The organism is Zoogloea dura, assembly GCF_012927165.1.
GTDB classification, from domain to species: domain Bacteria; phylum Pseudomonadota; class Gammaproteobacteria; order Burkholderiales; family Rhodocyclaceae; genus Zoogloea; species Zoogloea dura.
On the sequence record NZ_JABBGA010000018.1, the window covers coordinates 1 to 56,503 of the forward strand.

Sequence of the window (56,503 nt, forward strand, 5' to 3'; positions counted from 1 at the left end):
AGCCGGCTTCGTCCAGTGGTACAACGTCGATCATCGTCACAGCGGTATCCGCTACGTCAGTCCGGCCCAGCGCCATGCCGGTGAGGATCAGGCGATTCTGGCTGCCAGGCATGCTCTTTACACCGAGGCTCGCGAACTCAACCCGGCGCGTTGGTCCGGCAATACGCGCAACTGGTCGCCCATTGGCGCAGTCACGCTCAACCCGGAACGTGAGTCCGTCATAAAGACGCATTTGCCTGACGTGAATACTCAACAGTTGGCTGCATGACCGAGGCGACAACTACCTTGACGCGCGCCGGCATTCTGATGGTGCTGATTGCCAAGTGGCTGCTGGAGCATGACCCGGAGGCGCGCATCCTGGTCATCACGGACCGGGATGAACTGGACAAGCAGATCGTCGGCGTGATGCGTAACGCCGGTGTGATCGGCGAGAACTCCCCGTCCCCCCGCATCACTTCCCGCGCCGACTTTGTCGAGAAGCTGGCAGCCACTACGCCGCGCCTGTTGTGTGCGCTGATCCACAAGTTCGACGTGGCCGACCTCAAGGGCCCGGGCCCGACGGTGCACGGCCGCTTCTATGTGTTCGTCGATGAGTGCCACCGCACGCAGGGCGGCGACATGAATAAGCAGATGAAGCGCTGGCTGGAGAGCGCCATCTTCATCGGCTTCACCGGCACCCCGCTGCTGCGCAAGGACAAGCCGATGACGCGGGACGTGTTCGGTACCTACATCCATACCTACAAGTTCCACGAGGCGGTGGCGGACAAGGTGGTGCTGGATCTCAAGTACGAGGCCCGCGCCGTGCCCCAGCAGTTGAGGTCACGCAAGGCCATCGACACGTGGTTTGAGCAGAAGACGAAGAAGCTCAACAACTTCCAGAAGGCTGTCCTGCGCAAGGGCTGGGCGACGATGGAGGCACTGATGAGCGCGGGGGAGCGCAAGCAGCGGATCATCGCCAGCATCATCGAAGACTTCAGCCTCAAACCCCGCCTCAACAACGACCGGGGAACGGCGATCCTGGTAGCCGCCTCCATCTACGACGCCTGCCATTACTTCCGCCTGTTCCAGAACACCAACTTCGGACCCTACTGCGGGATCGTCACCTCCTTCGAGCCGAACCACAACGCGATCTCCCGCGAGCCGCCCAACAGCGACGAGCGCTACAAGTTCGACACCTACACACAGCACGTCCTCAAGAAGGACCAGACGACCAAGCAATACGAGGACGAGATCAAACGCCGCTTCATCCAGGAGCCCGCCAACCTCAAGCTGTTGATCGTGGTGAGCAAGCTGCTGACCGGCTTCGATGCGCCCAGCTGCACCTACATCTACCTCGACAACGAACTGCGCGACCATAACCTGTTCCAGGCCATCTGCCGCACCAACCGACTCGACGGTGACGACAAGGACTATGGCTACATCGTCGATTTCAAGGAGCTCTTCGGCGACGTTCAAAACGCCATCGCAGTTTATAGCTCGGACGAACTGGACATCGACGCGGGCAACGGTGGCGACAACAACGTGCGTCTCAAGAACTGGCTGGAAGAAGGCCGGAAGCAGCTCGACGACGCCCGCCAGGCGCTGCACTACCTCTGCGAGCCGGTGCCGCAACCCGGCGAGATGGAGCAGTTCCTACATTACTTCTGCGGAGATGCGGCCAACCCCGAGGCACTGACCACGACCGAACCCCTGCGGGTGTCCTTCTACAAGGCCGTGACCTTGTTCACCCGCGCCTACGCCGACCTGGCCCAGGATATGACCGAGGCCGGATATTCCGAGGCCGCGGAGGCGGCGATCAAGCGGGACGTCGAGTTCTACGTCGAGACCCGTGCGGCCATCAAGAAACACTCCGGCGAAGAGTTCGACATCAAACCCTACGAGGCGGACATGCGCCACCTCATCAATACCTACATCCAGGCCGACGACGCCGAGCCACTGGGCGAAATCGGCGAGATGTCGCTGACCGAACTGATCATCCAGACCGGCATCCACGACGCCATCGCCCGGAAGCTCAATGCGAAAGGCAAGCTGTCGAAGAACGCCGTCGCCGAAGGCATCATCAACAACATCCGTAAGACCATCATCCGGGATCAACTGACCGACCCGATGTTCTACGGGCAAATGTCCAAGCTGCTCGACGACCTGATTAAGCAAAGTCGGGCCGATATCGAAGCCTATGAGGAATTCCTGCGCAAGGCCGAGGAGCTGGTCAAGAAGCTGACCGCCAAAGAGCCGGGAGACGGTATTCCGGCCCTCCTGCACGGCAAGCGGGAGGCGACGGTGCTCTTCAACAACCTGAGCACAATTCCAGCCGACGGTTTCCGCTATCCCACGACCGACGAAGATCGCGCCGCGCTGGCCTTGAAGATCGATTCTGCCATCCGGGAGCATGCACCGGCCGGCTGGTACGGCGACCAGGCCCGGGAGGCCCAGGTGCTGAACGAGTTGTTCCCGCTGCTCGACCGCGATCGCACGGCCACTCAGGCACTCTTCGAGATCATCAAGAAGCAATCGGGATACCAGTGACCGAGACGATCCAGGTCGGTGAGCTAGCCATTGCGGTGACGCGCAAGGCGGTCAAGCATGTGCATCTGTCGGTCCATCCACCCGCCGGCCACGTCACCCTGGTCGCGCCGACCGCCACCCGGCTGGAAGTCGCCCGCGCCTACGTGATCTCCAAGCTTGGCTGGATTCGCGACCAGCAGGCCAAGCTGCAGGCGCAAGCCCGGGAGACACCGCGGCAGTTCATCGAGCGGGAGAGCCATTACCTTTGGGGGCGACGCTATCTGCTTTCGGTGATCGAGACGGACACGAAGCCCAGCCTGAAGCTCGACCACCGCCAGATCACGCTGTTCATCCGCCCTGGAACCCCACAGGCCAAGCGGGAAGAAGTGATGCAGGGTTGGTACAGGTCCGAGCTCCACGCTGCCGTGCCGCCGCTAATCAGGAAGTGGGAAGCCAGACTAGGCGTAAAGGTTTCCGCCTACTTCCTGCAACGCATGAAAACCAAGTGGGGAGGCTGCACCCCATCCACCCGCACCATCCGCCTCAACACCGAGCTGGCGAAGAAGCCGAAGGACCTGCTGGAGTACATCGTCGTGCACGAGATGGTGCATCTGATCGAACCGACGCATAGCGAGAGGTTCACCGCCTTACTCGACAAGCATTACCCGACGTGGAGGGAGGCTAGGGCGGAACTCAACGAGCTACCACTCGCGGCCGAATCATGGGGCGCGGAGGAGCCATGAAACCCAGCAAGCTCGGCTCGCTGAAGTGCCTGAGCATGATGGAATTGGATGACGCATAGGCTCCAACTTTCTCCGATATACACCCCTACGGCGCAAGCTGGAGCCCTACCCGCCGGCCTTCTCCCGCGCCTGCCAGCAACCTCCCCAACTCCGCCCCCGGAAACTCCGCCTGCAGCCGCTCAAACAACGCCATAACCTCCTCCGTGCGCGGCACACACCCCAACACCACCTTCTGCGACTTGGCGCTGCGCGGCTCGGCTCGGACACCTTGGTCGGATACCCCCAGATCGGTCAGCCAGCGCGCCAACGCCGGGTAGCTGTAGGTCCTGGTCAGCCCGAGGTCTTCATGGGCGTACGCCCGTAGGAAGGCGCGGCGCTGCAGATCGCTGGCGGGCATGCCCTCGCGGACGTTGAGCGTCACCTTCCCCTCGGCACAGAGCCGGTAGCGGATCAGGCCCAGCTGGATCGCCTCGTCGAGCGACCGCCAGTCCGTTATCGTCTTCAGGCAGTGCTTGCCCCGCCACGCATCGAGCGTGGCCCGGGCCGAGTCGAATTCCTCGACGGATGCCCACGGGCGGATATTCGGGCTGGTGCGGATCGCTCCTCTGCTGCACGACGCAGAGCCGAATCATGACGTCAGCCATGTGGTGAGCTCGCCACAGAGATTAAGCGAGTATGGGTCTCATGGGTGCATCATACGGATGATGGGCAAACTTGGCGCTATGGCATCGCTGCCCCAGGGGCGTGAGCTGTACTTGAACATTAATCGAGACAGAAGGCCTGGGGGGCGGACTCGTCCTAGATTACACGTAAGAAGTTTCCTAGCAATATACTGATATGCTTTTTAGGTTAAAAGTAGCTTCTAAGGCCAGCTCAACCATAAGGGACTGATCGAAATGGAAATTGAGACTCAGCTTGCTGAAATCTTGAAGTCACGAAACGCTGGAGCATTCCTCTTCGTCGGCTCAGGCTTTTCTAGGCGTTATCTGAATTTGGAGGACTGGGCAGGGCTTTTGGCACGCTTTGCCGTTGCCGGCAAGCATTTTGAATACTACATGGCTGCTGCAGACGGAGATTTGCCAAAAGCTGCTAAGTTGCTTGCCATAGACTTTAATGAGCATTGGTGGTCAGCAGCCGAATATGCAGGAAGTGTTTCCAGGTACAAGTCGAAAGTATCGAATTCGACATCAGCTCTCCGCATTGAGATATCGAACTATCTGCTTGCGTTAGATTCCGCAACCGCAGGCAAGAGTAGTTACCGTGACGAAATAACTCTTTTATCCAGCCTAAATGTCGACGGAATAGTCACCACAAACTGGGACACATTCTTAGAGCATCTATTCCCAGACTATCAGGTATTCATTGGCCAGAACGAACTACTTTTTTCCAACCCCCAAGAGATCGGGGAAATTTACAAAATTCATGGATGTGCATCCAAACCGGACTCACTCGTTCTTACATCGGATGACTACGCCACATTCCAAGATCGGAACCCTTATTTAGCGGCAAAACTAATTACAATTTTCGTTGAGCATCCGGTTGTTTTCCTTGGATACTCAATCTCAGACCCAAATATTTGCAATCTTTTGAAAGCCATTTCCCTCTGCATCGGCAAAGACCAGACTGAGCAACTTCGCAAGAATTTGATTTTTGTACAACGCCCAAAAGACGGAGAAGAGAATGGCATATCAGACACCTACACCACCATTGATGGCGTACAAATACCACTGATTCTGGTTCGTACAAATGACTTTACAGAGGTCTACAAGGCGCTAGCCTCGATCAAAAGAAAAATTCCGGCACGTATTCTGCGCTATTGCAAAGAGCAGCTTTACGAACTGGTGACTTCATTGGAGCCAGAAAAAAAACTATGCGTTATAGATATTGACTCCATTGACAGAAAAGAAGATGTCGAATTTCTTGTCGGAGTTGGAGTGGCTTCTCGAGAGGTTGCTGACCTAGGAACACAGGGCTATGAGGCGATCGAAGTTCCGGATCTCATTTCAGATATTCTCCACGACAATCGCAAATACGATTGCCATAGAATAATTGAAGCAGTTATCCGCCGAGCCGGCAGGAACACTCCTTACGTACCTGTATTCAAATTTCTTTACGGAGCCGGCATTACCAATGAGCAAGAATACACAGAAAGTGGACTTGAGCTGGATAAGTGGGTAAAGCGTGACATCAAGCAGTTTAGGGTAAAAATGTACACCAAAGCCTTCTACAAGAGGCGCCATCAGAGCATGCAAGAGATGCTCAATGAGTTGCCCGCTGAGAACGCGGCTACGCTCATTCCGTTTCTTGCAAAGGAAAAAATTGACCTTGAACTTCTTCTGGAGTTTTTGATAAGAAACGAGGAAAAATTTGATCACAAAGTATCAAACTACGCCTCTTACTTCCGCAAGCTGGCAGCGCTCTACGACCAGCTAAAATGGGGGTGGGCTTAGCCTCCACAAGACTCTCAGTTCTGTGGCGCCTTGACACGCCACAGAACTTGGTTACAGCCCTACTCCCTAGGCTGCATGTAAATGGCACGCTAGCCGTTATTTTCTATGGAAAATATCTCTCGGAAACAATCCAGTTACCTTCAGGGATTCAAGCACCTCATCCCAGTGTTTCTCAGGACACCACCAGTTTGGAACTGAGTCCTGAAGTAAATTCCAAAATTTGCTTCGCACCCTTTTGTCCGAAATAATTTTCAACGCTCGTTCCGCACCGACAGACCTAGCCGCGACAACAAAGAGATTGAAAACATAGTGAGAGTGCTCCGACGTAGGATAATACGTCACAACCAAAGCACTGAAGGGATTTCGAGCATTGCGGAGATCACCAACCCGCAATGTAACTCCGTTATCAGTTCTCGGGTGTAGCTTGACTTCAACTCGTGTTATCAAACCATCAGTCTCTTCCGCCTTTACCCTCCAGAGCTGTGCAGCCTTGTCGTAGCAGCGCACAAAGTAATCACTACTCTGAGAGCCTACCGTGTGAGTCTCCGTCACAAACGTTTCACGCCCAGACTTATCAAAGCTCCGTTGGAACAATCCTGACTGCCGAGCACTAGTCGAAAAAACCATCAGATCGTCGGGCCGTATTTTGAAAACGTCTACAGCTGCATCAAGTCGAGTAATGTTTCCGTCACGCAGATCATCCTTAAATCGCTCACCAAAGAGTGCCTTAAGAACACGCTTTACCTCATACACTCCACCTAAACCGATGTCACTCGGATTAAGTTCAAATCGAGAGAAGTGATGCTCTGTGCGACGCGGATTTATTTGCAGCAATGCAATCGGACGATCATCCCCCATTTTTAGCAACTGAAATGACTGACGATAAATCCGATCGCAACTTCCTCCGAGCCTCTTTAAATAGTAGCCGCGTGCATTCGGCTCTGACAACATACTCAGCCGATCTTCCAATCGGCCACCTCCGTGAGATTTTGGAGTAAAAGTACAAGACAACTTGTCGCAGAACCCGAGACTAGGCACTGCGCTCTCGATCTGAGACGTAAGGATCAAGTGGGGAGGCAGCGACTCAATCTCATAGTTCTCATTTACATTATTTTTATCATTAACTGGATGACTTGATCCATTGTTTACAGTATTGATATCTACTCTTGAGGAGTAGGCAGTATCGTCTACATGCTTATTAGAGAGAAGCCGCTCAAAAATCACACTCCGAGCCCTACGCAACGTATATATCTCTTGGCGTCGCGTTTTATTGATATCTGTTGCGTTCTCTTGCGCAACTGCTTCGACGCTCTCGTCGCCCCGACTGCCACGCTTACGCTCAATGGACTTCTTTGCATTTCCATGAGCGGACAAGAAGGGCTTTCGTGACGCCCCTGTGCCATTTTTAAAGGCGGGAGTGATTTTTCGGATAGATTGCTTGTTACGTTTACGCTCAATCGCACTACCTTCGACGCCAACCTGATTTTTCACGCTGCGACTACGCTCGATCTTGGCGCGCTTAGGCAGGGGACGGTTTGCCGGCTTCAATTTCGTCTTCATGCTCAACCTCAACTATTCTTCCTGGACAAGGAATTCCGAAGCTCCCCAACATTCCAACAGGTCACTCTTGACGACAGCTTCCTGGGCGTTGGGATAGTTTTTCCGACACAGCGCCAAACCGTTGATCGCGAGACCCCAAACAGAATCATCACGGTTGGGAGGCGAACATATGCGCAATCCGGAAGAGAATCGAAATCAACTTCATGGGGGCTTAACTTCATCGTGAACACTCCTGGCTTTAAAAGAGACACGATGATTCTGAAGGAATCGATTTGAGGTTGACTTCAAGTGCCAGTACGTTTACTTCACTTGAAGTAAACGTACTTTTTTCGACAATGCGTAGAAGGGGCTAGAAGAACTGACAGTCTGCCTATCCTATTTAAGGATCAGCCAAACCTTGACTTAACGCAATAAATAGAGACAAACATCTTTAGCTTTCACTAGACTCAGAATAGGAGAAATACAAAACACAGAAGAGCGTAAAAAAAACATCAAACAACAACAGGCTTGATCGAGGCAACGCAAATAAAAATGTATCAACCTCGATCAGCCGATCATTACACATCACCAACGATGAAACTCTACAACCAAAAGATTCAGCAAGAGTACGACTATCGACTCTCACCTTCATCGGATTTCTCCCCTCCCCCTACAGAAGGCACTTCAATTTCCAACGCAGCATTTAGGTGTTTATAGAACGTACCCGGAGCAAAGCTAAACCCTTTGCGCTCAAGATCCTTCTTTATCTCTTCTTTGAAGCCACGGGGAACATCGGTCTTCCCGTAACTCACAGCGATCAAACCTCTTATCATTTTCAGCAACACTTGCCGCTGAGAATGGCTTATCTCTTTTTTAACCTCTGGCAAATCAGCACTTTCACTAACTTTCGGAACACCATCAACAACTCCCGCAGCAATAGGCAAAATGCGCTCCGTTTCACTCCCTAACAGACGCTGCTGAACAACATCTCCCAACCAAAAAATATCGCACAAATCTCGATCACGAAACCCCAACTTTATGTAAGTCGCCGGCCTGTGCCGCCCCTTAAGCCCAGACTTCTTCCAGACCCTCAAGAGTCGGCGATATCTCCCCCAAATCTCTTCAATTTCACCAGAGTCATCTGGGTCTTTTAACGAACGTCCATCCAACATAATGAACTCATCGTTATTATCATTAAGACTATTGATATCGTAAAAGCCGACCAAATACGATGCCGCCTCCTCAACATCCCAGAACTTATATCTAAAAATATCTCTGATTTTTTCATCATCAGAAAGACGACGTAGAGATCGAACTTCACCAGCACTCAGGGTTCCTAGCTTTTTATCGTCCTGCATCGCTCACCTCAGCCAATTGAAATGATTCAAATTTTCTGCAGAGCTCTTTTCTGCAACTAAGCTCCGTTACAGTTAACGACAAAATCCGCAAGAATATTTAGCGCAACGCGACGTTCCTGAAGGTAGTCATGCTGATCGTAAATATCGACCAGCCCACCGAGCGAATGATTCAAACAACGCTCTGCAATCAACAGATCAACCCCGAGCCTGCTGAGATGACTTCTCGCAGTAGAACGCAGGTCATGCGGCGTAAACCGCTGAGTGCCTTCTGAAAGGTGGGTCTTCCAAAAATTGTTGAATGCTGCGTTGAGCGTCACCGGCTCCATATGCGTGTCGCCAATGGCCTTTTTTCGAGATCGAATCGGAAGCACATAGGCTGAACCGAAGGCGAGATCCTTGAGATCATGGAACCAGCCGACAACAGGCTCTGAAAGCGGTATAGAGAAGCCGCGCACGTCTTCACCGTTGCGCGCCCGCCCTTTCTTGCCCTTGATGTCTGTTGGCGGGATGAACCAGACTCGCTGTTCGAGATCAACGTTCTCCCACTTCGCGCCCACCAGCTCTCCGATGCGTACAGCAGTACAGAGCAGGATCTTGGCCATAAGCGCGTTTTGGATGCCCATCTTAGGAAGCAAGGGCATGATGATCTTCAGCTCAGCTTCCGACAGCATCACCCGCGTCCTTGCGACAGGTCGCGGACCGAGAACAGCGTTTGAGCGAAGCTGAAATGCGGGGTCAGCATCAATGATGTGCCGCCCCATGCCATGAGCGAATATCGCCTTCTGGATACCCAGCACGAGCTTTGCTACATGAAGAGACTTCTTGCTTGCTCGTTCGATGATTTTGATGAGATCAATCGGGCGCACCTCATCGGCGGGAATGTTGCCCAACACGGGATAGACGTAGTCACGCAAGCGTTGCCGATGCCCCTTGAGCGTAGACTCTTCAAGTCGTCCAATTGACTTCTGCAGGTAGTCTTCGGCGAGCTGGCGAACAGTCCAAGCGGTGGAGGCTTCACGCCTCGCTTTCTGCTTCTCAGCAGCTACGTCCACGCCCTGCTGGACTCGCGCCCTGTCTTCCAGTGCGAGCTTTCGAGCCTCGGCCAAAGAGATGTCTGGGTACTGCCCCAGCGTCTTCTCTCTTCTCTTGCCCCCGAACCTGTAGCGCAGCACCCAAGCTGCCCGCCCCGCCTTCGAGAGTGTGAACGTCAACCCTCCCCCATCTGCCTTCGCCACTTCAGCCGCGGATTTGATCCACTGCTTGATCTGAATGTCTGTCAGCGCACCCACTCTCACACCCCTCAGCTACACATCATCTAGCTACCCACACCCAGCGCAGCTACACATCTAGCTACCCAGGACTACTGAGATGCAATGATATTGAGAGGTACACTCTGAGGCAACAAGTTCCTTAAAATCAAGAACTTACGATACTTTCAGATCCTACTTGAGACTAGCTGAGATGCACCTAAAGATTGCAGAAAGTCAGCTCAAAGGCCACATCCACCTCCGCCTGGCGGGGGCGGGCCACCGTTTCGGCCTGCATGAAACGGATGTTGAGGGCGTATTTGTTAGCACTGGTTTCCGGCACGCACATGGCCGTACCGGCCAGGCGGATGCGGATCATCTGGGCTGTACGCCCACCCATGGTCTGCTGGAAGGCGCCCTTCTGGGCCAGCAGCTCCTCCGGGCGGCCACTCGCGCGCAGCAGCCGCAACACAATGGCGAGGCCGTCACGGATGGGCAGCAGGGGATGCACCCAGCCACCCAGGTCACGCCGCCGGGACTCGACTTCCCGGTTGAGCCAGTGGTGGTAGGACGGGAGGTCGAACTCACAGGCACCACCGGGTATGGCGGCCCGGCTGCGGATGTTCATCAACCATTCGTTCTCGCGCAGGTACTGGCCCGTCTTGCCGGCCATGGCGAGCAGCGAGGCCGACGCCTGCTCGATTTCGTACAGGGCCCCGGACAGGGCTTCTTCGGAGATCTGCGGATTATTGCGGAAGGACAGCAGGATCTGGCGCTGGCGCTCGAGCTCCTGCACCAGGTCCACCTTGAGATCGGCCCGGCTGGCCACTTCGAGGATCTCGAACAGGGTTATCAGGGCCACGTGATGCTCGAGGGAGCCCTCTGCACGCACGAAATGCATGACCTTTTCGAAAAGGTCTTCAAGGCGTAACAGCGTGCGGATCCTCTCGTTGAGCGGATATTCGTAAGTGATCACGCGCGCGCCTGGGCCTGGATGGAGTTGAAGTGGGAGCAAAAGCCGGAATCAGTCCTGTGAATCATATCACACGGCCCCTGCGGAAGCGGCGAGACCCAGGTAGCGCCGGTGCAGCACATCAACCTGCTCCCGCAGCCCCTCCAGCGCACCACTGTTATCGATCACGTCATCAGCGGCGGCGAGACGCCGGGCCCGGGATGCCTGCACCGCCATGATGGCACGCACCTGGCTTTCCTCCAGTCCGCTTCGCTGCATGACTCGTTCAACCTGGAGATTCTCCGGGCAATCGACCACGCACAGGCGCCCCACCCGCTCCCGGTAGCTCCCCGACTCGATCAGCAGGGGTACGGCAAGAATCACGTAGGGGCTGCGCGCCTCGCGGCAGCGGCGTCCGCTCTCTTCCCGGATCATCGGATGCAGAATGGCCTCCAGGCGCTTGCGCGCATCTGCCAGCTCGAAAGCCAGGGCGCGCATCGCGGCACGGTTGAGGGCACCGTCCGGCGCCACCACGCCGTCACCGAATGCGGCACGGATCGCCGGCATGGCCAGGCCGCCCGGAGCGGTAAGCTCGTGGGCGATCCGGTCGGTATCGACGATGCATGCGCCGTGCGCTTCAAAGAGGTCGGCCACCGCGCTCTTGCCGCTGCCTATTCCCCCGGTCAGCCCCACAACGAAAGGCTGCGCCTGCTTCATCACGGGGCACACTCCAGGCGGCTGGCGCCCCGCAGGCGTTCCGACAGGTCGCTGACCAGGGTCGCCAGGCCATCGCCCGGGCCTCGGACTTCGATACGGACGGCCCCCGCGCCACGGGTCGCGATCTGGGCGCTGCGCACGCCCTTGTCCTTGAGGCGCTCCAGGTGTCGGTTGGCCGCCGCCTCATTTTTGTAGAGCCCCAGGGAAATGGCGTATTGATTGGGCCCGGCGTCCTGCATGATGAAGAGCTCATCCACCCCCAGATGACGGAGTTCGGCGACTTTTTTGTCCGCCCCCTCCTTGCTGCCCTGGGACGGAATATGTACCCACCAGGAGGACGGCACCTCGCCACGCCGCTCACTCAACGCAAAGCCGGTACCCGCCTTCGAGATCCGGGCGGCCAGCTCGCGCGCCTGTTCGGCATTCAGCCCGGCAAACACCACGCAGGCCTGCGGCGCCTGGGCCTCGACAGCCGCTTCAGCCGGGGCTGCAGCTGGCGCCCTGGCTTCTTCCTCGACCGGCGGCGTCGGCTTGGCCGCCACCGGCGGCGCAGCCAGCGGTGCAGCCGGGGAAGGCTGCCCGGACACCAGGTGCAGGCGGTCCGGATTGAGCTGATTGCTCAGGCGCTCGGGCTCTCCATGGGAACCCGCGCCTCCCAGCCACCCTTTCCAGAGCGCCAGGGCCAGCAGATTGGCAAAGATGAGGACGATGATCGCAATGCGCAAAGGAGCCATGGCCGAAGACTAACCGATCAGGCAAAACGGGAAAAGGCGCCCATCAAGCAGATAGCCCGCCAGGGGCCTCACCGCTCGCCCAGCATGCGGACGAGGCCTTCGAGCACAAGATTGTCCACCTGCCGCAACGGGCAACTCAGCATCGGTGCCAGCACAGCGGCCGCCCCGCCATTCAGGAGGCACACAGCTCCGGGCTCGGCTTCGACCAGACGATACATGCGCTCGATGGCGCCCAGCTGGGCATGCAGGCAGCCAGTGAAGATGGCATCGGCCGTACGCTGCGGAAAGGCCTCGAAACGCCCGTCAGTGAACGGCAGCTGGGCCGTGTCGCGGGCCAGGGACATGCGCATCAGCTCCAGCCCCGGCAGGATCACACCGCCCTGGAAGCATCCTTGCCCATCCAGCACATCGGCCGTCGTGGCCGTGCCGGAGGTCACCACCAGAGCCGCCGCAGCGTGCAGTGCCCGGGCGCCGACCAGGGCCGCCCAGCGGTCCGCCCCCAGCCGGGACGGGTCCTGGTAGGCGTTGCGCACCCCGAAGCCCTCCCGTTCCGGACGGATCCATTCGGCATCCAGCCCCCGGGCAGCAAGCATAGCCCCGATGCGTCCAGCCACGCTCGACCCGGCCACGTTGGCGCCGAGCACGCGCTGCACCTTGTCGAAACCCGCCAGCACCTCTCCCAGCCCATCGAGCGCCGTGAGCAACAGCGCCCCTTGCCCGCGCCATACCAGGCCATCGTGCAGCCCCCACTTCAAGCGGGTATTGCCCACATCGAGCACGAGATCCATCAACCCGCCACCCGCAAGGACACCTCGCCGGACAGCACCCGGCGCAGGCCTGTCTCGGTCTCCAGCAACAAGGCGCCATCCTCGTCCACCCCGGCACAGCGGCCGCTGAGGGATTCGGCTTCGCCGAGGATGCGCACCGGCAGGTCGGCAAAGGCGTTGCGCTGCTGCCAGGCGCCGCGCAGGGCCGGAAAGCCGGCCGCCGCATAGATCTCGAACAGGGCCTGCAACTCGGCGAGCACCCGGGCCAGCAGTGCGCCGGCCCCGGGCGGAGCAGGCAGGCAGGCCGCCAGATCGGTGACGCCGGTCGGGTAATCGATGGCCGCATCGGCAGGCAGGCGCAGATTGATGCCGATGCCGACCACGGCAGCCGGGGTGCGCCCGCGGCCAGGCATCAGCTCGACGAGGATGCCGGCCAGCTTGCAGCCGTGGATCAGCACGTCGTTGGGCCACTTGAGCTGGACACCCTCGACGCCGAGCCCCTCCAGCGCCCGCGCCACGGCCAGCCCGGCCACCAGCGACAGGCCGGCGGGAACCGGCGCGCCGGGCGCAAAACGCCACAGAGCCGAGAAGGTCAGGCTGGCGCCGGGCCACGACTGCCACACCCGGCCACGTCGTCCGCGGCCGGCGGTCTGCACATCGGCGGCAAGCACATGCACCCGCCCGTCGTCGGGCGGCGGCTCGGCCATCAGGCGCGTGTTGGTGGAATCACACTCCGGCACGCACACCAGGGAAAAGGCCACGGCCTTGTCCCCCAAAGCGGCCATCACCGCCCCCGCATCGAGGGCTTCGTATCCGATCGGTTCCAAGAATTCATTCCCGGCAGGTTGCAACAAGCCGGTCATTATGGACGAAGCAGGGAATGCAGCGAAGCCGGCCCCGTGCAGAGGGCCGGCAAGAGGGGACATGACCCCGGAATGCAGCCGGGCGCTCAGGCGTGATCGGGCTCTTCGAGCCCCAGCTCCTGGATCTTGCGGGTGATCGTATTGCGGCCGATACCCAGCAGCTGGGCCGCCTCGATACGGCGGCCGCCGGTGGCCGCCAGGGCACGACGGATCAGGATGCGTTCGAAGTCCTTGTTCAGGCGGTCGAAAACCTCCCCGGGATTCTGTGCCAGGGCGCGGTCGGCCTCCACCATCAGGGCATCGCACCAGTTGGCCGGCTGCTCGCGGGTCGGCTGGTCCTTCAGCTCGGGCGGCAGGTCGGCCACCTCGACGGTCTGCCCCGGCGCCATCACGGTCAGCCAATGGCAGAGGTTCTCGAGCTGGCGCACATTGCCCGGAAAATCCAGGCTCTGCAGGTACTTGAGGGTCGCCTCCGACAGGCGCTTGGCCTCGACGCCCAGTTCCTGTGCCGACAGGGCGATGAAGTGACGGGCCAGGGGCGGGATGTCCTCACGCCGCTCGCGTAGCGGCGGCAGACGCAGGCGGATCACATTGAGGCGGTGGAACAAGTCCTCCCGGAACAAGCCCTGACGGACCCGCTCTTCCATGTTCTGGTGGGTGGCGGCGATCACCCGCACATTGGCCTTGATCGGCTGATGGCCACCAACCCGGTAGAAGTTGTTGTCGGACAGCACACGCAGCAGGCGGGTCTGCAGCTCGGCCGGCATGTCGCCGATCTCATCGAGGAACAGGGTGCCGCCCTCGGCCTGCTCGAAACGGCCCCGGCGCATGGTCTGGGCACCGGTGAAGGCACCACGCTCATGGCCAAACAGCTCGGACTCCAGCAGGTCGCGGGGGATCGCCGCAGTGTTGATCGCGATGAAGGGCGCGTCCTTGCGCGGACTGTGGCGGTGCAGGGCGCGGGCGACCAGCTCCTTGCCTGAGCCCGACTCACCATTGATCAGCACCGTGGCATGCGACTGGGAGAGCCGGCCGATGGCCCGGAACACCTCCTGCATGGCCGGCGCCTGGCCTAGGATCTCCGGGACGGCGCTGAGCACCTCCTCGGAACCCGCCTGGTGGGCGCTCTCGTCAATGGCACGACGCACCAGCTCGACCGCCTGATCGACGTCGAAGGGCTTGGGCAGGTATTCAAAGGCGCCCCCCTGGAAGGCCGCCACCGCACTGTCCAGATCGGAGTAGGCGGTCATGATGATGACCGGCATGTGGGGGAAGCGGGTCTTGACCTTGGACAGCAGGGTCAGGCCGGACTCTCCGGGCATGCGGATGTCGGACAGCAGCACGCGGGGCGCCTGGGCCGTACTTTCCAGCGCGGCCAGCACCTCCCCCGCCGAGCCGAAGCTCTTGTATGGAATTTCCTCCCGGGCCAGGGCCTTTTCCAGCACCCAGCGGATGGAACGGTCGTCATCAACAATCCACACTGCATTCATGTCATTCACACGCACAAGAGAGAGACAGCAAAAAAATGAGCACCGGCATCAATGCACCATTATCGTGCATCGACGCGCACATCACGCTTCCATATCCCGCGAAATCGGCAGAAAGACCGTAAAGCAGGTTCGACCGGGCCGCGACTCGACCTCGATGGCGCCCTGATGCTGCTCGATGAAACTCTGGGCCAGGGACAAGCCCAGGCCGCTGCCGTTTTCCCGCCCCGACACCAGCGGATAGAAGATCTTGTCCCGGATGGCGTCCGGAATGCCGGGCCCGTTGTCGATCACCTGGAGCTGCAGGGCCAGCTTGAAACGCCGCTTGGCCAGGGTGACCTGCCGGGCGGCGCGGGTCCGCAGGACGATCTCGCCATTGCCATTGAGCGCCTGGGCGGCGTTGCGGGCGATGTTGAGGATGGCCTGGATGAGCTGCTCCCGGTCACCGGTGATGTAGGGCAGGCTGGTGTCGTAGTCGCGGCGCACCCCGACCGACGGAAACTCGGCGAGGATCAGGCGCCTCACCCGCTCGAGCACGTCATGCGGGTTGAGCTGCGAGGGCTGCATCATCCGGTGCGAGGTGAGCAGCCGGTTCATCAGATCCTGCAGGCGATCCACCTCGGCGATGATCACCTGGGTGTATTCCCGGAGCTGGGGGTCGTCCAGTTCCCGCTCGAGCAGCTGGGCCGAGCCGCGGATGCCCCCGAGGGGATTCTTGATTTCGTGCGCCAGATTGCGGATCAGCTCGCGGTTCGCCTGTTGCTGGTGCGCGAGCTGTTCCTCCCGCGCCACTTTCAGGTGCGCATCCATGGGCCGGAACTCCAGCAGGAGGCGCGCATTGCCCGAATCGATGGGCGTCACCGTGCAATCCAGGTGCAGGGCTTCCATTCCGGGGCGCACCACCGTGAGGTTATGCCCGGTATAGCTCCAGTTGTCCCGCAACACGTTGTTGAGGGCGCTGGCCAGCCCGACCGGCTCGCCCAGCAGCCTCCGCAGGGAGTAGCCGACGATCTTGCGGCTGCTCGCCGCAAACAGGTTCTCCGCCCCCGGATTCAGATAACGAACGATGAATTCATCGTCCACCAGCACCACGGCAGATGAGAGGAGCTCAAGCCCGGCAAAGGGCGAAACAGCGGATCGGGACGGGTCGTTTTGCATATGGGCAGATTAATGCAAGAAGCAGACCACTTACCCCACACCCGCATGCGGAGGCGCGTCGCGGGACAACCTAGCGCAGGTTGGAGATCTCCCTGCGCAGCGCCTCGATGTTGCGCTCGTGGATTTGCACCTTGTCCTTGAAGGGCTGCAGGCGGTCCAGCACCTTCTGGTAGTTGCGCTCATCGCCATAGCGGAGCGCCTCCTGGTCAACCAGCTCCTTGCGGGCCACCTCAAGGGCCCGCTGCTCGCTGGCCAGTTCATCGTCGAGAATGCGCCGGCGATCATTGTCACGCGCCTTTTGAGTGCCCGTATCGACCCGGGGGAAGCCCGCCGACGTACCGGATGCACCGCCTTGGGGCGCAGCCGGGCGCGATGCACTGGGAACGGACGAAACGGCCTGATCCCGCGCCAGCATGCTGCACCCCTTCACGGACGACTTGCTGTTGGTATAGGTCGTGTGCCCCGCCTCATCAACGCACTTATAGATGTCGGCCCGCACAGGCAGCGCGTACAGCAGTACAGCCAGCAGAACAGGGATTCTCGAGAGCATGGTGGGCACAGGCAGTTCCGGAAGCAGCGCTAGTTTAGGGGCCGGCCCGGGCAAACACAAACGCGGGCTGGAAACAAAAAGAAAAGGGGACGAGCCTCGGCCCGTCCCCTGTAACGCATCAACCGGCCAGCAGGCTGACCGGCTCCGATCCGGAGATCAGATGGCGTAGTACATCTCGAACTCGACCGGATGCACTTCAACGCGCAGACGGTTCACTTCTTCCTGCTTGAGGGCAATGAAGGAGTCGATGAAGTCGTTGCTGAAGACGCCGCCGCGGGTCAGGAACTCGCGGTCCTTGTCCAGGGCTTCCAGAGCCTGTTCGAGGCTGGAACAGACGGTCGGGATAAGCGCATCTTCTTCCGGCGGCAGATCGTACAGGTTCTTGTCGGCGGGGTCGCCCGGGTGGATCTTGTTCTGGATGCCGTCGAGGCCGGCCATCATCAGCGCGGCGAAGCACAGGTAGGGGTTGGCACCCGGATCCGGGAAACGGGTCTCGATGCGGCGAGCCTTTTCGCTGTTCACAAACGGGATGCGGATGGAAGCGGAACGGTTCTTGGCGGAGTAGGCCAGCTTCACCGGAGCTTCGTAATGGGGCACCAGACGCTTGTAGGAGTTGGTCAGCGGGTTGGTGATGGCGTTCAGCGCACGGGCGTGCTTGATGATGCCGCCGATGTAGTACAGGGCGGTCTCGGACAGACCGGCGTAGCCATTGCCAGCGAACAGGTTCTTGCCGTCCTTCCAGATGGACTGGTGCACGTGCATGCCGGAACCGTTGTCACCAACGATGGGCTTCGGCATGAAGGTAGCCGTCTTGCCGTACTGGTGGGCAACGTTCTGGACGATGTACTTGGTGATCTGGGTCTGGTCGGCGCGACGCACCAGGGTGTCGAACTTGGTGCCGATTTCGTTCTGGCCGGCGGTCGCCACTTCGTGGTGGTGCACTTCAACGGGCACGCCGCAGGCTTCGAGGGCCAGACACATGGCGGCACGCATGTCGTTGAAGGAGTCGACCGGGGGAACCGGGAAGTAGCCACCCTTCACAGCGGGGCGGTAGCCGGTGTTGCCACCTTCGAACTTCTGGTCGGACGACCAGGCAGCTTCTTCGGAGAAGATCTTGTGGTAGGCGCCGGACATGCCGACCTTCCACTCGACGGAGTCGAAGATGAAGAATTCGGGTTCCGGACCAAAGTAGGCGGTGTCGCCGATGCCGGAGGACTTGAGGTAAGCCTCGGCGCGGTTGGCGATGGAGCGCGGGTCGCGGTCGTAGCCCTTGCCGTCGGCCGGATCGATCACGTCACAGCTCAGGACCAGAGTGGTTTCGTCGAAGAACGGATCGATGTAGGCGGTGCTGGGGTCCGGCATCAGCAGCATGTCGGAAGCCTGGATACCCTTCCAGCCGGCGATCGAGGAGCCGTCGAATGCATGACCGCTTTCGAACTTGTCTTCGTCGAAAGCGCTGACCGGCACGCCAACGTGCTGTTCCTTGCCCTTGGTATCGGTGAAACGAAAATCAACAAATTTGACTTCGTTTTCCTGGACGATCTTCATGACGTCTTGCGGGGTCATATAACTCACTCCTAACGGGTTGAAGCTGCTGCGCAGTGGAAAAAGATATCGGTTACTACAATGACTCAGCCGAGCAAGCAAGCATCAAACATGCCAGCCCGAAAAACAAAACACCTCATTGTGCCACAAGGGCAATAAGGCGCGCCCCGAAAAAATATTGCACCGATATAGTGCTCAGCACTCACAAATCGCACCGCATTGGTGCAATTTCGCAGCCATTCCCCCCACCCACCCCGAAGCATGCACCGTCAAGGCCCACCAGCCACCGTCATCCCCGGCGCGGTGAAGACATGTCCGCACACCGCTTGCAGCCCCGGGGGGCAGCGGTATACTCGCAAACCCGTCGTTCTCATCGGACTACCGCCATGGGAAAACTCAGTGACACCCTCAACCTCGCCCAGGAACGCGCCCGTGGGCTGAACCTCCCCTATGCGGGTTCCCTCACGCCCCGCGAAGCCTCGGAGATCCTGGCACTAGCCCCCGGTGCCAAGCTGGTGGACGTGCGCACCCGGGCCGAATGGGACTGGGTCGGCCGGATTCCCGGCGCGATCGAGATCGAGTGGATGCTCTACCCGGGCAACGAACCCAACCCCCATTTTCTCGCCCAATTCAAGCGTCAGGTGGATCCGGAAGCCCTGGTCATGTTCCTGTGTCGCAGCGGAGCGCGCTCCAATGCTGCAGCGACACTGGCCGCCAACTCGGGCTACACCAACGCCTACAACATCCTCGAAGGCTTCGAGGGCGACAAGGATGCCAGCGGCCACCGTAACAAGGTCGGGGGCTGGCGCCATGCCGGCCTGCCGTGGAACCAGGGCTGAACAACAGGACACCCCAGAGATGCAAGCCGTAGCCATCAGTTTCGACCGTTTCAACACGCTCTCCGACCAAGACGCGCATGCCCGCATCCAGGCCGCCCGGGCCCGCCTCGGTGACCGGGCCGTGCTGCTGTGCCACCACTACCAGCGCGCGGACGTTTACAAATACGCCGACCTCACCGGCGACTCCCTCAAGCTGTCGCGCCTGGCCGCCGAAACCGACGCCGAGTTCATCGTGTTCTGCGGTGTGCATTTCATGGCCGAAGTGGCGGACATCATGTCCAAGCCCCACCAGCAGGCCATCCTGCCCGACCTGGCGGCCGGCTGTTCGATGGCCGACATGGCCAACCTGGCCAAGGTGGAACGCTGCTGGCGGGAACTCACCGAAGTGCTCGGCACGCCGGACGAGCAGATCACCCCGGTGACCTACATCAACTCCGCCGCCGATCTCAAAGCCTTCTGCGGCGAGCATGGCGGCATCGTGTGCACCTCCACCAACGCCCCCGTGATCCTCGACTGGGCCTTCAAGCAGCGCGAGAAGGTGCTGTTCTTCCCCGACCAGCACCTCGGCCGGTGGACCGGCTTCAAGAAGAACATCCCCCTCGACGAGATGGTGGTGTGGGATCCCGACCAGGAATATGGCGGCCTCACCCCGGAACAGATCCGCAAGGCCAAGGTGCTGCTCTGGAAGGGGCACTGCTCGGTGCACCAGATGTTCCAGCCGGCGCACATCATCAAGTTCCGCAATCAGTATCCGGACGGCTTCGTCATCTCCCATCCGGAGAGCTCACTGGAAGTGTGCCGCCAGTCCGACTACGTGGGCTCCACCGAGTACATCATCAAGGTGATCAAGGACGCCGCCCCCGGCACCCGCTGGCTGGTCGGCACCGAGCTGAACCTGGTGAACCGCCTGGCCGAAGAAGTGAAGCCGGAAGGCAAGATCGTCCAGTTCATGGCCCCCACGGTGTGCATGTGCTCGACCATGCAGCGCATCGACCCGCAACACTTGGCCTGGACTCTCGAGAACCTCGCCGACGGCAAGGTGGTCAACCGCATCACCGTACCCGAACACGAGGCCACGCTGGCCAAGGTTGCCCTGGAACGCATGCTCGCCGTGTCCTGAGCGGCCAACCCGCAACTCCGCACTCAAGCGGCGCCTGCGGGCGCCGTTCTTCATCGCAGGGCCGCCCCTAGATGAAAAGCCCCCGCGGGGGCAGCGACCCCGCGCAGCGGTGGAGCGCGGGGGGTTGTTTTTCATCGCAGGCCGGGTACAACCATGAAGGAGATCCGATGAGCAGCCTGCGCATCTGTACCTACAACATCCACAAAGGTTTCTCCCAGTTCAACCGGCGCCTGTCCATCCACGACCTGCGCGAGCGCCTGCGCCTGCTCGGCGCCGACGTCGTCTTCCTGCAGGAAGTCCAAGGCATGCACCTGCGCCATGCGCACCTCCGCCCCGACTGGCCGACCCAGCCCCAACACGAGTTCCTGGCCCGCGACGTGTGGCAGCAGACCGCCTACGGCGGCAACGCCGTCTACGACCACGGCCATCACGGCAACGCCATCCTCAGCCGCCATCCCATCCTGTCCCAGGCCAACCAGGACGTCTCCGACCACCGCTTCGAAAGCCGCGGCCTGCTCCACTGCGAGATCCGGGTCGATGGCATGCGGGAGCCCGTACATTGCGTCTGCGTGCACCTCGGCCTGACCGCCGGCAGCCGGCGGCGCCAGATGGCCGCCCTGGTCAAACGCCTCGACGAGCTGGCGCCGGCCGGTGCGCCGCTGATCATCGCCGGTGACTTCAACGACTGGCGCAACCACGCCGACGACTGCCTGACCTCGCAGCTGGGCGTGACGGAGGCCTTCGTGTCGATCCGCGGCCGGCCGGCACGGAGCTTCCCGAGCAACCTGCCCGTGCTGCGCCTGGACCGGATCTATGTGCGGGGCTTCAGCGTGGACCGGGCCGAAGTGCACTACGGCCTGCCATGGAGCCAGATCTCGGACCATGCCCCCCTCACCGCCCAGCTCAGCACCCACTGAAGCACGCCGCCGATGACCGTCCAATGGCTGCGGGGCAATGCCCTCACCCTGCTGGAAAACGGCACCTGCTTCTTCCCCACCCTGGTGGAAGAGATCAACCGCGCCACCACCGAGATCTTCCTCGAAACCTACATTTTTGCCTCTGACGATATCGGCCGGACAGTGTCCGAGGCCCTGCAACGGGCCGCCCGGCGCGGCGTCACCGTGCGTCTGATCGTGGATGGCTTCGGCGGACGGGATTTTGTGGCGCACCTGATGGAGCCCCTGACGGAGGCCGGCGTCCATGTGCTGATCTACCGCCGCGAGGTCGCCACCCTGTCCCTGCGTCGCCACCGCCTGCGCCGGCTGCACCGCAAGCTGGCGGTCATCGACGGCCGCGTCGCCTTTGTCGGTGGCATCAACATCATCAGCGACTACGAAGCCCCAGCCCTGGACGCCCCCCGCCAGGACTACACGGTACGCATAGAGGGCCCCCTGCTGGCCCCCATCCATTCCAGCGCCTGGCATGTCTGGGGGCTGGTCAGCTGGGCCTCCTTCCGGCGCCGCCTGCGCCTGCTCGGCAAGGTGCATCCCCAGGCCCTCCCGGTCGGCGACACGGAAGCGGCCTTCGTGATCCGCGACAACATCCGCCACCGGCGCGACATCGAGGACGCCTACCTGCTGGGCATCGCCGCCGCCCGCCGCGAGATCATCCTCGCCAACGCCTACTTCCTGCCCGGCCGGCGCTTCCGCCAGGCCCTGCTGGCCGCGGCCCGGCGAGGCGTCCGCATCACCCTGCTGGTCCAGGGGCTCGCCGACCACCCCCTACAGCAGCTAGCCACCCGGGCCATCTACGACTCCCTGCTGAGCGCCGGCATACGGATCATCGAGTACCACCGCAGCTACCTGCATGCCAAGGTCGCCGTGATCGACGAGCACTGGGCCACCGTCGGCTCCAGCAATATCGACCCCTTCAGCCTCCTTCTGGCCCGTGAGGCCAACGTGGTGATCCGTCACTCCCCCTTCGCTGCCACCTTGCGCGACAGCCTGCTGCAGGCCATCGCCCGGGGAGGCCGGGAGATCCATGCCGATGCCTGGCAACGCGCGCCCCTGTCGCAGCGCCTGATCAACTGGACTGCATACGGGCTGGTGCGACTGATGATAGGCATCGCCGGCTACGGCAACCGCCACTGAGCAAGCCTCCCCGGACATGGGAGAATGCGGGCTGCCCAAACCGCCACTGACCATTGCCACGCCATGTACCCTGCCCCCGACTTCGAATCCAGGATCTGCCCCCCCGAACACCTTGCCGAACGCATCGCCACGCTGCCGCGCCCGCTGGTGTTCACCAACGGCTGCTTCGACATCCTGCACCGGGGGCACGTCACCTACCTGGCCCAGGCCCGCGCCCTGGGTGCGGCCATGGTGGTGGCGCTCAACAGCGATGACTCGGTGCGCCGCCAGGGCAAAGGCGCCGACCGACCGATCAACACACTGGCCGACCGCCTGGCGGTGATGGCCTCCCTGGCCTGCGTGGACCTGGTGACCTGGTTCGACGAGGACACACCCATCGCGCGCATCCTGGAATGCCAGCCCGACGTGCTGGTCAAGGGCGGCGACTGGGCGCCGGAGCGCATCGTGGGAGCACCGGAGACCCTCGCGCGCGGCGGCAGCGTGCACTCCATTCCCTTCGAACACCAGCGCTCGACCACCGCCCTGCTCGACAAGATCCGCCGCCTCTAGGCAGGACAGGCGTCTGCGGGACCTTGGGCGCCACGGCAGGTTCTTTTATTATTCCTTTCATATCTAAGATCAAGGCTTTTTCAGGCCTAAAATAACTAAGAGCCACCCAACCCTTTTCCTGAGCAGGAGATCCGCCATGCGCATCGCCAACAACGTCGCCGAACTGATCGGCAACACCCCCCTGGTCAAGCTCAACAAGCTGGCTCCGAAGAACGGCGCCACCCTGGCCCTCAAACTGGAGTTCTTCAACCCAGCCCACAGCGTCAAGGACCGCATCGCCGCGGCCATGCTCGACGCTGCCGAAGCGGCCGGCCAGATCAAGCCCGACACCATCATCCTCGAGCCCACCTCCGGCAACACCGGCATCGGCCTGGCCATGGTCTGCGCGGCACGCGGCTACAAGTGTGCCTTCGTGATGCCCGAGACCATGAGCCGCGAGCGCAAGCTGCTGCTCAAAGCCTATGGCGCCGACCTGATCCTCACCCCCGGCCCCGAGGGCATGCCCGGCGCTGTGAAGAAGGCCGAGGAAATGGCCGCGGCCGACAGCCGTTACCTCATCCCCCAGCAATTCGAAAACCCCGCCAACCCGGCCATCCACCGCAAAACCACCGCAGAGGAGATCTGGGCCGACACCGACGGCCAGGTGGACATTTTTGTCTCCGGCGTGGGCACCGGCGGCACCGTCACCGGCGTGGGTGAAGTCCTCAAGGCGCGCAAGCCCGGCGTCCAGGTCATCGCCGTCGAGCCCGCCGCCAGCCCCATCCTGTCCGGCGGCCAGCGCGGCCCCCACCCCATCCAGGGCATTGGTGCCGGCTTCGTACCGGGCATCCTCAACACCAAAATCTACGACGAGGTCGTCCAGGTGCCCAACGATGCGGCCCTCGATGTCGCCCGCCGCCTCGCCAGCGAGGAAGGCCTGCTGGTCGGGATCTCTTCGGGCGCCGCCGTATGGGCCGCCCTGCAGGTGGCCGAGCGCCCCGAAAACGCCGGCAAGCTGGTGGTTGTGATCATCCCGTCCTTCGGCGAGCGCTATTTGTCCACCGTGCTCTACCAGCATCTGGAGGTTTGAGCGCTTGACCGCCTTCGATTTCAGCAAGGGCCCGGACCGGGCCGGCAGCGACAGCATCAAGTGGCGGCGCTACGCCGGCCGTGACGTGATCCCGATGTGGGTGGCCGACATGGACTTCGCCGCGCCGCCCCCCGTGCTCGATGCCCTCAAGGCCCGCCTCGAGCATGGTGTGTTCGGCTACGCCGACCCCTGGCCCTCCCTGCAGGAAGCCGTCATCGAAGGCATCGTCCGCGATCACGCCTGGCGCATCCAGCCCGACTGGCTGGTGTGGCTGCCCGGCGTGGTCACCGGCTTCAACGTCGCGGTACGGGCGGTCGGCCAGCCCGGCGATGGAGTTTTCACCGCCACCCCGGTCTACCCCCCTTTCCTGCACGCCCCCGCCAACTTCGGCCAGCGCTTGGTGAGCACCGCCATGGTCCGCAACGGCGCCCGCTGGGAATGGGACTGGCCGCGGACCGAAGCGGCCCTGGCCGAAGGGGTGCGCCTGTTCATGCTGTGCAACCCGCACAACCCGGTGGGCCGCGTCTTCGACCGGGAGGAGCTGACCCGCATCGCCACGCTGGCCGAGCGCCACGACCTGGTCATCTGCTCCGACGAGATCCACTGCGGGCTGGTCCTCGACCCGGCCACCCCGCACATCCCCATCGCGGCGCTCGACGAGAACATCGCCCGCCGCAGCATCACCCTGATGGCGCCCTCCAAGACCTGGAACATCCCGGCGCTGTACTGCGCCTTCGCGATCATTCCCGACGCAAGCCTGCGGGCCCGCTACAAGCGGGCGATGGCCGGCATCGTGCCGCACGTGAACGTCCTCGGCCTGACCGCCACCGAGGTGGCCTACCGGGACGGCGGCCCCTGGCGCGAGGCGCTGCTCGGCACCCTGCGCGCCAACGCGGCCCGGGTCGAGACCGTGATCGCCGAACTGCCTGGCCTCGTTACCACGCCGGTCGAGGCCACCTACCTGGCCTGGATCGACTGCCGGGACTTCCTCACCGCGCGGGGCATCGCCAACGCCGCGGCCTTCTTCGAGGGTGCCGGCGTCGGTCTCTCGGATGGCAAGGACTTCGGCCTGCCCGGCTTTGTGCGCCTCAACTTCGGCTGCCCGCCGAGCCGCCTCGAGGAAGGGCTCGGACGCATCCGCCGCGCCGTGCTCGGCTGACATCCGGGTGAGCGCCGCGTCCGCCCCCGAGGATCGCCTACCCCGCGACTTCAGGCTCTACCTGCTGATCAGCGTGGCCGGCGCCACGGTGCAGTTCGGCCAGGCCGTGGCGGTGGGCTGGGCGATCTACGAGCAGACCGGCACGGCCATGGCTCTCGGCCTGGTCGGGCTGGCCCAGTTCCTGCCGATCCTGTTCTTCTTCCTGCCCGCCGGGCAGGTGGCCGACCGTTTCGAGCGGCGCAGCGTGATCGTGGTCAGCCTGGTGCTGACCCTGCTCGCCACGCTGCTGCTGGCCGTCTGCGCCGGGCTGCACCTGCCCCCCGGGTGGACCTACGCCGCCCTGGTGCTCACTGGCTGCGCGCAGATCCTCAACCGGCCGGCCCGCGATGCCCTGATGCCGACCCTGGTGGCCCCCGCCCGGCTGGCCCCCAGCATCGCCCTGGCCACCTCCCTGCACCAGATCGCCTCCATGGCTGCCCCGGCCCTGGCCGGCTTTGGCCTCGCCCTGTTCCATTCGGCGCTGCCGATCCACCTGTTCAACGCCTTCATCACCCTGCTCGCCCTCGGCGCCGCCCTGGCCATCCGGCAGCGCTCCCGGGGCCATGCCGGGGTCCAGTCCGGTGGGCGTATGACGGAACTCCTGGCCGGCTTCACCCACATCTGGCGCCAGCGCCTGCTGCTGGCCGTGATGAGCATCGACCTGTTCGCGGTGCTGTTCGGCGGCGCCGTGGCCCTGCTCCCGGTGTACGCCAAGGACATCCTGCACGTGGGGCCGGCGGGGCTGGGGCTGCTCAGCACCGCGCCGGCCATCGGGGCGGTGGTCGCCGGGCTGTTCGTGGCGCGCCGCGGCGTGGCCCTCGACGGCCGGCTGTTCCTCGGCGCCGTTGGCGGCTTCGGGCTGATGACCGTGATCTTCGGCCTGTCCTCCGCCTTTCCCCTGTCCCTCGCCGCCCTGATCCTGCTCGGCGGCCTCGACAGCATCAGCGTGGTCCAGCGCAGCACGGTGATCCAGCAAGGCACCCCCGACACCCTGCGTGGCCGGGTCGCTGCGGTGAACCGGGTCTTCATCAGCTCCTCCAACGAACTCGGCGCCCTCGAGTCGGGCATGCTGGCCAGCCTCACCGGGCCGGTCGTCGCCGTGGTGGCCGGCGGCCTGATGACCATCGCCATCGTGCTGCTGGCGCCACGGGTCTTTCCGGAACTGGGGGGGATGCGCCCCACCTCCCACGACCCCGACGGCATTTCCTGATCCAGCGCAAGAAACACGCTCCACCGGAGCGCATACTCCCCACGTCGCCATCCGTAACAGGAGGTTCTCGTGAGCGCGCTCCCGCCCAGCCCTGCCGCCCCCCTCGAAGCGCTCCTGCGGCGACACGGTCATGATCCATCCGCCCTGCTGCAGATCCTCATCGAAGCCCAGGACATCGACGGCTGGCTGCCCGCCCCCACCCTGACGCAGATCGCCGCTGCCATCAAGCTGCCGCGCGCCCGCGTCGAAGGCGTCGCCGGCTTCTACAGTTTTCTGTACGACCGGCCGGTGGGGCGCTACCGGGTGCTCTTCTCCGACAACATCACCGACCGCATGCTCGGCAACCGGGCGCTGATGGACGCCCTGTGCCGCAAGCTGTGGGTGGAGCCGGACAAGGTCTCGGAGGACGGGCTGGTGAGCATTGCCACCACCTCGTGCACCGGCCTGTGCGACCAGGGCCCGGCCCTGCTGGTGAACGGCCGGGCCATCGGCCAGCTCAACCACCGGCGGATCAACGAGATCGCCGAGCTGATCCGCCAGCAACGCCCCCTCGAGCAATGGCCGACCGAGTACTTCCAGATCGACGACAACATCCGCCGCCGGGATGCCCTGCTCCAGCTGGACATGCTGCCCGGCGCAGCTCTCGCCGCCGCCGTGGCCCGCGGCCGCGAAGGCTGGCTGGCCGAGATGCAGGCCTCCAACCTGCGCGGCCGGGGCGGCGCCGGCTTCGCCACCGCGGTGAAATGGGCCAGCGCCCGCAATGCTACAGAGGTGCGCAAGGTCGTCGTCTGCAACGCGGACGAAGGCGAACCGGGCACCTTCAAGGACAGGGTGCTCCTCAACACCTGCGCCGACCTGGTCTTCGAGGGCATGACCCTGGCAGCCTGGGCGGTGGGCGCCGACAGCGGCTTTCTGTACCTGCGCGGCGAATACCGCTACCTGCGCCCGCAGCTCGAGGCCGTGCTGGCCCGCCGCCGGGCGGCCGGGCTGCTCGGCAAGGGCATTCTTGGCGAGGCAGGCTTCGACTTCGACATCGCCATCCACCTTGGAGCCGGCGCCTACGTCTGCGGCGAGGAGACCGCCCTGCTCGAATCCCTGGAAGGCAAGCGCGGCACACCCCGCATCCGCCCGCCATTCCCGGTGACCCACGGCTACCTGGGCCGCCCGACGGTGGTCAACAACGTGGAGACCCTGGCCAAGACCTGCCTGATCGCCCTGGAAGGCGGCACCGCCTTTGCCGCCACCGGCACCGCCCAGTCGGCCGGCACCAAGCTGCTGTCCATCTCCGGCGACTGCGCCGCGCCAGGCATCTACGAATACCCCTTCGGCGTCTCAATCGCCCGCATCCTCGAGGATTGCGGCGCCAGCGACACCCAGGCCGTGCAGGTCGGCGGCGCAGCCGGCATCTGCCTGGCGGCCTACGAATTCCAGCGCCGCATCGCCTATGAAGACGTGCCCACCGCCGGCGCCTTCATGATCTTCGACGGCAGCCGCGATCTCTTCGAGGTGGCGCGGGCCTTCGTGCACTTCTTCGCCCACGAGAGCTGCGGCTTCTGCACGCCCTGCCGGGTCGGCACCGCCCTGCTCAAGGGCTTCATGGACAAGCTCAACGACGGTCACGGGGCCAAGGCCGACCTGGCCGACATCGACTGGCTCGACCGGCTGCTCAAGAACGCCAGCCACTGCGGCCTGGGCAGCGCCGCCCCCAACCCGGTGATCGACACCCTGCAGAAGTTCCGGCCTGCCTATGAGCGGCGCCTGGTGTCGCTGGACTTCGAACCCGCCTTCGACCTGGACGCCGCCCTCGCCGAAGCGCGCCAGCTCACCGCCCGGGATGATCCGGGCGCCCACCTCCAGACCCACGAGGAGGACGGACGATGAAACAGTTTCTCCTGGACGGCCAGCCCGTCCCCTTCGAGGACGGCCAGAGCATCCTCGAGGCTGCCCGCCAAGCCGGCCATTACATTCCCAGCCTGTGCTGGCACAAGGACTTCCCGGCCCATGGCAGCTGCAAGCTGTGCATCGTCAAGGCCGCCGGGCGCCACGTCTCTGCCTGTGCCACCCCCGCCAAGGAAGGCTGGGAAGTGGAGAGTGCCACCCCCGAGATGAACGGCGAACGCCGCGCCCTGCTGCAGATGCTGTTCGTGGAGGGCAACCACTTCTGCCCCTCTTGCGAGAAAAGCGGCAACTGCGAGCTGCAGGCCCTGGGCTACGAGTACGAGATGCTCACCTCGCGCTTCCGCCATTTCTACCCGGACCGCCCGGTGGACGCCTCCCACCCGGACGTGCTGCTGGACTTCAACCGCTGCATCTTCTGCGAACTGTGCGTGCGGGCCAGCCGGGACGTGGATGGCAAGGCGGTTTTCGCCCTGACCGGGCGCGGCATCAACAAGCACCTGGTGGTCAATGCGGAATCCGGCCGCCTCGGTGACACGGACTTCTCGAAGAACGACCTGGCCGCACGGATCTGCCCGGTCGGGGTGATCCTGCACAAGGGCCCCGGCTTCGCCGTTCCGATCGGCGAACGCACCTACGATGGCCAGACCATCCGCGAGCAGAAGCTGAAGGAGGAGTCATGAGCGCCGTCCCAGCCCCCACCCGCAAGCTGCGCGTCGCCACCACCTCCCTGGCCGGCTGCTTCGGCTGCCACATGTCCTTCCTGGACATCGACGAGCACCTCTTCGAACTGGTCGAGCTGATCGAGTTCGACCGCTCGCCGCTCACCGACATCAAGGAGGTGGGGCCCTGCGACATCGGCCTGATCGAGGGCGGTGTCTGCAACGCCGAGAACGTGCATGTGCTGCGGGCCTTCCGGCGCCAGTGCAAGACCCTGATCGCCCTGGGCGCCTGCGCCGTCAATGGCGGCCTGCCCGCCCAGCGCAACCACCTGTCCCTGTCCGAGTGCCTGCGCGAGGTCTACCAGTTCCGGCCCGGCCTCGAGAACGGCCAGATCCCCAACGACCCGGAGCTGCCCCTGCCCCTCGACAAGGTGCGGCCGATCCACGAGGTGGTGCGCATCGACTACTTCCTGCCCGGCTGCCCGCCGTCCGGCCCGGCGATCTGGAAGTTCCTCACCGACCTGATCGCCGGCCGCACTCCGCGCCTGACCGGCGGCCTGCTCCACTACGACTGAGGTTCGCGCCATGAGCTTCGAACTGGAAACCGCCGCCAACCGCGAAGGCCTGCGCCGGGTCGCCATCGACCCGGTGTCCCGGGTGGAAGGACACGGCAAGGTCACCCTGCTGCTCGACGACGCTGGCCACGTGAAGGAAGCCCGCCTGCACATCGTCGAGTTCCGCGGCTTCGAGAAATTCATCCAGGGCCGGCCCTACTGGGAGGTGCCGGTGATGGTGCAGCGCCTGTGCGGCATCTGCCCGGTGAGCCACCACCTGGCGGCGGCCAAGGCCCTCGACCCGGTGGTCGGCGCCCTCACCGTCACCCCGACGGCCGACAAGATCCGGCGCCTGATGCACTACGGCCAGATCCTCCAGTCCCATGCCCTGCACTTCTTCCACCTGGCCTCGCCCGACCTGCTGTTCGGCTTCGACTCGCCCGTCCAGCAGCGCAACATCGTCGGTGTTGCCGGCGCCTGGCCGGAGGTCGCCAAAAAGGGGGTGCTGCTGCGCAAGTTCGGCCAGGAGGTGATCCGCATCACCACCGGCAAGCGGGTGCATGGCACGGGTGCCGTACCGGGCGGGGTCAACCGCTCCCTGACGCTCGCCGAGCGCGATGAGCTGATCGCCGAGGCCGACCGCATGATCGAATGGAGTCACGAGGCGGTGCATCTGGCCCGCCAGTTGCACGAGGCCAACGCGGCCCTGTACGACGAGTTCGGCCTGTTCCGCAGCCACCTGCTGAGCCTGGTGCGGGCGGATGGCGCGCTCGACCTCTACGACGGCCACCTGCGCCTGCGCGATGCCCGCGGCCAGATCGTGCGGGACGCGATCCCCTGCGCCGACTACGACCAGCACATCGTCGAAGAGGTGAAGTCCTGGAGCTACATGAAGTTTCCCTTCATCAAGGAACTTGGCCCGGCCCGGGGCTGGTACAAGGTCGGCCCCCTGGCCCGGGTCCAGAACTGCGACTTCATCCCCAGCCCGCTGGCCGAGGTGGAGCGCCAGGATTTCATCGCCCGCGGTGAAGGCGAGCCCGTCCACGCCCCCCTCGCCTATCACTGGGCCCGCATGATCGAGATGCTCCACGCCGCGGAGATCATCCGTGAATTGCTGGACGACCCCGACCTGCTCTCGGACCAGCGGATGACCAGCGGCCCCCGGGGCCGCGAAGGCGTCGGCATCATCGAGGCCCCGCGGGGCACCCTGATCCACCACTACCGGGTCGGCGAGGACGACCTGGTCAGCTACTGCAACCTGATCGTGTCCACCACCCACAACAACCAGGCCATGAACGAGGCGGTACGCCAGGTGGCGCGCCGCTACCTGGACGGGCGGCAGCTCACCGAGGGCCTGCTGAACCACATCGAGGTGGCGATCCGCGCCTTCGACCCCTGCCTGTCCTGCGCCACCCACGCCCTCGGCAAGATGCCGCTGGTGGTCGAACTGCAGGGGGCGGATGGGACCCTGCTCGACAGCGCCGAACGGGGAGGCTGAGCGTACCGTGAGCCTGGTGATCCTTGCGGTCGGCAACCCGTCCCGCGGCGACGACGCCCTGGGGCCTCTGCTGATGGAGGAACTGGAGCGGCAGGCCCCGCAGGGCGTTCACCTGGTCAGTGATTTCCAGCTACAGCCCGAACACGCCCTGGACCTGCACGGCCGCACCCTGGCCCTGTTCATCGATGCCGGCACCGGCACCCCGGCGCCCTTTGAGTTCAGGGAGCTGAAACCCGCGGCAGGACACGCGGTGAGCAGCCACGCCTTCACACCGTCGGAAGTCCTGCAGGTTTACGAAGCGCTGCACGGCCATCCTGCGCCGCCGGCCTTCCTGCTCTGTGTGCGGGGTGAGGATTTCATCCTGGGCGAGCCCCTCAGTGCCAGCGCCGGGCAGAACCTCGAGGCTGCCCGCCGCCAACTGCAGGCCTGCCTGGCAACCCCGGCGGCCGGGCACTGGCGGGAGCTGCTGTCGGCGACTTAAGGCAGGGCTGGCAGGACGGAAGCGCAACGCCGGGCGTAGGCCTCGAGCAGGATGGCGATAGCGCGGGGTGCAGCTTCCGGCAGGGGGATCACGCCCCGCAACTGGGCCAGGATGACGGGATAGCCCCCTCCTGGCGTGCACTCCGGAGTGCGCACCAGCAACAGCTGGTCGCAGGGCAGCTCCGGCCAGGCCGGTGACAAGGGGCCGACGGGAATACCCAGGACCTGCTCGCCCGAGGCGACCCAGGCTTTCACCAGCGCAGCAAATGGTTTGAACGACACCTTCCGTTCCGATTCGCCGCAGCGGCCGAAACCGCTGGCCCAGACCAGCTCCTCGTGAATCACGCCGCCAGCCGGATCCAGGCGCCCGAGCGCGATCCGCTCTGCATCGAGGGCGCGCAACAACTGCCTCAGCGCACGCAGGGCGGCGAACCGCAAATCATCCAGATGCCGCACCAGGGCAGCACCGGTGATCGCCGCTTCCGAGACAGGATCCTTCCCGACGGACGGCTGCTTCCAGCTGTCGTCGAAGGGCCGCAGGACCAGCGTCCTTGCTTCAGGCTCGGCGTTCACGAACATGGCATCGACTCTCGGAACATGCATTTCCGGCCGGAGCTGGGCTTGCGACAAAATGCCGCGGAGCTCACCCCAAAAACCACCCGAAAAATGCGTTATTCAACACTTACGTAAAATTCTACGGCAAAAATCCGATTTCGCATAAATAGATATCAAATCGACATTTTTAAAACCTTGTTGTACGTCAAGAGTGTGCAGATCGGGCTTCGGCCCCTCCGTGAAAAGTCACGAGATTTTATGAATTTGCGATTTATTCAGCGGCTGCATCCCCGGAACCGGGAGCGCACGACGGCCCCATGCCGGGAAATGCGCGTGCCCCCCCTTCTCCAGGCATGAGCGAAACACGCCTGCCCGGGGGTCAGCCGGGGCATGGCAGGGACGGAAGCGGATTGCAGCGAGAGGGGGACCAGGCAAGGGCCCCGTCGGGGTGATTCAGGCAGGACGCCCGCGCCGCTGGATGGCCATGATCTTGGCCTGCACGTAGCCCTTGAGCTCCCGGAAGGGGACAGGCTTGCTGTAGAAGATGACGTCGGCCGGCAGGCCGCCGTTCTCGACGATTTCATCCTCGGTCAGGCCGCTGACCACCACGATGTCGAGATCCTGCAGCTGCGGATCTGCGCGCAGGCGGCGGATCATCTCGAAGCCGTCGATGCCGGGCATGCGGAGGTCGGTGATGAGCAGATCGGGCGGTACCCGCCCGATCTCCAGCAGGCCGTCGATGCCGCTGGAGACCATGCGGGCCTGCAGGGGCAGACCCCAGGTCGAGAAGGTGTGCTCATAGAGCTTCTGGAGGATCCGGTCGTCCTCGGCGACCAGCACCTGGAGGACGCCGGCAGCGCCGCGGCTGCCGCTCTGCCCGCCCCCCGCCATGGAGCGGGCGCGGAACTCCTCGATCGACGAGACGCGGATCCGCCGATGCCCTCCGGCGGTTTTCCAACCCTCCAGCTGGCCGTTCTCGACCATCTGCTGGACGGTACCCAAAGACAGGCCCAGACGCTGGGCGGCTTCGGAAGTGCTGCAATATTCCTTTTCAGGAGATTCGGGCGTGGCGGCCATTTCGATCGGGCATAAAGAACAAGGTACTTAATTGATGTTACCAGCTAAGCCGACGAAATCGCGACACACACGCCGCGAAAACGAGATGCCAATGAAATAAATCCGGATCTCAGAACGGAATATCGTCGTCAAAATCGCCAAATCCGCCAGAAGCTGGCTTCTTGGGTGCAGGCGCACTGGAAGGTGCCGGAGCGCCGCCGCCGAAACCACCGCCACTGCCGCCGCCGTAGCCGCCATCGCGACCACCGCCATAGGCGCCGCTGTCACGGCCACCACCTGCCGGCGCACCGCCACCGAAGTTGCCTTCGCTGCGGGACGGAGCGTCGCTGCCACCCATGCCCTGACGGTTGCCAAGCATCTTCATCTCGTCCGCACGGATCTCGGTGGTGTAACGATCCTGGCCGTCCTTGTCCTGCCACTTGCGGGTCCGCAGGGAACCCTCCACATACACCGGACTGCCCTTGCGCAGGTACTGCCCGGCGATCTCGGCCAGCTTGCCGAAGAACACCACCCGGTGCCACTCGGTGGCCTCGCGCTTCTCACCACTGGCCTTGTCGCGCCAGGTATCGGTGGTGGCGAGGGTGATGTTGCAGATTGCATCGCCGCTCGGGGCGTAACGGGTTTCCGGGTCCTTGCCCAGGTTGCCGATAAGAATCACCTTGTTGACCGAAGCCATATAGTCTCTCCTGAAAATGCCGCTGGCCAGGATGCTGCCCCACCCGCCGCCAAGGCGCATGTAACTGCCATCCTGGCGCAGCGCGCCCTTCCATGTAATCAATAACTTGACCTGCAAACCTCGAGTGTTTCCCGGAGCTTGCAGGTCAGCTGGAAAAGGAAGGCGGCAACATCCCGCCGCCGCTGAGGGACACGAGTATACCCGTCGCGGCACGGGGCTACAGCTACATCATGGTCCTTCGAGCGCCGACCGGCATTCCTGCGCAGCAACCGGGCGCCCGGCCTGATCGGCCGGGCTGGATCAGCATCGGGCGATGGATGTCAGCGGGAGGAGAGGGGCGCCTCCTGCTCGGCCTTCAGCGCATGGGCACGCAGGAGGATGTACTGCCGGATGCGCTCCACGTCTTCCTGGCCGATACCGCCTGCAAAGGACGGCATCCCCCGGTTGGCGCGTCCGCCGTAGACGATGCCGGGGAAGAGCTTGTGCTTGTCCGGGCTCAGGTAGCGCAGGTCGGGCACCACGCCGCCGCTGATGGCGTTGAGGCCATGGCAGTTGGCACACAGGCCGTTGAACAGGCTGCGGCCGATCTGCAGCTGGCCGGCGTCCGCCTTGACGGCCTCGAGCGGCGGCAAGGCTACGACGGCCTGCCTGGCGGGCGGCAGCGTCGCCTGCCCGCCCAGCTTGAAGGTGACGACACGGGCCTCAGGCTTGACCCTGGCGCCCAGCGACAGGGGGCCGGTGATGTTGGGGAAGGAGCCGCCCCAGCCGACCATGAAGGTGACGTACTGCTCGCCCTTGACGCTGTAGGTGACGGGGCCGGCCATGGCGCCGGAGTTCACCGGGCTGGACCACAGTTCCTTGCCAGAATCGGCCGCATAGGCGACCGCACGCCCGTCCGCCGTGCCCTGGAAGACCAGGTTGCCCGCCGTCGCCAGCGTGCCGCCATTCCAGGCGGTGGGGTAATCGACCCGCCACGCAGCCTGCTGTTTGACGGGATCCCAGGCCAGCAGGGCGCCCTTCCAACTCTGGGCGATCTGCTTCACCACCTGCGGGTCTTCCGGCAGGCTGGGCACGTCCAGGCCGATGTTCACCACGTTGCGGATCGGCATGAACAAGGGCTCCTTCTGCGGCTCGAGGCCGGCGGCGGTCTCCTGCGCGGGCAGGTAGACCAGGCCGGTACCCGGGTGATAGGACATGGGCTGCCAGTTGTGCCCGCCCAGGAAGCTCGGCATCACCAGCTTCATGCCCTTGCCGTCCAGGTAGTTGGCCGCCCCGGTCAGCACCGGGCGGCCGGTCTGCAGGTCGATGTGGCTGGCCCAATTGACCGGCACGAACTTCTCCGCCGACAGCAGTTGCCCGTTGGTCCGGTCCAGCACATAGAAGAAGCCGTTCTTCGGCGCCTGCATGAGCACCTTGCGCACCTGCCCGTCGATCCGGATGTCGGCCAGGATCATGTGCTGGGTGGCGGTGTAGTCCCACATCTCGCCCGGCGTGGTCTGGTAGTGCCAGACGTACTCGCCGGTTTCGGGCCTGAGGGCCACGATGGAAGACAGGAACAGGTTGTCCCCCTTGCCATCGCTGCGGAACTGGTAGTTGAAGGGCGAGCCGTTGCCGACGCCGATGTAGAGCAGGTCCAGCTCGGGGTCGTAGGCCATCGAATCCCAGACGGTGCCGCCACCACCCCACTTGACCCAGCCATTGCCGTGCCAGGTCTTGAGGGCCATGCGCATGGCCTCGTTCTCGGCGGGCTGGGCCGGGTCGCCCGGCACCGTGAAGAAGCGCCAGGCCTGCTTGCCGCTGCGGGCGTCGTAGGCGGTGACATAGCCGCGCACCCCGAACTCCGCGCCACCGTTGCCGATCAGCACCTTGCCTTTGACGATCCGCGGGGCGCCGGTGATGGTGTAGCTCTTGTCCGGGTCCAGGCGGGTGTCTACCGACCAGAGCCGCTTGCCGTTGCGGGCATCGAGGGCAATCAGCCTGCCGTCGAAGGCGCCTACATAGACCTTGCCCTCCCACACCGCCACGCCGCGATTCACCACACTGCAGCAGCCTTCACCGCCCTTGTCGCGGGGCACGCCCGGGTCATGGCGCCACAGCGGCTTGCCAGTGGCGGCATCGAAGGCATACACGATGCTGTAGGGGCCGGTGGTGTACATCACCCCGTCCACGACGATGGGCGTGGCTTCAACACCAAAATCCCAATCGAGCTTGCGGGTCCACGCCACGCCCAGCTTCGCGACATTGCCCGCATTGATCCGGGCCAGCGGGCTGTAGCGCTGCTCGCCGTAGCTGCGGCCGTGGCTCATCCAGTTGCCCGGCTCCTGGTCGGCCTGCTGCAGGCGCTGAGCGTCCACCCAGGCGGGTTTTGGCGCGGCGGCAAGCAGCTGGGGCGCCGGAATGGCCAGCGCGAGGGCCAGCAAACCGCCCAGCAGGCGGCGAAACGATTGATTCTTCATGTCAAGATCTCCCGGCTCAGTTGAAGGCATGGATGTAGCGCAGGGTCATGCGCTGGCCTTCCGGGCGGTTGCGGGCGGCGGTCTCCGTGTAGTGGTTGAAGACCAGGTGATCCTTGGCGCTGAAGCTGTACATGACACCCGGCCCGAAGGCGACCACGCGCTCCTTGCTACCACTGAGGGACTCGCCATTGACCTTGGTTTCGGTGAGTTGCTGCAGCCAGTAGCCGGCCAGGCCGACACGCCACTGGGGCGTCAGCGTGTAGTCGGCCGCGAAATTCGCGTGCATGGCCTGCCCCGGCTGGAAGTTGTGGGCTTCAGTGATGCCGTACTGGGCGAAGCGGGTGGCCAGGGGGTCGCTGTTCTTGCCGTTCCACAGGTAGAACACGCGGCTGGACACGGTCCACCTGGGGCTCGCCCACCAGGTGCCCGACCAGTAGGCCTCCACCGAAGTATGGTGGGCCCCGGGGTTGAGCCCCAGCGTCCGGTCGTACTCGCCGACGGGCAGGGTCACGTCCAGTTCCACGCGATGGGAGAACAGCGGGCCCCGTTCGCCCATGATGGGGTTCCATTGCAGGAAGGCACCCAGCACCGGGTCACCCATGCCGGTCCCGGTCTTGCCCAGGATGGCGCCATGGACGCCATCGTCCAGCGAGGCGGAGAGCACCGCCGGCAACAACAGCATGCCGCCGAGCTGCGCACCGGCCACGCTGTAATTGCTCTGATAGACAAACTGGTTGATCAGCGGGACGACACGGACATCGCTCTTCGGGAAGGGCAGATCCTTGCCCTTGCTGTCCTTGAAGTGGTCTGCGCTATAGGGCTGCAGATAGCTCATCAGGTAAAAGCCCGGCCCGGCCGGGGGCGGCGCCCCGTCCACAAAGGTGGTCAGGCCGAGGTTGATGGAGGGCAGCTCGTAAGCGGAGGCCGCCGTGCTGGCGAGGCTGGCGCACACGCCCAGGGCAAGGGCGCGCAGGGCCGGAAAGTTCTTGGACATGGTGTGTTCCTGCTGGAGTGAGGGGGTGCCTCCATGCTAGGAACGCCTGTCCAGCAGGTCTTGCCCGAGCGTGCCCGGACTTTGTATTGCTGTGCACAAAACCGCTCAGGCCTGGGTAGCCCGCAGCTGTCGCCGGGCCTGCGACGGCGACTCGCCGAACTGCCGCTTGTACGCGCGGCTGAAATGCGCCGCATCAGCAAAGCCGTATTCGTAGGCGAGATGGGTCAGATTCAGATGAGCCCCATGCTCCCCCAGCAGCATCTCGCGGCAGCGCAGCAGGCGCTGGGTGAGCTGGAATGACTGGGGAGTCTCCTTGTCCGCCTGGAAAGCCTTGTACAGCGCCCGGCGCGAGACGCCCAGGCGCTCGGCCAGTTGATCCGAGCTGAGGCGGGTATCGGTGAGATGGGCCAGCAGGCAGGCCTTCGCCTCTTCCAGCAGATGCCGGCGCCCGCCCTGCCGGGCCACGCCGGGCGTTTCGTCCTGCAGGGCCGCGTCGAGCAGGGCGCGCAAACCCAGGTTGAAGGCCATCTGGGTTCTCGCCTGCAGGTGCAGATCCTGGTTCAGCGCGGAGCTGATCATGTCGAGGGCCAGCCGAGCCGCCTCTTCGATAGGCTGCGGGCCCAGCTTGCCGGGCAGGCCGCGCTGCAGCCAGGCATCGTTGGGCGAGACGTGGCTGAACAGCACCGTGAAATGGGCACAGTCACTCATCTCGAGGCTGTAGGGCCGGGACGCCTCGTAGAGCAGCCACTGGCCCGGCTCGAGTGCCACCTTCCGGTTCCCCTGCCGGTAGGCCGCCTGCCCCTGATGCAGCCAGAGCACCTTGATGCACGGCTGGGCCAGGCGCTGGCAGGCCGCATCGGTCATCCGCGCAACATGCTCCGAGGCCCGGATCTGGGCCATGTGGCTTCCCGCACGCACCTTGGTGGCGGACTCGACCTGGAACCTATCCGGGCGGATGACCTGCAGATCGAGGGGAAAGAAGTCTTGCTGGATGGACTCGCGCCAGCCATTCACGGAATCGGTGGGGTGCATGGTAGGGACTCTGTTAGCGGATGGGCATTGCCGTAAGAGCGGCCACATCCAACAGAATCAAGCATGCAGCGTGCCATTGACCGGCGCGGCGGAGGGACAGGCTTTCGAAGCCTGGCGGGAAGATCTGGCCCACCCGGAGAGGGGCAGCCAGGCAGGGGATGCACCAGGATGCAGCGCCGGCAGCCCTGTCGGCCGCAGGAGGGCACGCCGACCCGGCGGGCAGGAATCAGGCAGTCGCCACGCGACGCACCGGCGGCGGCGTCATCCCGGCGGCGAGGATCAGCCAGATCACCGCCATGCCCGCGCCGAGCAGGGGCACCGCAGAGGGGCCCACATGCTTGACCAGCCAGCCGCCCAGGGCCCCGCCGAGGAACAGCCCGATGGACTGCAGGGTGTTGTAGACCCCCAGTGCGGTGCCCTTGGCATGGGCCGGCGCCACCCGTGAAATCCACGAAGGCTGGGTCGCCTCCAGCACATTGAAGGCCACGAAGAACAGGGTCAGCAGGCAGGCCAGCGGCCACATCCCGGAGCCGGCCAGGTACAGCCCGGCCTGGACCACCAGCAGCAGCACGATGGCGGCGTTGAAGACCTGCTTCATGGCCGCCTTCTTCTCGGCCATGATCACCGCCGGCACCATCACCACGAAGGACAGCAGCACGGCCGGCAGATAGACCTTCCAGTGCTCAGCCATGGGCAGCCCCGCCGCCACCAGGCCGGCGGGCACCAGCACCCACATGGAGGTCTGCATCAGGTGCAGGGCGAACACCCCGAAGTTCAGGCGCATCAGCTGGCCGTTGCCCAGCACTTCGGCAAAACGCCCGATGGCCCGCGGCACCGGCGGCGCGGCCGGCACGACGAAGAGCACAGTGGCGATGGCCGCCGCGGCGAGCACGGCCGTCAGCCAGAACAGCCCGGACATGCCGATCACGCTGTAAAGCAGCGGCGCCGCCACCATCGACAGGGCGAAGACCAGCCCGATGGACGAGCCGATCATGGCCATCACCTTGGTGCGATGCTGGTCGCGGGTCAGGTCGGCGGCCAGGGCCGTCACCGCCGCGGAGATGGCCCCCGCGCCCTGCAGCACCCGGCCGACCAGCACGGTCTGGACGTCGTGGGCGAGCGCCGCCACCACGCTGCCGACGATGAACAGGATCAGCCCGAAGACGATCACCGGCTTGCGCCCGAAGCGGTCGGAGGCTGCACCGAAGGGAATCTGGAGGAAGGCCTGGGTCAGGCCGTAGGCGCCGATGGCCATGCCGACCAGGGCCACGTCGTCGCCACCCGGCATGCCCGAGGCATGCACGGCGAACACCGGAAGAATGAGGAACAGGCCCAGCATGCGCAGCGCAAAGATCGCCGCCAGCGATACGCCGGCGCGGCGCTCGGCCGGGCTCATCTTGTCGTCAATTTGGGAAGCCATCAAACGTGCTGCGTGGGGAGGGGCAAGAGGCGTATATTAACAGGTTGCCCAAACCCCGAACGCCCCATGGACGCCATCCGAATCCGCGGTGCCCGCACCCATAACCTCAAGAACATCGCGCTCGACCTGCCGCGCAACAAGCTCACCGTGATCACCGGCCTGTCCGGCTCCGGCAAGAGCTCCCTGGCCTTCGACACGCTCTACGCGGAAGGCCAGCGGCGTTACGTGGAGAGCCTGTCGGCCTATGCCCGGCAGTTCCTGCAGTTGATGGAGAAGCCCGACGTGGACCTCATCGAGGGCCTCTCGCCGGCCATCTCGATCGAGCAGAAGGCCACCAGCCACAACCCCCGCTCGACGGTGGGCACCGTCACCGAGATCCACGACTACCTGCGCCTGCTGTATGCCCGCGCCGGTACGCCCCACTGCCCCGACCACCCCGAGCACGCCCTGGAAGCCCAGAGCATCTCCCAGATGGTGGATGCGGTGCTGGCGCTGCCCGAGGAAACCAAGCTGATGATCGTCGCCCCGGTGATCAGCGGCCGCAAGGGCGAGCAGGCCGACCTCTTCGCCGAGCTGCGCGCCCAGGGCTTCGTGCGGGTGAGGGTGGATGGCATCGTGCATGAGCTGGACAACCTGCCCGTGCTCGACAAGAACCGCCGCCACAGCATCGAGGTGGTGGTGGACCGCCTCAAGGTGCGCCAGGACCTGCGCGGGCGCATCGCCGAATCCTTCGAAACGGCCCTGACCCACGCCGAGGGCCGGGCCATCGCAGTGGAGATGGACTCGGGCCAGGAACACCTGTTCTCGGCCAAGTTCGCCTGCCCGGTGTGCAGCTTCGCCCTGGCCGAGCTGGAGCCGCGCCTGTTCTCCTTCAACAACCCGATGGGGGCCTGCCCCAAGTGCGACGGCCTCGGCAACGTGGACTTCTTCGACCCCGAACGGGTCGTCGCCCACCCCGAGCTGTCCCTGGCCTCCGGCTGCATTCGCGGCTGGGACAGGCGCAACCAGTTCTACTTCCAGCTCCTCGCCAGCCTGGCCACCCACTACGCTTTCGACATCGAGACGCCCTGGGAAAACCTGCCCGAAGCCACCCGGGAGATCATCCTGCACGGCTCCGGCAAGGACAAGATCGCCTTCCGCTACCTCTCCGACGGTGGCAAGGCGGTCCTCAAGGAGCACGCCTTCGAGGGCATCATCCCCAACCTGGAACGGCGCTTCAAGGAAACCGACTCCATCGCCGTGCGCGAAGAGCTCGCCAAATACCGCGCCAACCGCCCCTGCCCGGCCTGCCACGGCACCCGCCTGCGCACCGAGGCCCGCTACGTGCTGATCGGCGAGCGCAACCTGTCGGAAGTCAGCCGCCTGCCGCTGGCCCACTGCAAGGCCTTCTTCGACGGCCTCAGCCTGACCGGCCAGCGCGCCCAGGTGGCCGACAAGATCGTCTCCGAGATCTCCTCACGCCTGCAGTTCCTGATCAACGTCGGCCTCGACTACCTGTCCCTCGACCGTTCGGCCGACACCCTGTCCGGCGGCGAAGCCCAGCGCATCCGCCTGGCCAGCCAGATCGGCTCCGGCCTCACCGGCGTCATGTACGTGCTCGACGAACCCTCCATCGGCCTCCATCAGCGCGACAACGACCGCCTCCTGGAAACCCTGCGCCGCCTGCGCGACATGGGCAACACGGTGATCGTCGTCGAGCACGACGAAGACGCCATCCGCATGGCCGACTACGTGGTGGACATGGGCCCCGGCGCCGGCGAGCACGGCGGCCGGGTGATCGCCGAAGGCACGCCTGAGGTGGTCGCCGCCCATCCGGACTCCCTCACCGGCGCCTACCTGTCCGGCACCCGCAGCATTGCCGTGCCGGCCCGGCGCAATCCGGCCGATCCGGAACGGGTGCTGCGCATCGAGGGCGCCAGCGGCAACAACCTCAAGCACGTCACCATCGACATCCCGGTGGGCCTGTTCACCTGCGTCACCGGCGTGTCCGGCTCGGGCAAGAGCACCCTGATCAACGACACCCTGTATGCCCACGTGGCCCGCCACGTGAATGGCAGCAGCATCGAGGCGGCCCCCTGCGTCAACATCGACGGCCTGGACCATTTCGACAAGGTCATCAACGTGGACCAGAGCCCCATCGGCCGCACGCCCCGCTCCAACCCGGCCACCTACACCGGCCTGCTCACCCCGATCCGCGACCTCTTCTCGGGCGTGCCGGAAGCCAAGGCCCGCGGCTACGGCCCCGGCCGCTTCAGCTTCAACGTCAAGGGCGGGCGCTGCGAGGCCTGCCAGGGCGACGGCCTGATCAAGGTCGAGATGCACTTCCTGCCCGACATGTACGTGCCCTGCGACATCTGCCACGGCAAACGCTACAACCGGGAAACCCTGGAGATCCGCTACAAGGGCAAGACCATCTACGAAGTCCTCGAGATGACCGTCGAGCAGGCCCTGGCCTTCTTCTCCGCCGTGCCCATCGTCGCCCGCAAGCTCGAGACCCTGATGCAGGTCGGCCTCGGCTACATCCGCCTGGGCCAGAGCGCCACCACCCTGTCCGGCGGCGAGGCCCAGCGCGTCAAGCTGGCTCTCGAGCTGTCGAAGCGCGACACCGGCCGCACCCTCTACATCCTCGACGAGCCCACCACCGGCCTGCACTTCGCCGACATCGAGCTGCTCCTGTCGGTGCTCCACCGCCTGCGCGACCACGGCAACACCGTGGTGGTCATCGAACACAACCTGGACGTCATCAAGACCGCCGACTGGCTCATCGACATGGGTCCCGAAGGCGGTGACGGCGGCGGCTCCCTGGTCGGCAGCGGCTCCCCCGAAGCCCTGGCGGCCAACCCCGCCAGCCATACCGGACGCTACCTGGCCCGCCTGCTGCCTGCGACGCCAGCCGGCTGAGGGCGGGGAGCCCCTCCGGGGCGCCGCTCCACGGCCATTTCAATGGAGTATCATCAAGGCTTCGGCACCGAGACTTGAACTGGCCGCGGCCAGGCCGCCCGGACATGCCGGTGACATCAACCGGCCCATTCCATCCGTCGCCCCGCCCCCGCGTCCTGGATGGCATCAACAGTACGCAGGCAACACATGGGATCACGCAGTTTGGGGGCGTTTCCGCAAGCAGGAACCCCGGAGCACGCCTCCGGTGCCACCGCGCCAACCACCTCACCCACCCGCTCGCAGTGGACGACACCCTCCTTGATGCCCGGGGGGCCGACCCGCGCGCTTCTCGACATGATGATGCAGGACCGCCACTACGGCGGCCTGGTCACCGGGCCGGACGGGCGCATCCTCGAAGTCCTCGGCAATGCCGCCGGGCTGCTCAAGCAGGCCCCGATCGACCTGATCGGCTGCATGCTCGACGCCGTGGTCGACCTGGGCGCGGCTCCACCCTGCCCTGACGGCAGGGGGCAGACCCGGCCGACACCGGCGCACGGCACCGGCACACTCCTGAACTACCAGCACCTGGCCAGCGGCCAGGCCGGCACCCGGATCACCGTCCTGCAGGCACTCCCGTCCGACGCCTGCACACTGACGACGCCGGCTGCCGAAGCCCTCTTCCATGGCATGCAGTACAGCACCCAGGCCATGCTGTGGGTCAGCGACCCGGCGCTCAAGACCTTCCTCTACGCCAGCCCCGGCTTCGCCCACCTGTGGGGCCACCCCGCGGACGTCGCTCCGGCACCGGCGATCTGGCGTGATGCCGTACTGCCCAAAGACCTGCCCCGCGTGGAGACCTTCATCGCAGCCCAGCAGGCGGGCCGGATCTCCAACACCGAAGTGCGCATCCGCCACCAGGACGGCAGCGTCCGCTGGCTGTGGGCGCACTCCTGCCCCTGGCTTGACCGCCAGCGCCAGGCCCGGGTCACCGGCTTCGTGCTCGACATCACCACCCTGCGCACCGACGGCACGCCCCCGGACGCCTCGTGGGAAATCCTGCTGCGGGAGGGCCACCACCGCATCAAGAACAGCCTGCAGGCCCTCGCCGCCCTGCTGCGCCGGCACGCCGACAGTGCCGGAGACCATAGGGAGATCCTCACCGAGGCCGTCGGCCAGATCCGCAGCATCGCCGCGGTACACGAGCTCTACAGCCAGGACGGCCAGCCCCGGGCCAGCCTGGACGCCCTGCTGGCCACCCTGAGCCGCAGCGCCGAGGGGCTCTACCCCGGCCGCCCGGCCATCGAGATTGCGCCCCTTCCGGTGATCGCCGCGGCCCCGCTCGCCGAGCCGGACATCCAGCCCCTGGCCGTGATGCTGAATGAGCTGCTGACCAACGCGCTCAAGCACGGCCACTCCGCCGCCACCGGCACGATACGCATATCCATCGCCGTCGAAGGCGAGTATTACGTGCTCCGCATCGACAACCCGGGCCGCCTGCCCGCCGACTTCGATTTCGGGCAGGGCCGGGGGCTCGGCAGCGGCCTGCAACTGCTGGCCGCCCTGGCCGACCCGCCCGATATCGTCCTGGACGTTTTCCAGGGCGGCCCCGACACCGTCCGTGCCAGGCTCAGCCTGCACGCCAGGCGGATTCCCTGCCCCAAGGAGGCGCCTCCCCATGCGCGCTGACCCCCTGTCCACCGGTCTTCCGGTCCTGCTGGTCGAAGACGACCGGCTGTTCGCCGCCACCCTGCGCCTCGGCCTCGAAGCCGCCGGGCTGCAGGTCTACCTGGCCCCCAGCGCCGAGGACGCGCTGGCCCTGCTCGACACCGTCGCGGTGCGCCTGGCGATCATCGACGAGGGGCTGCCCGGCTGCTCCGGCGTCGAATTCGCCGCGCGCCTGCGCGAACGGCACGGGCTCCCGTTCATCTTCCTCACCGCCTGCAACAGCAGCGCCTGTGTCGAGCGCGCCATCGGCGAAGGCGCCCTGGCCTTCCTGGTCAAACCCGTGGACGTGACCCAGCTGCTGCCGATGATCTCCACCGCCCTGGCACGCAGCGCCGAACTGGCAGACCTGCGGGCCAACCGCGACCAGCTCCAGAGCGCCCTCGACCAGGAACGCGACATCAGCATCGCCACCGGCATCGTGATGGCGCGCATGAACATCGACCACCAGGCCGCCTTCGAGCTGCTGCGCCGCGCCGCCCGCAGCAGCCGCCGCAAGCTCGCCGAGGTGGCCCGCGAGCTGGTGGTCAGCCGTGGCACGGCCCTCCAGCACGAGACCTGCATGCCCTGACGGACGCAGCCAATCCATCCACCGCCCCCAACCTGCAAGGCCGGCACAGACCGGCCCCTGGCGCCCCGCCCCCGCGCCTCCCGACGCACATGCCAGCCGGCCGCAGCAGCGGTCCGGCGGCACGACAGGAGACGCACGCACGCCATGAGCGCCACCCCGGACTCTTCCGCCCACCCTGCGCAGCCCGCGCCAGGAGACGCAGAGCACACCAGCAGCCCGGCTCCCGCCGACGCCCCCCTGCGCATCCTGCAGATGCTGGCCCTCGCCGTGGAGCACACCGACGATGCGGTGATGATCACCCGCCCCGACGGCGTCATCGAATACGTCAATCCCGGCTTCGAGCGCATCACCGGCTACCCGGCCGACCAGGCTATCGGACGCACGCCGGGCTTCCTGCGCTCCGGGGCGCCCTCGCCCGGCTTCTATGGCCAACTGTGGCAGACCATCCGCCTCGGCCGCTCCTTCAGGGCCGTGTTCACCAACCGACGCCGCAACGGGGACATCTACTTCGAAGAGAAGACCATCAGCCCGATCCGCGGCCGGGACGGCGACATCCGCCATTTCGTGGCGACCGGCAAGGATGTCACCGAGCGCATGGCCGCCACCCGCCACCTGGAGCACAAGGCCCACTACGACTCCCTCACCGGCCTGCCCAACCGCAGCCTGCTGCATGACCGGCTCCACCAGGCCATCCAGCGCGCCCAGCGCAAGGGCCGCCTGGTGGCGGTGCAGTTCGTGGACCTGGACCGCTTCAAGATCATCAACGACACCCTCGGCCATGCCACCGGCGACCGGGTCCTCATCGAGGCCGCCCGGCGGCTGCGCGATTGCCTGCGCGCCACCGACACGGTGGCCCGCCTCGGCGGCGACGAGTTCGTCCTGATCCAGGAAGACCTGGAGCACCCCGACATGGCCGAGCAGGTGGCCCGCAAGGTGCTGGACACCTTCTCCAGCCACTTCCCGATCGGCATCCACGACCTGTTCGTGAACGTCAGCATCGGCGTCGCGCTGTATCCCGGCGACGGAGCCGACCCCGAATCCCTGCTGATGCGCGCCGACCTGGCCATGTACCAGGCCAAGGAGGCCGGCCGCAACAGCTTCCGCTTCTTCGAGGCGGCGCTGGACGCCGGCTCGATGCGCAGCCTGACCCTCGAAAGCGCCATCGGCGAGGCCCTCGAGCGGCGCGAGTTCAGCCTGGTCTATCAACCGCTGATCGACACCCGCAGCCAGGCCCCGCTGGCCGTCGAAGCCCTGCTGCGCTGGCACTCGCCCCGCCACGGCTCGATCCCGCCGGACCACTTCATCCCCCTGCTCGAGGAGAACGGCCGTATCGGCGACGTCGCCCGCTGGGCCCTGCGCGAAGCCCTGCGGCAAGTCCGCACCCTCCAGGAAGCCGGGCATCCCCGGCTGCGGCTGGCCTTCAACCTGTCGGGCCGGCAGTTCCGCGACCCCGGCCTGGTCCAGGACATCCGGGCCGCCCTCGACGACACCGGCTTCGACCCGCGCCTGCTCGACCTGGAGCTCACCGAGCACACCCTCACCGACAACCCGGAAGCCGCCGCCGCGGCCCTCCGCGCCCTGCGCCAGCTCGGCGTGCGCCTGAGCCTGGATGATTTCGGCACTGGCTACTCGTCCATCGCCCTGCTGGCCCATTTCCCCCTGCACAGCCTCAAGATCGACCGCAGCTTCATCCAGCACATGGAACGGGACCAGCAAGCCGCCATCATCGTCCGCAGCAGCGCCGGCCTGGCCCGCAACCTGGGCCTGGAAGTCATCGCCGAGGGCGTCGAGAACCTGGCCCAGCTGGCCCTGCTGCAGGAGCTCGGCTGCCACCTCATCCAGGGCCAGGTGCTGGCCCGGCCCCTGGCCGCGGACGAGCTCGGCAGGGCCCTGGCGCCTGCCTGACGCATCCGGCACAGGCCGTTCGCCATCCAGTACACTGGGAGCCCGCTCCATCCCCCGCCCAGCCCGCCCATGTCAGACATCTGGTCCGCCCTCCGCCCCCGCCTCGAATTCCTGTCCTCGCCGCTCCCCCTCGCCGAACTCGCCGGGGCCGACAGCCACCGCAAGGAACTCGCCCCCTTCCTGGTGGCCGAGCTGGAAGCCGTCGCGGCAGACCCGGCGCCGGCCCAGGCAGATGGCTATGTGCTGCACCTCTACGCCATGCTGTTGCTGGCCCGCTGGCGGGACAGCCGCGCCTACCGCCCCCTCGCCGAACTCGGCCACCTGGACGAAGCCACTGTCGACACCGTCTTCGGCCAGCTCGTGCATGACAGCTATGGCCGCGCCCTGGCCTCCACCTGTGACGGCGACGCCGGCCCGCTGATCCGCCTGGCCGACGACGAGGACGCCAGCCGCTGGGCCCGCGGCGCAGCCCTCGAAGGCCTGGCCCTGGCCGCCCTGGAAGGCATCATTCCCCGTGGCCCGGCCCTCGACTACCTGGCCGACTTCGGCAGCCGGGAAGCCCGCAACCTGCTCGAACACCCGGAAAGCCAGGAAGACCTGCCCCTGCTCGACCAGCTCGCCACCCACCTGGCCGACCTGGGCGCCACCGAACAGCTGGCGGAGATCCACGAATGGTTTGCCGCCGGCCTCATCGACGACAGCTACCTCGACCCGCAGCAGCTCGACGAGGACATCCGCCGCGGCCCGGCCGCCGCCCTGCAGGCCCTGCGCGACAGCGGCCACGGGCTGATCGACGATATCCCGCGGGAAACCGCCATGTGGTCGGCAATCCATCACGTGCCCCCCGCCGTGCTGCCGCCCATTCCCCTCGGCACCCTGCGCGAGCCCATCGTGCGCGAAGGCACCAAGGTCGGCCGCAACGACCCCTGCCCCTGCGGCAGCGGCCGCAAGTACAAGAAGTGCCACGGCGCCACCTGATCCGCCCGGCCGCCCGGCCATCCGACCGCCCATTCGCCCGGCCATCCACTTTCCGCCATCAGGCCGACGCATGTCGTCGGCTATGATGGCGCCCTCGCAACACACCGGAAGCCCGCCATGACCGACACCCCCGAATCCGCCCCTGACACCCCCGCCGGCTTCGACTTCGACGACTTCGAGGTGCGCGTCCTCGCGGTGCTCATCGAAAAGGCCTTCGTCACCCCGGACAGCTATCCCCTGTCGGTCAATGCCCTGGTCACCGGCTGCAACCAGCTCACCGGCCGCGAGCCGGTCATGAGCCTGTCGGAGGCCACCGTGCTGGCCACCCTCAACCGCCTCGCCGAGCGCGGCCTGGTCACCCAGCGCCACCAGGCCGGCGCCCGCGTCGTCAAGTGGGAGCACCAGATCCGCCTGCGCCACTCCCTGACCCCACCGATGCAGGCGGTGCTGGCCATCCTGATGCTGCGCGGCGCCCAGACCGTCGGCGAGATCCGGGCCCGCTGCGAACGCATGCACGCCTTCGCCACCCCCGCCGAAGTCGAGGACGTGCTGGAACGCCTGAGCGACAAATACCCGGCCATGGTCCTCCAGCTACCCAAGGCCCCCGGCACCAAGGAAGCCCGCTACACCCACCTGATGAGTGGCGAAGCCGCCGCCCAGCAGCATGCCTTCGAGACCTCCGGCGAAGGCGCCGCCCCCCGCGGCAGCCGGGTCGGGGAACTCGAAGAGGAAGTCCGGCGTCTGCGTCAGCAGCTCGAATGGCTCACCAACGAGTTCGAAGCCTTCCGCAACCAGTTCAAGTAATCCGGTAGTCCAGCATGTTCGTCCATCCCCAGTTCGATCCGATCGCGATTTCCATCGGGCCCCTCGCCGTGCGCTGGTACGGCCTGATGTACCTGATCGCCTTCATCCTCTTCGTGGTCCTCGGGCGCGTCCACGCCCGGCGGCGGCCCGAGCTGGGCTGGGACGCGCAGCAGATCGACGACCTGCTCTTCTACGGCGTGCTCGGGGTGATCCTGGGCGGGCGGCTGGGCTATGTGCTGTTCTACAAACCCGCCTACTACCTGGCCAACCCCGGCGAGATCCTGGCCGTCTGGCAGGGCGGCATGGCCTTCCACGGCGGCTTCCTGGGGGTGCTGGTGGCCATGTGGTTGTTCGGCCGCAAGACGCAGCGGCCGTGGCTGGCCGTCACCGACTTCATCGCCCCGCTGGTGCCCCTGGGCCTGGCCGCCGGGCGGCTCGGCAATTTCATCAACGGCGAGCTGGTTGGCCGGGTCACCGACGTGCCCTGGGCCATGATCTTCCCGCAGGTGGACGGCCTGCCCCGCCATCCCTCCCAGCTCTACCAGTTTGCCCTGGAGGGGGTGAGCCTGTTCCTGATCCTGTGGTGGTTCTCGGCCAAGCCCCGCCCGCGTGGGCTGATCTCCGCCGCCTTCCTGATCGGCTACGGCGTGTTCCGCTCCATCGCCGAGTTCGGCCGCGAGCCCGACGACTTCCTGGGCCTGCTCACCTTCGGCATGTCCATGGGCCAGTGGCTGTCGCTGCCCATGATCCTGGCCGGCATCGCCATGGCCAGCTGGGCTGTTAAGCGGGACAAGGCCAGGACCTAGGCCAGCCCCCACAGCACGCCCATGCCGGCGATGAAGGGCAGCCACGGATTCTTCGACAGCAGGGCCGCCGTCACCGCGGCGGCCGCCGCAGCCAGGCGCGGGCTCAGCAGGCTCAGCTCGCCGCCCGTCACGAAGATGTCCGGCGCCACGATGGCCGCCAGGGCCGCGGCGGGGGCATAGCGCAGGGCCTTCTGCAGGTTTTCCGGCAGCGCCGCCCGCTCGCCCAGCACGATGAAACTCGCCCGCGGCAGGGTCGTCACCAGGCCGAGCAGGATGAACAGCCCCCAGAGAGTCCAGTCGTAGTTCATGGCAGGTCCTTTCCTCTCCAGCGTTCAGCCGCAAAACCAGCGGCAATGCCGCAGACGATCGCCACGATCACCCCCAGCCGCAGCGGCATTCCGCGCAGGGCCACCGCCAGCCCGCCGCCCACCAGGGCCGCCACCAGCATCGGCCGCAGCCGGGCCATCGGCACCAGCAGCACGATCAGGGCGATGGTCGCCATGAACTCCAGGGACCAGCCCCGCGGGATCGAGCCCGCCGCCATCACCCCACAGAAGGCGAACACCTGCCACAGCAGCCACGACCACAGGGACGGCCCGAGGTAATAGCCCAGGCGCCAGCGCGGGTCCTCGTGGCTCAGCATCTTCTCGAGGCAGTGGGCGAAAGCCCCGTCGGTGAGCAGATGCCCCGACAGCCAGCGCGCCCCCGCCGGCACGCCGCGGAAACCCCGGGCGATGGCCGCGCTGAAGATGATGAAGCGCAGGTTCAGCACAAAGGCCGTCACCACCATCAGCCACACCGGCGCCCCCGCCGCGATCAGGGGCAGGGTGCCGAGCTGGGCCGTGCCGGCAAACACGATGACGTTCATACCCATCGCCTGCAGCGGCGTGAAGCCCACCCCGGCCATGGTCAGGCCGGTCACCAGGGCCCAGGGGATGAGGCCGACGGACAGGGGCAGGTAGCCGAAGAAGCCCTCCCGCAGCCCGTCCCGGAAACTCGGGGACATGCCCACTCCTTTCAGGTTCGAGCCACCGAACTTAGCACGGAAGGATGGCCGGGACTGTCCGGGTTAACGTGAAGGTCAACCCGCCTCGCGGCGCGGGCCTCAGCCGCCCAGGCCCATGAACACCGTCACCCACAGGGCCAGCAGGACAAAGTTGCTCAGCGCAAAGGCGGCCAGGCGGTGATAGACATTGTTGTAGCTCAGGTGGATCAGGCTATGCACCACGCGCAGCACCACGTAAGCCCAGGCCAGCGCCAGCTGCGGCGGCGAGGTCTGGCCGGTCACGAAGGCGATCAGCCCGACCACGTAGAACAGCACCGGCAGCTCCAGCAGGTTCATGTAGTTGCGGTTGGGCAGGCACACGTCGGGCGGCACGCCCGCGCTCTCGCCATAGCGGAAGTCCGCCGGGCGCACCCGTCCGGCCAGCCCCGCGCCAATGCGGCGGAAGGCGATGAGAAGGAGGATCAGAGCAGTCCAGCCGGCCAGGGCGAACAGCGGCAGCAGGCTGGAAACGTCGCGGGAAGGCATCGGCGGCACCACGGGAAGCACAGGGAGCCCGGAGCTTAGCCGCCGGCCAGGCGGATGTCATGCACCACCGGCCGGGTGGCAGCCTGGCGGGCATGCAGCCCTTGGCAGCGTCACTGAAGTCAGTCAAAGTTCCGGTCCGGTTCTCCCTTTTTCCGCCCATGGCCAATCCATCCAGCGACCCGCTCCACGGCATCACCCTTGAACGCATGCTCACCGAACTGGTGGAGCGTCACGGCTGGGAGCGCCTCGGCGACGTGGTCAACATCCGCTGCTTCCAGATCGACCCCAGCATCAAGTCCAGCCTGACCTTCCTCCGCCGCACCCCGTGGGCACGGGCCGAGGTGGAGGCCTTCTACCTGCGCCAGCTGCGCTGAGCCTGCCTCAGCCATGGCCGCCTTCCACGTCCCGGTCTACTTCGACTACCTCGCCACCTTCAGCTGGGCCCTGTCCGGCGCCATCGTGGCCCTGCGCAAGCGTTGCGACATCGTCGGTGTGTTCGTGCTGGCCCTGCTCACCTCGGTGGGTGGCAGCATCCTGCGGGACGGCGTGTTCCTGCAGCGCACCCCGCCGGTGCTCACCGACCCGGTCTACCTGCCCCTGATCACCGCCGCGTCCCTGCTGGTGGCGCTGTTGCACCAGCGCATCGCAGACCTGCCGGTGGTGGACAAGCTGGTCAGCACCATCGACGCGATCGGCACGCCGGCCTTTGCCGTGGTGGGCATGCAACTGGCGCTGGGCGCCGGCATCCCCCTGCCCGGCGTGGTGCTGGTGGGGGCGGTGAGCGGCGTAGGCGGCGGCGTGCTGCGCGACGTGATCGTCCGCGAAGTGCCTTTCATCCTGCAGCCCGGGCAGTTCTTCGCGCTGGTCGTGCTGTTCGCCAGCCTGGTCTTCCTGACCCTCACCCTGGCCCTGCGGGTGGATACGGTGCTGGCCGCCTGGATCACCATCGGTGTGTTCTTCATCGCGCGCATGCTCACCATCCGCTACAACTGGCAGACCCGGCCGCTGCTGCGCGACGGCTGAGGGCCGGGCCGAACTTGCCCCGCCGCGGCCGGTCCGACAGGGTAGCCAACCCGCCCCACCCCCGAAGGGAGACACCCCATGTCCGGAACGCCCGCCGTCACCGCCATCCTGCAGGAAGCCCCGTATCTCGTACTGCTCTCCGACGACCTCGGCCACACCTGGCCGGCCGATGAGCCCCTGGAGGTGGGCGGCGGCAACGTCGGCCCCGCACCCGACCGCCTGATCCTGGGCGGCCTCGGCACCTGTACGGCCATCACCATCAAGATGGTCGCCACCCGCCGCAACTGGCCCCTCACCGGCGTCCGTGTCGAACTTCAGCTCAACCCGGACGGCAAGCCCGAAAGCGGCAACGACATCGTCCGCCGGGTCTTCCTGGAGGGTGAGCTGAGCGACGAGCAGCGCGCCCAGCTCCTGAAGATCGCCAACGCCTGCCCCATGCACAAGCTGCTCACCGGCGAAGTGCGCATCCACACCGACCTTGCCTGAAGGAGCCCGGCCATGCACACCCTTGAACGCATCCAGCCCCGCGAGGCCGACCTGGGCGAAGGCCTGTTCGTGCGCCGCGCCCTGCCCACCCGCCAGCGCCGCATGGTCGGCGCCTGGTGCTTTCTCGACCACGCCGGCCCGGTGGACTTCGCCCCCGGCGGCGGCATGCACGTGGGCGCCCACCCGCACACGGCCCTGCAGACCTTCACCTGGCTGATCGAAGGCGAAGTGCTGCACCGGGACAGCCTGGGCAACGAACAGGTGATCCGCCCGGGGCAGGTCAACCTGATGACCGCCGGACGCGGCATCGTGCATACCGAAGACTCCCTGCCCGAAGCCCGGCGCCTGCACGCAGCCCAGTTGTGGATCGCCCTGCCGCCGGAGCAGGCGGACTGCCCGCCGGCCTTCGAACACCATCCGGTCCTGCCCCACTGGAAGCAGGATGGATGCGCCCTGACCCTGCTCGCCGGGCGCTACGCCGGGCTGCAGGCGCCGGCCACGCTGCACACCCCGCTGGTCGGCATCGACATCCAGAGCGGCGAGGGCGGCGCCCTCAGCCTGCCCCTCGACCCGGCCTTCGAATATGCGCTCCTGCCCCTGGAGGGCAGCCTGGACATCGGCGCCGAGCATTTCGCCTGCGATGAATTCGCCTACCTCGGGCAGGGCCGGGACAACCTGGCCGTGCAGCTTGCACCGGGCAGCCGGGTCCTGCTGCTCGGTGGCGAACCCTTCGGCGAACCCGTGCTGATGTGGTGGAACTTCGTGGGGCACAGCAAGGCAGCCATCGTTCAGGCCCAGCACGACTGGGAAGCCGGTGATGCACGCTTCGGCCCGGTGCCCGGCAGCACCCGGCGCCTCAGCCCGCCGCCGCTGCCCTGGGCCGCCGACTGACTAGCCTGCCACGCCCTGCCGCGTCGCCTCGAGCCAGGCCTCGTAGCCGCCCTTGAGGGGGCGCACCGACCGGTAGCCCGCCTGCAGCAACTGGCGGGCCGCCTGCACCGCGCCGGCATCCTCGGGGCAAGCGCACAGGGTCACCACCGGCCCGTCCTTCGGCCAATCGCCGAGGGCATCCGCAAGGCGGTCGTGCTCGGCCACCCGGGCCCCGGCGATCGGCCCTGTCTCGGCGATCATCGACGCACCACGCAGGTCCAGCACCAGGGGCGGCGCCTCGCCGGCCAAGGCCTCCAGCAGCTCCGCCGGGGTCACATGGGGGACGGTGCACAGCGTGCGGAAACGGTATTTCTGCCACAGCTTCCAGCCCAGCCACAGGCCCGCCAGCCCCAGCACGACCGCCACCGCCCGGCCCGCATGGGCGTCGAGGACGGCGATCACCGCCTGCACGGTGTCGCGCATCATCCAGCCGATGCCCAGCGCCAAGCCCGCCCACAAGGCCGCCCCCGCCCCGGCCGCCGCCAGAAAACCCGGCAGGGCCATGCGCAGCGCACCGGCGATCGGCGGCGCCACCGTCGAAAAACCCGGCACGAACTTGGCCACCACCAGCGACGACAGGCCCCAGCGCACGAAGCGCGCCTCGGTCTGGCTTACGCAGGACGCGGGATTGATCGACAGCCGGCACAGGCCGGCCAGCACCCGGTAGCCGAAGCGCCGCCCCATCCCGTACCACAGCCAGTCGGCCAGCACCGAGGCCAGCGTGGCCGCCGCCAGCATCGCCCCCAGCTGGCCCGGCCCGGCCGCCAGGCTGCCCGCCAGCAGCAGGGTCGGCACCGCCGGCACCGGCAGGCCGAGCTGCTGCAGCAGCACGTTGAGGAAGACGACCGTGACAGCATCGCGCTGCAGGGTCTGCTGGAGTTGGGCAATGTCCATGTTCGGGAAAGGTGTCCGGTCGGGCTCGGGACACCCTCAGGGCCATCCCGCCATGCCCGGCATTCTAGGGCCTGGCCGCTGCACTGTCCCCAGTGCAGCGGCAGCCCGCACAGCACATATGCAAATGCGCTTTCAGGTGTCAGAATCCGGCGCCATCACGTCTTATGCCGATACGATGAACACCCCCACCTCACCCCGCCCGTTCTTCCTGATCCTCCTCGCCGCAGCGGTGCTTGCGCTGGGCGTGACGCTGTTCCGCGAGATTGCGGTCGACCCGTCGGCCTACCGGGTCGCGCTGTCGCTGGAGAAGCGGGGCCTGTACAAGTTCGCCCGCCCGCTCTACCTGCACGCCGCGCAGCAAGGCGACGCCCAGGCCCAGGTCCGGCTCGCCGGCCTTTATCAGGAGGGGCGGGGTGGCCGCACGGACTATCGGGCCGCACTTCACTGGTATGGACAAGCCGCGCGGCAGGACCTGCCCCAGGCGATCTTCCATCTGGGCGTGATGCACATGGATGGCCAGGGCGTGCCGGCCAGCCACCGGCGGGCAGCGGAGTTCTTTGAGCGCGCAGCCCTCAAGGGGGACCGGCTCTGCGCCCTCAACCTCGGCATCATTCTCATCGAAAGTCAGGGCGACCAGCCACGGGATACCGCCAGCGGCCTGCGCTGGCTGCAGCTTGCCGCGGAACGCGGCCATGCCTACGCGCACTATGCACTGGGGCGCTATTACGACGAGGGCAAGTACCTGCCTGCCAATCCTGGCGAAGCCATCAAGTGGTACGACAAAGCCGCGCGCCTGGGCGAGGCGGATGCCCAGGCAGGATTGGTCCTGGTACGCATCCGCCACAAGGCGGAACAGATCGACCTGGGGGACAGCCTCAGGCTCCTCGCCCAGGCCCACCAGACCCCCGGCAGCGCGGCGGTGGCCCAGCACACGCTGGCTGCCCTGTGCGCCACCTATCCGGAGGCCGGTTGCCGCGCCAACGGACGCTTTCCGGCACCGTCCGACAAGCCGCTGGTGGTCGCCTGGCGTCCACCGGTACGGGAGCCCGATGTGGAGCCCTGAAACGGCACAGACACGATCCATTGCGGAACAATCCCCGCTCTGCGCGCACCAAGCACATTGACCGAATTCCCCGCCACTCACCGGAGTCCTCCATGTCCGCCCTGTTCAAGCCCCTGCAAGCCGGCGCACTTACCCTGCCCAACCGCATCCTGATGGCGCCGCTGACCCGCTGCCGCGCGGAAGACGGCCATGTACCCGGCGACCTGATCGCCACCTATTACGCCCAGCGCGCCAGCGCCGGCCTGATCATTGCCGAGGCCACCATGACGATGGCCGGCAATTCGGCCTTCTGGCATGAGCCCGGCATCCATTCCGATGCCCAGGTGGCCGGCTGGAAGCAGGTCACCGATGCGGTCCACCAGGCCGGCGGCCGGATCGTGCTGCAGCTCTGGCACGGCGGCCGCGCCTGCCACCCCCTGCTCAACGACGGCGCCCAGCCGGTCGCCCCCAGCGCCATCGCCATCACCGGCGACGAGGTGCACACCCCCGAGGGCAAGAAGCCCTATGTCACGCCGCGTGCCCTGCACGACGACGAGCTGCCGGCCATCGTCGCCGGCTTCCGCCACGCCGCCGAGAACGCCCGCCTCGCCGGCTTCGACGGCATCGAGCTGCACGGCGCCAACGGCTACCTGCTCGACGAATTCCTGCGCGACGGCAGCAACACCCGCAGCGGCCCCTACGGCGGCCCGCTCGAGAACCGGGCGCGCCTGCTCCTGGAGGTGCTGGAGGCCTGCTGCGACGTGTGGGGTGGCGACCGGGTCGGCCTGCGCCTGTCTCCGCTCAACAGCTACAACAGCATGATCGACAGCAACCCGGTGGGCCTCATCACCTGGCTCGCCCAGCGCCTCAACCCCTTCCGTCTGGCCTACCTGCACGTGATGCGCGGCGACTTCTTCGGCCAGCAGAAGGGCGACGTGCTG

Annotated in this window: 54 protein-coding genes and 1 pseudogene (1 of these 55 cut by a window edge); 30 read left to right on the forward strand and 25 right to left on the reverse strand. The window is 65.3% G+C overall.

The window, feature by feature from the left end; genetic code table 11:
- The 3 genes and pseudogenes from HHL15_RS18400 to HHL15_RS18410 all read left to right on the forward strand — a co-directional run.
- Positions 1-268: pseudogene (locus HHL15_RS18400) on the forward strand (IS3-like element ISAzo10 family transposase); the annotation flags it as partial.
- 17 nt (positions 269-285) lie between these two features.
- Positions 286-2,526: a type I restriction endonuclease subunit R gene (locus HHL15_RS18405; protein WP_206198849.1), complete on the forward strand. Its 2,241-nt coding sequence runs from the start codon at positions 286-288 to the stop codon at positions 2,524-2,526.
- Positions 2,523-3,248: a M48 family metallopeptidase gene (locus HHL15_RS18410; protein ID WP_169147269.1), complete on the forward strand. Its 726-nt coding sequence runs from the start codon at positions 2,523-2,525 to the stop codon at positions 3,246-3,248. The genes HHL15_RS18405 and HHL15_RS18410 overlap by 4 nt, the downstream gene beginning before the upstream one ends.
- 85 nt (positions 3,249-3,333) lie before the next feature.
- Here HHL15_RS18410 and HHL15_RS18415 read toward each other — a convergent pair whose 3' ends face one another.
- Entirely contained in the window at positions 3,334-3,669 is a 336-nt protein-coding gene (locus HHL15_RS18415; protein WP_169147270.1) for a hypothetical protein, read from the reverse strand.
- A gap of 475 nt (positions 3,670-4,144) precedes the next feature.
- On the opposite strand from HHL15_RS18415, the gene HHL15_RS18420 reads away from it, so the two are divergent.
- Positions 4,145-5,698 (forward strand): SIR2 family protein, encoded by a 1,554-nt coding sequence (locus tag HHL15_RS18420; RefSeq protein WP_169147271.1) that lies wholly within the window; start codon positions 4,145-4,147, stop codon positions 5,696-5,698.
- A 96-nt stretch (positions 5,699-5,794) separates the two neighbouring features.
- Here HHL15_RS18420 and HHL15_RS18425 read toward each other — a convergent pair whose 3' ends face one another.
- The 13 genes from HHL15_RS18425 to glnA all read right to left on the reverse strand — a co-directional run bounded on the left by HHL15_RS18425 (position 5,795) and on the right by glnA (position 18,636).
- Positions 5,795-7,258: a replication initiation factor domain-containing protein gene (locus tag HHL15_RS18425; protein ID WP_169147272.1), complete on the reverse strand. Its 1,464-nt coding sequence runs from the start codon at positions 7,256-7,258 to the stop codon at positions 5,795-5,797.
- Between the two features lie 8 nt (positions 7,259-7,266).
- Positions 7,267-7,479 carry a helix-turn-helix transcriptional regulator gene (locus tag HHL15_RS18430; protein WP_169147273.1) on the reverse strand — a complete coding sequence of 71 codons (213 nt, stop codon included), beginning with the start codon at positions 7,477-7,479 and terminating at the stop codon, positions 7,267-7,269.
- Positions 7,480-7,869: 390 nt separating this feature from the next.
- Positions 7,870-8,595, reverse strand: coding sequence for a hypothetical protein (locus HHL15_RS18435; protein ID WP_169147274.1), 726 nt, complete (start codon positions 8,593-8,595; stop codon positions 7,870-7,872).
- Positions 8,596-8,651: 56 nt separating this feature from the next.
- Positions 8,652-9,884 (reverse strand): tyrosine-type recombinase/integrase, encoded by a 1,233-nt coding sequence (locus HHL15_RS18440; RefSeq protein WP_169147275.1) that lies wholly within the window; start codon positions 9,882-9,884, stop codon positions 8,652-8,654.
- Positions 9,885-10,062: 178 nt separating this feature from the next.
- Positions 10,063-10,818, reverse strand: a complete 756-nt coding sequence (gene zapD, locus HHL15_RS18445) for a cell division protein ZapD (RefSeq protein ID WP_169147276.1) — start codon at positions 10,816-10,818, stop codon at positions 10,063-10,065.
- 66 nt (positions 10,819-10,884) lie between these two features.
- Positions 10,885-11,511 carry a dephospho-CoA kinase gene (coaE, locus tag HHL15_RS18450; protein ID WP_169147355.1) on the reverse strand — a complete coding sequence of 209 codons (627 nt, stop codon included), beginning with the start codon at positions 11,509-11,511 and terminating at the stop codon, positions 10,885-10,887.
- Positions 11,511-12,245: an SPOR domain-containing protein gene (locus HHL15_RS18455; protein WP_169147277.1), complete on the reverse strand. Its 735-nt coding sequence runs from the start codon at positions 12,243-12,245 to the stop codon at positions 11,511-11,513. Before HHL15_RS18455 ends, coaE begins: the two co-directional genes overlap by 1 nt.
- Before the next feature lie 68 nt (positions 12,246-12,313).
- Positions 12,314-13,033: a type III pantothenate kinase gene (locus tag HHL15_RS18460; protein ID WP_169147278.1), complete on the reverse strand. Its 720-nt coding sequence runs from the start codon at positions 13,031-13,033 to the stop codon at positions 12,314-12,316.
- Complete coding sequence (locus HHL15_RS18465; RefSeq protein ID WP_169147356.1) at positions 13,033-13,797, reverse strand: biotin--[acetyl-CoA-carboxylase] ligase; 765 nt, start codon at positions 13,795-13,797, stop codon at positions 13,033-13,035. Before HHL15_RS18465 ends, HHL15_RS18460 begins: the two co-directional genes overlap by 1 nt.
- A 164-nt stretch (positions 13,798-13,961) precedes the next feature.
- Positions 13,962-15,365 (reverse strand): nitrogen regulation protein NR(I), encoded by a 1,404-nt coding sequence (gene ntrC, locus HHL15_RS18470; RefSeq protein WP_169147279.1) that lies wholly within the window; start codon positions 15,363-15,365, stop codon positions 13,962-13,964.
- 81 nt (positions 15,366-15,446) lie between these two features.
- On the reverse strand, positions 15,447-16,520 hold the full coding sequence (gene glnL / locus HHL15_RS18475; RefSeq protein WP_169147280.1) for a nitrogen regulation protein NR(II): 1,074 nt from the start codon (positions 16,518-16,520) through the stop codon (positions 15,447-15,449).
- Positions 16,521-16,590: 70 nt separating this feature from the next.
- Complete coding sequence (locus HHL15_RS18480) at positions 16,591-17,070, reverse strand: DUF4124 domain-containing protein (protein ID WP_169147281.1); 480 nt, start codon at positions 17,068-17,070, stop codon at positions 16,591-16,593.
- A gap of 156 nt (positions 17,071-17,226) precedes the next feature.
- Positions 17,227-18,636: a type I glutamate--ammonia ligase gene (gene glnA / locus HHL15_RS18485; protein WP_169147282.1), complete on the reverse strand. Its 1,410-nt coding sequence runs from the start codon at positions 18,634-18,636 to the stop codon at positions 17,227-17,229.
- A gap of 365 nt (positions 18,637-19,001) precedes the next feature.
- On the opposite strand from glnA, the gene HHL15_RS18490 reads away from it, so the two are divergent.
- The 13 genes from HHL15_RS18490 (at position 19,002) to HHL15_RS18550 (ending at position 31,781) form a co-directional block, all read left to right on the forward strand.
- Positions 19,002-19,454 (forward strand): rhodanese-like domain-containing protein, encoded by a 453-nt coding sequence (locus HHL15_RS18490; RefSeq protein ID WP_169147283.1) that lies wholly within the window; start codon positions 19,002-19,004, stop codon positions 19,452-19,454.
- A 19-nt stretch (positions 19,455-19,473) separates the two neighbouring features.
- On the forward strand, positions 19,474-20,574 hold the full coding sequence (gene nadA, locus HHL15_RS18495; protein WP_169147284.1) for a quinolinate synthase NadA: 1,101 nt from the start codon (positions 19,474-19,476) through the stop codon (positions 20,572-20,574).
- A 167-nt stretch (positions 20,575-20,741) separates the two neighbouring features.
- Positions 20,742-21,491, forward strand: a complete 750-nt coding sequence (locus HHL15_RS18500; protein WP_169147285.1) for an endonuclease/exonuclease/phosphatase family protein — start codon at positions 20,742-20,744, stop codon at positions 21,489-21,491.
- Between the two features lie 12 nt (positions 21,492-21,503).
- A complete protein-coding gene (gene clsB, locus HHL15_RS18505; RefSeq protein WP_169147286.1) occupies positions 21,504-22,664 on the forward strand; it encodes a cardiolipin synthase ClsB in 1,161 nt (386 codons plus the stop codon).
- A 24-nt stretch (positions 22,665-22,688) separates the two neighbouring features.
- Positions 22,689-23,213 carry an adenylyltransferase/cytidyltransferase family protein gene (locus HHL15_RS18510; protein WP_235943492.1) on the forward strand — a complete coding sequence of 175 codons (525 nt, stop codon included), beginning with the start codon at positions 22,689-22,691 and terminating at the stop codon, positions 23,211-23,213.
- A 136-nt stretch (positions 23,214-23,349) separates the two neighbouring features.
- Positions 23,350-24,282, forward strand: a complete 933-nt coding sequence (gene cysK / locus HHL15_RS18515; protein ID WP_169147287.1) for a cysteine synthase A — start codon at positions 23,350-23,352, stop codon at positions 24,280-24,282.
- 4 nt (positions 24,283-24,286) lie between these two features.
- Positions 24,287-25,441, forward strand: a complete 1,155-nt coding sequence (locus HHL15_RS18520) for a MalY/PatB family protein (RefSeq protein ID WP_169147288.1) — start codon at positions 24,287-24,289, stop codon at positions 25,439-25,441.
- A gap of 7 nt (positions 25,442-25,448) precedes the next feature.
- A complete protein-coding gene (locus HHL15_RS18525; RefSeq protein ID WP_169147289.1) occupies positions 25,449-26,690 on the forward strand; it encodes an MFS transporter in 1,242 nt (413 codons plus the stop codon).
- Positions 26,691-26,759: 69 nt separating this feature from the next.
- Complete coding sequence (locus tag HHL15_RS18530) at positions 26,760-28,571, forward strand: NAD(P)H-dependent oxidoreductase subunit E (RefSeq protein ID WP_169147290.1); 1,812 nt, start codon at positions 26,760-26,762, stop codon at positions 28,569-28,571.
- On the forward strand, positions 28,568-29,269 hold the full coding sequence (locus HHL15_RS18535; RefSeq protein WP_169147291.1) for a 2Fe-2S iron-sulfur cluster-binding protein: 702 nt from the start codon (positions 28,568-28,570) through the stop codon (positions 29,267-29,269). Before HHL15_RS18530 ends, HHL15_RS18535 begins: the two co-directional genes overlap by 4 nt.
- Positions 29,266-29,823, forward strand: coding sequence for an NADH-quinone oxidoreductase subunit B family protein (locus tag HHL15_RS18540; RefSeq protein WP_169147292.1), 558 nt, complete (start codon positions 29,266-29,268; stop codon positions 29,821-29,823). The genes HHL15_RS18535 and HHL15_RS18540 overlap by 4 nt, the downstream gene beginning before the upstream one ends.
- Positions 29,824-29,833: 10 nt before the next feature.
- Positions 29,834-31,300, forward strand: a complete 1,467-nt coding sequence (locus tag HHL15_RS18545; protein WP_169147293.1) for a Ni/Fe hydrogenase subunit alpha — start codon at positions 29,834-29,836, stop codon at positions 31,298-31,300.
- Between the two features lie 7 nt (positions 31,301-31,307).
- Positions 31,308-31,781, forward strand: a complete 474-nt coding sequence (locus HHL15_RS18550; RefSeq protein WP_328825065.1) for a hydrogenase maturation protease — start codon at positions 31,308-31,310, stop codon at positions 31,779-31,781.
- On the opposite strand, the gene HHL15_RS18555 is transcribed toward HHL15_RS18550, so the two are convergent.
- From HHL15_RS18555 to HHL15_RS18585, 7 genes are all read right to left on the reverse strand, one after another.
- Positions 31,778-32,359, reverse strand: coding sequence for a hypothetical protein (locus HHL15_RS18555; RefSeq protein ID WP_169147295.1), 582 nt, complete (start codon positions 32,357-32,359; stop codon positions 31,778-31,780). The two genes, HHL15_RS18550 and HHL15_RS18555, sit on opposite strands and share 4 nt — an antisense overlap.
- Before the next feature lie 429 nt (positions 32,360-32,788).
- On the reverse strand, positions 32,789-33,412 hold the full coding sequence (locus HHL15_RS18560) for a response regulator (RefSeq protein WP_169147296.1): 624 nt from the start codon (positions 33,410-33,412) through the stop codon (positions 32,789-32,791).
- 109 nt (positions 33,413-33,521) lie between these two features.
- Complete coding sequence (ssb, locus tag HHL15_RS18565) at positions 33,522-34,088, reverse strand: single-stranded DNA-binding protein (RefSeq protein ID WP_169147297.1); 567 nt, start codon at positions 34,086-34,088, stop codon at positions 33,522-33,524.
- Between the two features lie 320 nt (positions 34,089-34,408).
- The gene (locus HHL15_RS18570; RefSeq protein WP_169147298.1) at positions 34,409-36,544 is read right to left on the reverse strand and encodes a PQQ-dependent dehydrogenase, methanol/ethanol family; all 2,136 of its coding nucleotides are present in this window, start codon (positions 36,542-36,544) and stop codon (positions 34,409-34,411) included.
- Between the two features lie 16 nt (positions 36,545-36,560).
- Complete coding sequence (locus tag HHL15_RS18575; protein WP_169147299.1) at positions 36,561-37,538, reverse strand: SphA family protein; 978 nt, start codon at positions 37,536-37,538, stop codon at positions 36,561-36,563.
- 105 nt (positions 37,539-37,643) lie between these two features.
- Complete coding sequence (locus HHL15_RS18580; RefSeq protein ID WP_169147300.1) at positions 37,644-38,570, reverse strand: helix-turn-helix domain-containing protein; 927 nt, start codon at positions 38,568-38,570, stop codon at positions 37,644-37,646.
- Positions 38,571-38,796: 226 nt separating this feature from the next.
- Positions 38,797-39,966: an MFS transporter gene (locus HHL15_RS18585; protein ID WP_169147358.1), complete on the reverse strand. Its 1,170-nt coding sequence runs from the start codon at positions 39,964-39,966 to the stop codon at positions 38,797-38,799.
- 90 nt (positions 39,967-40,056) lie between these two features.
- On the opposite strand from HHL15_RS18585, the gene uvrA reads away from it, so the two are divergent.
- The 7 genes from uvrA to lgt all read left to right on the forward strand — a co-directional run bounded on the left by uvrA (position 40,057) and on the right by lgt (position 49,656).
- Positions 40,057-42,891, forward strand: a complete 2,835-nt coding sequence (gene uvrA / locus HHL15_RS18590; RefSeq protein ID WP_169147301.1) for an excinuclease ABC subunit UvrA — start codon at positions 40,057-40,059, stop codon at positions 42,889-42,891.
- 300 nt (positions 42,892-43,191) lie between these two features.
- Complete coding sequence (locus HHL15_RS18595) at positions 43,192-44,556, forward strand: sensor histidine kinase (protein WP_169147302.1); 1,365 nt, start codon at positions 43,192-43,194, stop codon at positions 44,554-44,556.
- Positions 44,546-45,163 carry an ANTAR domain-containing response regulator gene (locus tag HHL15_RS18600; RefSeq protein WP_169147303.1) on the forward strand — a complete coding sequence of 206 codons (618 nt, stop codon included), beginning with the start codon at positions 44,546-44,548 and terminating at the stop codon, positions 45,161-45,163. Before HHL15_RS18595 ends, HHL15_RS18600 begins: the two co-directional genes overlap by 11 nt.
- 144 nt (positions 45,164-45,307) lie before the next feature.
- Positions 45,308-47,068, forward strand: coding sequence for a putative bifunctional diguanylate cyclase/phosphodiesterase (locus tag HHL15_RS18605; protein ID WP_169147304.1), 1,761 nt, complete (start codon positions 45,308-45,310; stop codon positions 47,066-47,068).
- 69 nt (positions 47,069-47,137) lie between these two features.
- Positions 47,138-48,046 (forward strand): DUF1186 domain-containing protein, encoded by a 909-nt coding sequence (locus HHL15_RS26590; protein WP_169147359.1) that lies wholly within the window; start codon positions 47,138-47,140, stop codon positions 48,044-48,046.
- Between the two features lie 117 nt (positions 48,047-48,163).
- Positions 48,164-48,850 carry a YceH family protein gene (locus HHL15_RS18615; protein ID WP_169147305.1) on the forward strand — a complete coding sequence of 229 codons (687 nt, stop codon included), beginning with the start codon at positions 48,164-48,166 and terminating at the stop codon, positions 48,848-48,850.
- A gap of 14 nt (positions 48,851-48,864) precedes the next feature.
- A complete protein-coding gene (gene lgt / locus HHL15_RS18620; RefSeq protein ID WP_169147306.1) occupies positions 48,865-49,656 on the forward strand; it encodes a prolipoprotein diacylglyceryl transferase in 792 nt (263 codons plus the stop codon).
- Here lgt and HHL15_RS18625 read toward each other — a convergent pair.
- The 3 genes from HHL15_RS18625 to HHL15_RS18635 form a co-directional block, all read right to left on the reverse strand.
- Positions 49,653-49,964, reverse strand: coding sequence for an AzlD domain-containing protein (locus HHL15_RS18625; RefSeq protein WP_169147307.1), 312 nt, complete (start codon positions 49,962-49,964; stop codon positions 49,653-49,655). The two genes, lgt and HHL15_RS18625, sit on opposite strands and share 4 nt — an antisense overlap.
- On the reverse strand, positions 49,961-50,662 hold the full coding sequence (locus HHL15_RS18630) for an AzlC family ABC transporter permease (RefSeq protein ID WP_169147308.1): 702 nt from the start codon (positions 50,660-50,662) through the stop codon (positions 49,961-49,963). The genes HHL15_RS18625 and HHL15_RS18630 overlap by 4 nt, the downstream gene beginning before the upstream one ends.
- Before the next feature lie 99 nt (positions 50,663-50,761).
- Positions 50,762-51,187 carry an MAPEG family protein gene (locus tag HHL15_RS18635; protein ID WP_169147309.1) on the reverse strand — a complete coding sequence of 142 codons (426 nt, stop codon included), beginning with the start codon at positions 51,185-51,187 and terminating at the stop codon, positions 50,762-50,764.
- Positions 51,188-51,345: 158 nt separating this feature from the next.
- On the opposite strand from HHL15_RS18635, the gene HHL15_RS18640 reads away from it, so the two are divergent.
- From HHL15_RS18640 to HHL15_RS18655, 4 genes are all read left to right on the forward strand, one after another.
- Positions 51,346-51,561, forward strand: coding sequence for a VF530 family protein (locus tag HHL15_RS18640; protein WP_169147310.1), 216 nt, complete (start codon positions 51,346-51,348; stop codon positions 51,559-51,561).
- A 13-nt stretch (positions 51,562-51,574) separates the two neighbouring features.
- Positions 51,575-52,210 carry a trimeric intracellular cation channel family protein gene (locus HHL15_RS18645; RefSeq protein ID WP_169147311.1) on the forward strand — a complete coding sequence of 212 codons (636 nt, stop codon included), beginning with the start codon at positions 51,575-51,577 and terminating at the stop codon, positions 52,208-52,210.
- 78 nt (positions 52,211-52,288) lie between these two features.
- The gene (locus HHL15_RS18650; RefSeq protein WP_169147312.1) at positions 52,289-52,696 is read left to right on the forward strand and encodes an OsmC family protein; all 408 of its coding nucleotides are present in this window, start codon (positions 52,289-52,291) and stop codon (positions 52,694-52,696) included.
- A gap of 12 nt (positions 52,697-52,708) precedes the next feature.
- Entirely contained in the window at positions 52,709-53,587 is an 879-nt protein-coding gene (locus tag HHL15_RS18655) for a pirin family protein (RefSeq protein ID WP_169147313.1), read from the forward strand.
- Here HHL15_RS18655 and HHL15_RS18660 read toward each other — a convergent pair whose 3' ends face one another.
- The gene (locus tag HHL15_RS18660) at positions 53,588-54,520 is read right to left on the reverse strand and encodes a VTT domain-containing protein (protein WP_169147314.1); all 933 of its coding nucleotides are present in this window, start codon (positions 54,518-54,520) and stop codon (positions 53,588-53,590) included.
- A 175-nt stretch (positions 54,521-54,695) separates the two neighbouring features.
- On the opposite strand from HHL15_RS18660, the gene HHL15_RS18665 reads away from it, so the two are divergent.
- Both HHL15_RS18665 and HHL15_RS18670 read left to right on the forward strand, forming a co-directional pair.
- A complete protein-coding gene (locus HHL15_RS18665) occupies positions 54,696-55,583 on the forward strand; it encodes a tetratricopeptide repeat protein (protein WP_169147315.1) in 888 nt (295 codons plus the stop codon).
- A 92-nt stretch (positions 55,584-55,675) separates the two neighbouring features.
- On the forward strand, positions 55,676-56,503 hold the 5' portion of the coding sequence (locus tag HHL15_RS18670) for an alkene reductase (protein ID WP_169147316.1). The gene runs 240 nt beyond the window's last position; the window shows 828 of its 1,068 coding nt (coding positions 1-828); its start codon is at positions 55,676-55,678; its stop codon lies off the right edge, out of view.

Coding starts and splice junctions, on each gene's coding strand:
- HHL15_RS18420 (WP_169147271.1), top strand. CDS start 4,145: ATGGAAATTGAGACTCAGCTTGCTGAAATCTTGAAGTCACGAAACGCT.
- HHL15_RS18425 (WP_169147272.1), bottom strand. CDS start 7,258: ATGAAGACGAAATTGAAGCCGGCAAACCGTCCCCTGCCTAAGCGCGCC.
- HHL15_RS18430 (WP_169147273.1), bottom strand. CDS start 7,479: ATGAAGTTAAGCCCCCATGAAGTTGATTTCGATTCTCTTCCGGATTGC.
- HHL15_RS18435 (WP_169147274.1), bottom strand. CDS start 8,595: ATGCAGGACGATAAAAAGCTAGGAACCCTGAGTGCTGGTGAAGTTCGA.
- coaE (WP_169147355.1), bottom strand. CDS start 11,511: ATGAAGCAGGCGCAGCCTTTCGTTGTGGGGCTGACCGGGGGAATAGGC.
- HHL15_RS18455 (WP_169147277.1), bottom strand. CDS start 12,245: ATGGCTCCTTTGCGCATTGCGATCATCGTCCTCATCTTTGCCAATCTG.
- HHL15_RS18460 (WP_169147278.1), bottom strand. CDS start 13,033: ATGGATCTCGTGCTCGATGTGGGCAATACCCGCTTGAAGTGGGGGCTG.
- HHL15_RS18465 (WP_169147356.1), bottom strand. CDS start 13,797: ATGGCCGCTTTGGGGGACAAGGCCGTGGCCTTTTCCCTGGTGTGCGTG.
- ntrC (WP_169147279.1), bottom strand. CDS start 15,365: ATGAATGCAGTGTGGATTGTTGATGACGACCGTTCCATCCGCTGGGTG.
- glnL (WP_169147280.1), bottom strand. CDS start 16,520: ATGCAAAACGACCCGTCCCGATCCGCTGTTTCGCCCTTTGCCGGGCTT.
- HHL15_RS18480 (WP_169147281.1), bottom strand. CDS start 17,070: ATGCTCTCGAGAATCCCTGTTCTGCTGGCTGTACTGCTGTACGCGCTG.
- glnA (WP_169147282.1), bottom strand. CDS start 18,636: ATGACCCCGCAAGACGTCATGAAGATCGTCCAGGAAAACGAAGTCAAA.
- HHL15_RS18490 (WP_169147283.1), top strand. CDS start 19,002: ATGGGAAAACTCAGTGACACCCTCAACCTCGCCCAGGAACGCGCCCGT.
- nadA (WP_169147284.1), top strand. CDS start 19,474: ATGCAAGCCGTAGCCATCAGTTTCGACCGTTTCAACACGCTCTCCGAC.
- HHL15_RS18500 (WP_169147285.1), top strand. CDS start 20,742: ATGAGCAGCCTGCGCATCTGTACCTACAACATCCACAAAGGTTTCTCC.
- clsB (WP_169147286.1), top strand. CDS start 21,504: ATGACCGTCCAATGGCTGCGGGGCAATGCCCTCACCCTGCTGGAAAAC.
- HHL15_RS18510 (WP_235943492.1), top strand. CDS start 22,689: ATGCGGGCTGCCCAAACCGCCACTGACCATTGCCACGCCATGTACCCT.
- cysK (WP_169147287.1), top strand. CDS start 23,350: ATGCGCATCGCCAACAACGTCGCCGAACTGATCGGCAACACCCCCCTG.
- HHL15_RS18535 (WP_169147291.1), top strand. CDS start 28,568: ATGAAACAGTTTCTCCTGGACGGCCAGCCCGTCCCCTTCGAGGACGGC.
- HHL15_RS18540 (WP_169147292.1), top strand. CDS start 29,266: ATGAGCGCCGTCCCAGCCCCCACCCGCAAGCTGCGCGTCGCCACCACC.
- HHL15_RS18545 (WP_169147293.1), top strand. CDS start 29,834: ATGAGCTTCGAACTGGAAACCGCCGCCAACCGCGAAGGCCTGCGCCGG.
- HHL15_RS18555 (WP_169147295.1), bottom strand. CDS start 32,359: ATGTTCGTGAACGCCGAGCCTGAAGCAAGGACGCTGGTCCTGCGGCCC.
- HHL15_RS18560 (WP_169147296.1), bottom strand. CDS start 33,412: ATGGCCGCCACGCCCGAATCTCCTGAAAAGGAATATTGCAGCACTTCC.
- ssb (WP_169147297.1), bottom strand. CDS start 34,088: ATGGCTTCGGTCAACAAGGTGATTCTTATCGGCAACCTGGGCAAGGAC.
- HHL15_RS18570 (WP_169147298.1), bottom strand. CDS start 36,544: ATGAAGAATCAATCGTTTCGCCGCCTGCTGGGCGGTTTGCTGGCCCTC.
- HHL15_RS18575 (WP_169147299.1), bottom strand. CDS start 37,538: ATGTCCAAGAACTTTCCGGCCCTGCGCGCCCTTGCCCTGGGCGTGTGC.
- HHL15_RS18580 (WP_169147300.1), bottom strand. CDS start 38,570: ATGCACCCCACCGATTCCGTGAATGGCTGGCGCGAGTCCATCCAGCAA.
- HHL15_RS18585 (WP_169147358.1), bottom strand. CDS start 39,966: ATGAGCCCGGCCGAGCGCCGCGCCGGCGTATCGCTGGCGGCGATCTTT.
- uvrA (WP_169147301.1), top strand. CDS start 40,057: ATGGACGCCATCCGAATCCGCGGTGCCCGCACCCATAACCTCAAGAAC.
- HHL15_RS18595 (WP_169147302.1), top strand. CDS start 43,192: ATGCCCGGGGGGCCGACCCGCGCGCTTCTCGACATGATGATGCAGGAC.
- HHL15_RS18600 (WP_169147303.1), top strand. CDS start 44,546: ATGCGCGCTGACCCCCTGTCCACCGGTCTTCCGGTCCTGCTGGTCGAA.
- HHL15_RS18605 (WP_169147304.1), top strand. CDS start 45,308: ATGAGCGCCACCCCGGACTCTTCCGCCCACCCTGCGCAGCCCGCGCCA.
- HHL15_RS26590 (WP_169147359.1), top strand. CDS start 47,138: ATGTCAGACATCTGGTCCGCCCTCCGCCCCCGCCTCGAATTCCTGTCC.
- HHL15_RS18615 (WP_169147305.1), top strand. CDS start 48,164: ATGACCGACACCCCCGAATCCGCCCCTGACACCCCCGCCGGCTTCGAC.
- lgt (WP_169147306.1), top strand. CDS start 48,865: ATGTTCGTCCATCCCCAGTTCGATCCGATCGCGATTTCCATCGGGCCC.
- HHL15_RS18625 (WP_169147307.1), bottom strand. CDS start 49,964: ATGAACTACGACTGGACTCTCTGGGGGCTGTTCATCCTGCTCGGCCTG.
- HHL15_RS18630 (WP_169147308.1), bottom strand. CDS start 50,662: ATGTCCCCGAGTTTCCGGGACGGGCTGCGGGAGGGCTTCTTCGGCTAC.
- HHL15_RS18635 (WP_169147309.1), bottom strand. CDS start 51,187: ATGCCTTCCCGCGACGTTTCCAGCCTGCTGCCGCTGTTCGCCCTGGCC.
- HHL15_RS18640 (WP_169147310.1), top strand. CDS start 51,346: ATGGCCAATCCATCCAGCGACCCGCTCCACGGCATCACCCTTGAACGC.
- HHL15_RS18645 (WP_169147311.1), top strand. CDS start 51,575: ATGGCCGCCTTCCACGTCCCGGTCTACTTCGACTACCTCGCCACCTTC.
- HHL15_RS18650 (WP_169147312.1), top strand. CDS start 52,289: ATGTCCGGAACGCCCGCCGTCACCGCCATCCTGCAGGAAGCCCCGTAT.
- HHL15_RS18655 (WP_169147313.1), top strand. CDS start 52,709: ATGCACACCCTTGAACGCATCCAGCCCCGCGAGGCCGACCTGGGCGAA.
- HHL15_RS18660 (WP_169147314.1), bottom strand. CDS start 54,520: ATGGACATTGCCCAACTCCAGCAGACCCTGCAGCGCGATGCTGTCACG.
- HHL15_RS18665 (WP_169147315.1), top strand. CDS start 54,696: ATGAACACCCCCACCTCACCCCGCCCGTTCTTCCTGATCCTCCTCGCC.